The organism is Ferroplasma acidiphilum (assembly GCF_002078355.1).
GTDB classification, from domain to species: Archaea; Thermoplasmatota; Thermoplasmata; order Thermoplasmatales; family Thermoplasmataceae; genus Ferroplasma; species Ferroplasma acidiphilum.
In genome coordinates, this window is record NZ_CP015363.1 from 402,665 (window position 1) to 460,335 (window position 57,671).

At 37.4% G+C, this 57,671-nt stretch carries 61 protein-coding genes and 1 tRNA gene (2 of these 62 running past the window's edge); 42 read left to right on the forward strand and 20 right to left on the reverse strand.

The features are described from left to right. A protein-coding gene (locus tag fad_RS02215; RefSeq protein WP_081141605.1) for an NUDIX hydrolase crosses the window boundary here: on the reverse strand, positions 1-188 show its 5' end (the start). It extends 238 nt beyond the left edge of the window; 188 of the gene's 426 nt are visible here — the first part of the coding sequence; it begins with the start codon at positions 186-188; the stop codon falls past the left edge of the window. A 26-nt stretch (positions 189-214) separates the two neighbouring features. Beyond that, positions 215-1,642 carry an APC family permease gene (locus fad_RS02220; protein WP_081141607.1) on the reverse strand — a complete coding sequence of 476 codons (1,428 nt, stop codon included), beginning with the start codon at positions 1,640-1,642 and terminating at the stop codon, positions 215-217. A gap of 382 nt (positions 1,643-2,024) precedes the next feature. On the opposite strand from fad_RS02220, the gene gcvPA reads away from it, so the two are divergent. The 7 genes from gcvPA to fad_RS02255 all read left to right on the forward strand — a co-directional run bounded on the left by gcvPA (position 2,025) and on the right by fad_RS02255 (position 8,411). Beyond that, on the forward strand, positions 2,025-3,314 hold the full coding sequence (gcvPA, locus tag fad_RS02225; protein WP_081141608.1) for an aminomethyl-transferring glycine dehydrogenase subunit GcvPA: 1,290 nt from the start codon (positions 2,025-2,027) through the stop codon (positions 3,312-3,314). 1 nt (position 3,315) lies between these two features. Further along, entirely contained in the window at positions 3,316-4,749 is a 1,434-nt protein-coding gene (gcvPB, locus tag fad_RS02230) for an aminomethyl-transferring glycine dehydrogenase subunit GcvPB (RefSeq protein ID WP_081141610.1), read from the forward strand. A gap of 23 nt (positions 4,750-4,772) precedes the next feature. Continuing rightward, positions 4,773-5,831, forward strand: coding sequence for a replication protein A (locus fad_RS02235; RefSeq protein ID WP_236940595.1), 1,059 nt, complete (start codon positions 4,773-4,775; stop codon positions 5,829-5,831). Further along, the gene (locus fad_RS02240) at positions 5,831-6,727 is read left to right on the forward strand and encodes a hypothetical protein (RefSeq protein WP_081143139.1); all 897 of its coding nucleotides are present in this window, start codon (positions 5,831-5,833) and stop codon (positions 6,725-6,727) included. Before fad_RS02235 ends, fad_RS02240 begins: the two co-directional genes overlap by 1 nt. A 42-nt stretch (positions 6,728-6,769) precedes the next feature. Next, positions 6,770-7,378 (forward strand): cytochrome c-type biogenesis protein, encoded by a 609-nt coding sequence (locus tag fad_RS02245; RefSeq protein ID WP_081141613.1) that lies wholly within the window; start codon positions 6,770-6,772, stop codon positions 7,376-7,378. Between the two features lie 132 nt (positions 7,379-7,510). Next, on the forward strand, positions 7,511-7,864 hold the full coding sequence (locus fad_RS02250) for an NfeD family protein (RefSeq protein WP_009887507.1): 354 nt from the start codon (positions 7,511-7,513) through the stop codon (positions 7,862-7,864). Positions 7,865-8,111: 247 nt separating this feature from the next. Further along, positions 8,112-8,411 carry a DUF2175 family protein gene (locus fad_RS02255; RefSeq protein WP_009887509.1) on the forward strand — a complete coding sequence of 100 codons (300 nt, stop codon included), beginning with the start codon at positions 8,112-8,114 and terminating at the stop codon, positions 8,409-8,411. Positions 8,412-8,422: 11 nt separating this feature from the next. Here fad_RS02255 and fad_RS02260 read toward each other — a convergent pair whose 3' ends face one another. Genes fad_RS02260 through fad_RS02280 form a run of 5 tightly spaced genes read right to left on the reverse strand, consistent with a single transcriptional unit; the run spans position 8,423 to position 10,144 of the window. Beyond that, the gene (locus tag fad_RS02260; RefSeq protein ID WP_009887510.1) at positions 8,423-8,578 is read right to left on the reverse strand and encodes a 30S ribosomal protein S27ae; all 156 of its coding nucleotides are present in this window, start codon (positions 8,576-8,578) and stop codon (positions 8,423-8,425) included. Next, positions 8,578-8,895 carry a 30S ribosomal protein S24e gene (locus fad_RS02265; RefSeq protein ID WP_081141614.1) on the reverse strand — a complete coding sequence of 106 codons (318 nt, stop codon included), beginning with the start codon at positions 8,893-8,895 and terminating at the stop codon, positions 8,578-8,580. Before fad_RS02265 ends, fad_RS02260 begins: the two co-directional genes overlap by 1 nt. Then, positions 8,885-9,391: a GTP-dependent dephospho-CoA kinase family protein gene (locus fad_RS02270; RefSeq protein ID WP_009887512.1), complete on the reverse strand. Its 507-nt coding sequence runs from the start codon at positions 9,389-9,391 to the stop codon at positions 8,885-8,887. Before fad_RS02270 ends, fad_RS02265 begins: the two co-directional genes overlap by 11 nt. Next, entirely contained in the window at positions 9,369-9,560 is a 192-nt protein-coding gene (gene spt4 / locus fad_RS02275; RefSeq protein WP_009887513.1) for a transcription elongation factor subunit Spt4, read from the reverse strand. Before spt4 ends, fad_RS02270 begins: the two co-directional genes overlap by 23 nt. An 8-nt stretch (positions 9,561-9,568) precedes the next feature. Continuing rightward, positions 9,569-10,144 carry a DNA-directed RNA polymerase gene (locus fad_RS02280; RefSeq protein WP_009887514.1) on the reverse strand — a complete coding sequence of 192 codons (576 nt, stop codon included), beginning with the start codon at positions 10,142-10,144 and terminating at the stop codon, positions 9,569-9,571. 301 nt (positions 10,145-10,445) lie between these two features. Here fad_RS02280 and asnS point away from each other — a divergent pair, with 301 nt between their 5' ends. The 4 genes from asnS to fad_RS02300 all read left to right on the forward strand — a co-directional run bounded on the left by asnS (position 10,446) and on the right by fad_RS02300 (position 14,789). After that, positions 10,446-11,735: an asparagine--tRNA ligase gene (gene asnS, locus fad_RS02285; protein ID WP_081141616.1), complete on the forward strand. Its 1,290-nt coding sequence runs from the start codon at positions 10,446-10,448 to the stop codon at positions 11,733-11,735. Continuing rightward, complete coding sequence (hemE, locus tag fad_RS02290; RefSeq protein ID WP_081141617.1) at positions 11,732-12,739, forward strand: uroporphyrinogen decarboxylase; 1,008 nt, start codon at positions 11,732-11,734, stop codon at positions 12,737-12,739. Before asnS ends, hemE begins: the two co-directional genes overlap by 4 nt. Before the next feature lie 193 nt (positions 12,740-12,932). After that, on the forward strand, positions 12,933-13,817 hold the full coding sequence (locus fad_RS02295; protein WP_081141619.1) for a ferrochelatase: 885 nt from the start codon (positions 12,933-12,935) through the stop codon (positions 13,815-13,817). A gap of 72 nt (positions 13,818-13,889) precedes the next feature. Then, entirely contained in the window at positions 13,890-14,789 is a 900-nt protein-coding gene (locus fad_RS02300) for an EF-Tu/IF-2/RF-3 family GTPase (RefSeq protein WP_081141620.1), read from the forward strand. On the opposite strand, the gene purD is transcribed toward fad_RS02300, so the two are convergent. Next, entirely contained in the window at positions 14,779-16,056 is a 1,278-nt protein-coding gene (purD, locus tag fad_RS02305) for a phosphoribosylamine--glycine ligase (RefSeq protein ID WP_009887521.1), read from the reverse strand. The two genes, fad_RS02300 and purD, sit on opposite strands and share 11 nt — an antisense overlap. After that, the gene (locus fad_RS02310; protein ID WP_009887522.1) at positions 16,053-16,532 is read right to left on the reverse strand and encodes an SMC-Scp complex subunit ScpB; all 480 of its coding nucleotides are present in this window, start codon (positions 16,530-16,532) and stop codon (positions 16,053-16,055) included. Before fad_RS02310 ends, purD begins: the two co-directional genes overlap by 4 nt. A gap of 177 nt (positions 16,533-16,709) precedes the next feature. Here fad_RS02310 and fad_RS02315 point away from each other — a divergent pair, with 177 nt between their 5' ends. The 5 genes from fad_RS02315 (at position 16,710) to fad_RS02335 (ending at position 22,815) form a co-directional block, all read left to right on the forward strand. Beyond that, the gene (locus tag fad_RS02315; protein WP_009887523.1) at positions 16,710-18,059 is read left to right on the forward strand and encodes a purine-cytosine permease family protein; all 1,350 of its coding nucleotides are present in this window, start codon (positions 16,710-16,712) and stop codon (positions 18,057-18,059) included. Then, a complete protein-coding gene (locus fad_RS02320) occupies positions 18,049-18,492 on the forward strand; it encodes a dCTP deaminase domain-containing protein (protein ID WP_081141622.1) in 444 nt (147 codons plus the stop codon). Before fad_RS02315 ends, fad_RS02320 begins: the two co-directional genes overlap by 11 nt. A gap of 90 nt (positions 18,493-18,582) precedes the next feature. Further along, entirely contained in the window at positions 18,583-19,101 is a 519-nt protein-coding gene (locus fad_RS02325) for a nicotinamide-nucleotide adenylyltransferase (RefSeq protein ID WP_009887525.1), read from the forward strand. An 89-nt stretch (positions 19,102-19,190) separates the two neighbouring features. Further along, positions 19,191-21,524 (forward strand): DNA-directed DNA polymerase, encoded by a 2,334-nt coding sequence (locus tag fad_RS02330; protein ID WP_081141623.1) that lies wholly within the window; start codon positions 19,191-19,193, stop codon positions 21,522-21,524. 55 nt (positions 21,525-21,579) lie between these two features. Then, a complete protein-coding gene (locus fad_RS02335; RefSeq protein ID WP_009887527.1) occupies positions 21,580-22,815 on the forward strand; it encodes an MFS transporter in 1,236 nt (411 codons plus the stop codon). Between the two features lie 57 nt (positions 22,816-22,872). On the opposite strand, the gene pheS is transcribed toward fad_RS02335, so the two are convergent. Then, on the reverse strand, positions 22,873-24,330 hold the full coding sequence (pheS, locus tag fad_RS02340; protein ID WP_081141625.1) for a phenylalanine--tRNA ligase subunit alpha: 1,458 nt from the start codon (positions 24,328-24,330) through the stop codon (positions 22,873-22,875). 145 nt (positions 24,331-24,475) lie between these two features. On the opposite strand from pheS, the gene fad_RS02345 reads away from it, so the two are divergent. The 9 genes from fad_RS02345 (at position 24,476) to fad_RS02390 (ending at position 32,480) form a co-directional block, all read left to right on the forward strand. Continuing rightward, entirely contained in the window at positions 24,476-26,299 is a 1,824-nt protein-coding gene (locus fad_RS02345; protein WP_009887529.1) for a PINc/VapC family ATPase, read from the forward strand. Positions 26,300-26,519: 220 nt separating this feature from the next. After that, positions 26,520-26,894, forward strand: coding sequence for a DUF302 domain-containing protein (locus tag fad_RS02350; RefSeq protein WP_009887530.1), 375 nt, complete (start codon positions 26,520-26,522; stop codon positions 26,892-26,894). 40 nt (positions 26,895-26,934) lie between these two features. Continuing rightward, on the forward strand, positions 26,935-28,458 hold the full coding sequence (locus fad_RS02355; protein ID WP_148285744.1) for an oligosaccharide flippase family protein: 1,524 nt from the start codon (positions 26,935-26,937) through the stop codon (positions 28,456-28,458). A 29-nt stretch (positions 28,459-28,487) separates the two neighbouring features. Continuing rightward, positions 28,488-28,814: a methionine--tRNA ligase subunit beta gene (gene metG, locus fad_RS02360; protein ID WP_009887532.1), complete on the forward strand. Its 327-nt coding sequence runs from the start codon at positions 28,488-28,490 to the stop codon at positions 28,812-28,814. After that, positions 28,814-30,073, forward strand: coding sequence for a replication factor C large subunit (locus fad_RS02365; RefSeq protein WP_009887533.1), 1,260 nt, complete (start codon positions 28,814-28,816; stop codon positions 30,071-30,073). Before metG ends, fad_RS02365 begins: the two co-directional genes overlap by 1 nt. Before the next feature lie 612 nt (positions 30,074-30,685). Beyond that, positions 30,686-31,273 carry a 50S ribosomal protein L15e gene (locus fad_RS02375; RefSeq protein ID WP_009887536.1) on the forward strand — a complete coding sequence of 196 codons (588 nt, stop codon included), beginning with the start codon at positions 30,686-30,688 and terminating at the stop codon, positions 31,271-31,273. 8 nt (positions 31,274-31,281) lie between these two features. Then, a tRNA-Ser gene (locus fad_RS02380) sits at positions 31,282-31,362 on the forward strand. A gap of 32 nt (positions 31,363-31,394) precedes the next feature. Beyond that, positions 31,395-32,000, forward strand: a complete 606-nt coding sequence (locus fad_RS02385) for a hypothetical protein (RefSeq protein ID WP_155951094.1) — start codon at positions 31,395-31,397, stop codon at positions 31,998-32,000. A 30-nt stretch (positions 32,001-32,030) separates the two neighbouring features. Continuing rightward, positions 32,031-32,480, forward strand: a complete 450-nt coding sequence (locus fad_RS02390; RefSeq protein ID WP_009887538.1) for a GNAT family N-acetyltransferase — start codon at positions 32,031-32,033, stop codon at positions 32,478-32,480. Between the two features lie 184 nt (positions 32,481-32,664). On the opposite strand, the gene fad_RS02395 is transcribed toward fad_RS02390, so the two are convergent. Next, complete coding sequence (locus fad_RS02395; protein ID WP_148285745.1) at positions 32,665-33,276, reverse strand: hypothetical protein; 612 nt, start codon at positions 33,274-33,276, stop codon at positions 32,665-32,667. Between the two features lie 235 nt (positions 33,277-33,511). Here fad_RS02395 and fad_RS02400 point away from each other — a divergent pair, with 235 nt between their 5' ends. Both fad_RS02400 and fad_RS02405 read left to right on the forward strand, forming a co-directional pair. Then, positions 33,512-33,988, forward strand: coding sequence for a helix-turn-helix transcriptional regulator (locus fad_RS02400; protein WP_009887541.1), 477 nt, complete (start codon positions 33,512-33,514; stop codon positions 33,986-33,988). A 57-nt stretch (positions 33,989-34,045) separates the two neighbouring features. Continuing rightward, entirely contained in the window at positions 34,046-34,411 is a 366-nt protein-coding gene (locus fad_RS02405) for an SHOCT domain-containing protein (RefSeq protein ID WP_081141628.1), read from the forward strand. A 44-nt stretch (positions 34,412-34,455) separates the two neighbouring features. Here the strand turns inward: fad_RS02405 and fad_RS02410 are convergent, their stop codons facing one another. Beyond that, positions 34,456-35,553, reverse strand: a complete 1,098-nt coding sequence (locus fad_RS02410; protein WP_081141630.1) for an ATP-binding protein — start codon at positions 35,551-35,553, stop codon at positions 34,456-34,458. Continuing rightward, positions 35,546-35,953: a hypothetical protein gene (locus fad_RS02415; RefSeq protein WP_009887544.1), complete on the reverse strand. Its 408-nt coding sequence runs from the start codon at positions 35,951-35,953 to the stop codon at positions 35,546-35,548. Before fad_RS02415 ends, fad_RS02410 begins: the two co-directional genes overlap by 8 nt. A gap of 190 nt (positions 35,954-36,143) precedes the next feature. On the opposite strand from fad_RS02415, the gene fad_RS02420 reads away from it, so the two are divergent. Both fad_RS02420 and fad_RS02425 read left to right on the forward strand, forming a co-directional pair. After that, positions 36,144-37,037 (forward strand): glycosyltransferase family protein, encoded by an 894-nt coding sequence (locus tag fad_RS02420; RefSeq protein WP_009887545.1) that lies wholly within the window; start codon positions 36,144-36,146, stop codon positions 37,035-37,037. 127 nt (positions 37,038-37,164) lie between these two features. Further along, positions 37,165-37,662, forward strand: a complete 498-nt coding sequence (locus fad_RS02425; protein ID WP_009887546.1) for a GNAT family N-acetyltransferase — start codon at positions 37,165-37,167, stop codon at positions 37,660-37,662. Between the two features lie 12 nt (positions 37,663-37,674). On the opposite strand, the gene fad_RS02430 is transcribed toward fad_RS02425, so the two are convergent. Both fad_RS02430 and menC read right to left on the reverse strand, forming a co-directional pair. Continuing rightward, positions 37,675-38,805: a M20 family metallopeptidase gene (locus tag fad_RS02430; RefSeq protein WP_081141631.1), complete on the reverse strand. Its 1,131-nt coding sequence runs from the start codon at positions 38,803-38,805 to the stop codon at positions 37,675-37,677. Beyond that, complete coding sequence (menC, locus tag fad_RS02435; RefSeq protein ID WP_009887548.1) at positions 38,802-39,887, reverse strand: o-succinylbenzoate synthase; 1,086 nt, start codon at positions 39,885-39,887, stop codon at positions 38,802-38,804. The genes fad_RS02430 and menC overlap by 4 nt, the downstream gene beginning before the upstream one ends. A 111-nt stretch (positions 39,888-39,998) precedes the next feature. Between menC and fad_RS02440 the strand changes: the two genes are divergently transcribed. The 3 genes from fad_RS02440 to otsB are packed head-to-tail and all read left to right on the forward strand — an operon-like array spanning position 39,999 to position 43,918. After that, positions 39,999-41,822 (forward strand): glycoside hydrolase family 15 protein, encoded by a 1,824-nt coding sequence (locus fad_RS02440; RefSeq protein ID WP_081141633.1) that lies wholly within the window; start codon positions 39,999-40,001, stop codon positions 41,820-41,822. A gap of 28 nt (positions 41,823-41,850) precedes the next feature. Then, positions 41,851-43,203 carry an alpha,alpha-trehalose-phosphate synthase (UDP-forming) gene (locus tag fad_RS02445; protein ID WP_019841698.1) on the forward strand — a complete coding sequence of 451 codons (1,353 nt, stop codon included), beginning with the start codon at positions 41,851-41,853 and terminating at the stop codon, positions 43,201-43,203. Continuing rightward, positions 43,187-43,918: a trehalose-phosphatase gene (gene otsB, locus fad_RS02450; protein ID WP_081141634.1), complete on the forward strand. Its 732-nt coding sequence runs from the start codon at positions 43,187-43,189 to the stop codon at positions 43,916-43,918. The genes fad_RS02445 and otsB overlap by 17 nt, the downstream gene beginning before the upstream one ends. A gap of 29 nt (positions 43,919-43,947) precedes the next feature. Here the strand turns inward: otsB and fad_RS02455 are convergent, their stop codons facing one another. After that, positions 43,948-44,748 carry a sugar nucleotide-binding protein gene (locus fad_RS02455; protein WP_009887552.1) on the reverse strand — a complete coding sequence of 267 codons (801 nt, stop codon included), beginning with the start codon at positions 44,746-44,748 and terminating at the stop codon, positions 43,948-43,950. 119 nt (positions 44,749-44,867) lie between these two features. Between fad_RS02455 and fad_RS02460 the strand changes: the two genes are divergently transcribed. Next, positions 44,868-46,076, forward strand: a complete 1,209-nt coding sequence (locus fad_RS02460; protein ID WP_081141636.1) for an MFS transporter — start codon at positions 44,868-44,870, stop codon at positions 46,074-46,076. A 73-nt stretch (positions 46,077-46,149) separates the two neighbouring features. Continuing rightward, positions 46,150-48,501 (forward strand): plasma-membrane proton-efflux P-type ATPase, encoded by a 2,352-nt coding sequence (locus fad_RS02465; RefSeq protein ID WP_081141637.1) that lies wholly within the window; start codon positions 46,150-46,152, stop codon positions 48,499-48,501. 40 nt (positions 48,502-48,541) lie between these two features. Here fad_RS02465 and fad_RS02470 read toward each other — a convergent pair whose 3' ends face one another. The 3 genes from fad_RS02470 to fad_RS02480 form a co-directional block, all read right to left on the reverse strand. Next, positions 48,542-49,123 (reverse strand): isochorismatase family protein, encoded by a 582-nt coding sequence (locus fad_RS02470; RefSeq protein ID WP_081141639.1) that lies wholly within the window; start codon positions 49,121-49,123, stop codon positions 48,542-48,544. A 174-nt stretch (positions 49,124-49,297) separates the two neighbouring features. Continuing rightward, complete coding sequence (locus fad_RS02475; protein ID WP_009887556.1) at positions 49,298-49,660, reverse strand: hypothetical protein; 363 nt, start codon at positions 49,658-49,660, stop codon at positions 49,298-49,300. Continuing rightward, complete coding sequence (locus tag fad_RS02480; protein WP_009887557.1) at positions 49,650-50,507, reverse strand: ParA family protein; 858 nt, start codon at positions 50,505-50,507, stop codon at positions 49,650-49,652. Before fad_RS02480 ends, fad_RS02475 begins: the two co-directional genes overlap by 11 nt. 232 nt (positions 50,508-50,739) lie before the next feature. Here fad_RS02480 and fad_RS02485 point away from each other — a divergent pair, with 232 nt between their 5' ends. The 8 genes from fad_RS02485 to fad_RS02515 all read left to right on the forward strand — a co-directional run bounded on the left by fad_RS02485 (position 50,740) and on the right by fad_RS02515 (position 57,524). Then, positions 50,740-51,525, forward strand: coding sequence for an SDR family oxidoreductase (locus tag fad_RS02485; RefSeq protein WP_009887560.1), 786 nt, complete (start codon positions 50,740-50,742; stop codon positions 51,523-51,525). A gap of 42 nt (positions 51,526-51,567) precedes the next feature. Beyond that, positions 51,568-51,924 carry a cupin domain-containing protein gene (locus fad_RS02490; RefSeq protein WP_009887561.1) on the forward strand — a complete coding sequence of 119 codons (357 nt, stop codon included), beginning with the start codon at positions 51,568-51,570 and terminating at the stop codon, positions 51,922-51,924. 530 nt (positions 51,925-52,454) lie between these two features. Continuing rightward, entirely contained in the window at positions 52,455-52,628 is a 174-nt protein-coding gene (gene lysW/argW / locus fad_RS09380) for an alpha-aminoadipate/glutamate carrier protein LysW (protein WP_009887562.1), read from the forward strand. 4 nt (positions 52,629-52,632) lie between these two features. After that, positions 52,633-53,676, forward strand: coding sequence for an N-acetyl-gamma-glutamyl-phosphate reductase (gene argC / locus fad_RS02495; RefSeq protein ID WP_009887563.1), 1,044 nt, complete (start codon positions 52,633-52,635; stop codon positions 53,674-53,676). 3 nt (positions 53,677-53,679) lie between these two features. Then, complete coding sequence (locus fad_RS02500) at positions 53,680-54,444, forward strand: [LysW]-aminoadipate/[LysW]-glutamate kinase (protein WP_081141640.1); 765 nt, start codon at positions 53,680-53,682, stop codon at positions 54,442-54,444. Further along, positions 54,434-55,615 carry an aspartate aminotransferase family protein gene (locus fad_RS02505; protein ID WP_081141642.1) on the forward strand — a complete coding sequence of 394 codons (1,182 nt, stop codon included), beginning with the start codon at positions 54,434-54,436 and terminating at the stop codon, positions 55,613-55,615. Before fad_RS02500 ends, fad_RS02505 begins: the two co-directional genes overlap by 11 nt. Then, positions 55,612-56,460 (forward strand): RimK family alpha-L-glutamate ligase, encoded by an 849-nt coding sequence (locus fad_RS02510; protein WP_009887566.1) that lies wholly within the window; start codon positions 55,612-55,614, stop codon positions 56,458-56,460. Before fad_RS02505 ends, fad_RS02510 begins: the two co-directional genes overlap by 4 nt. Further along, positions 56,457-57,524, forward strand: a complete 1,068-nt coding sequence (locus fad_RS02515) for a M20/M25/M40 family metallo-hydrolase (RefSeq protein WP_081141643.1) — start codon at positions 56,457-56,459, stop codon at positions 57,522-57,524. The genes fad_RS02510 and fad_RS02515 overlap by 4 nt, the downstream gene beginning before the upstream one ends. Here the strand turns inward: fad_RS02515 and fad_RS02520 are convergent. After that, on the reverse strand, positions 57,492-57,671 hold the end of the coding sequence (locus fad_RS02520; RefSeq protein ID WP_009887568.1) for a hypothetical protein. 597 nt of this gene lie beyond the right edge of the window; the window shows 180 of its 777 coding nt (coding positions 598-777); the start codon falls outside the window, past its right edge; it ends in the stop codon at positions 57,492-57,494. The two genes, fad_RS02515 and fad_RS02520, sit on opposite strands and share 33 nt — an antisense overlap.

Here is a 57,671-nt window from a genome sequence, read left to right on the forward strand (position 1 = left end):
TCAACAGTTAACCCGGTTTCTTCAAGCATTTCCCTTTTTAGCCCCTCTTCAATAGTTTCATTTAATTCCAGCTTTCCACCCGGTATTGCCCATTTGTACCTGTCAGGTTCGTCCCTCCTTTTTCCCAGCAGTATCTTATTTTCAAGTGTTATTACTCCGCCAACAGCAACTTTCGGATACGTTTTCATATCTTTCTAATTCTAACGGAATATTTTTATTTATTTATCTTTTCATTGTTGCTTCCTGGAAGAGGGGCTTCTATGGTTCCTATATCTTCTATGCTTTTCCCTCTTTTTTTAGCAAAGTGTGCCACGAATATTCCTATTAAGGCAATAAGAATAACTGTGGCTGTTGTAGCCAGGCTGTATGGAAATACAGGAGGTATAACACTGAAATACACCCCGAATACCAGCACTATCAGGGATGTGATAGGCAATATTATATGTAAACCAATATTTAATTCATGTAGTTTATGATATAGAAATGGCAAAGCGAAATCGCTCATTATATGACCAGCAAAAAGTGCCAGGCTTGCAATTGTGATCAGTATTATGTAACCATAAAAAGGCCCATAGACCAGCCCTACAATAACACTTACAACTATACTGGATATTCCCATAAAAGCAATTGCGTTTGAAGGAGTTTTGTACTTTGGATGAATTTTGACAAACCATGGCGGCATTACGCCATCCCTGGAAAATGAGTAAGATATCCTGCCAAGGACATTCAGTGGAGATACCATGGATACAAAAACACTGTTGAATAGCAGGATAACAATCACTACTAAAAATGGAAATCCAAGAAACTTATCCGATAGTATTAGCCCGGGAATTAATTCAGTAGCGAAGTTCCCCATTTTTGTAGGTCCCCATCCTATGGTAAATGCATATGCAACAAGTAAAAACAGTGCTCCTGTTATAACAAAACTCACTGCCATGGCCTTCTTAATATTTGTTCTTGGCATCTTTGCCTCTTCCCCTATGTAAACGGCCCCGGAAGCACCTGTCATTAGAAACGTTCCGAGGACTACTCCCTCAAAAAGAGGTGATATCCCTCCGGACAATTCTGGAAGAAAAACGGTACCGGTGTTTTTCGGCCCTGAAATTATTATGATTGCTGCACTTAAAATTATAAGTATTGCTATCTCCAGCAATGAACCAAATAGGGCATACTTCACTGACGGTTTAATTCCTATATAAGGCAATACAGTAAAAATCAATACAAATACAATTAAAATTGGAATCCAGAGATATTTCGATACTGTGATACCAAAAAAGTCTGAAAAAATAGCAGGAATTAAAACTCCCGAAAAGAATAGAGTAGTGTTAGCAAGGATCGCATACTCAAACATTAAATATATGAGCCCATCAAAAAGTCCATATTTTGGGCCTATAGCTTTTCTGGTAAAAGTATAGAACCCGCCTGCACTGGCAATTTTAGTGGAATACTGGTAGGGGGTGTTTACCCAGATAAGCCCGCTTATCACTGCTATAAGTATAGCCAGTGGCAGTGCACCTTTAGCGTATAATGCAGCTCCCGTAAGGGAAGTTACAACTGAAGCAAGGGGTGCTGTAAATGCAATTGTTTGCCCGACAAGGGGCCAGAAACCTACTGATCCACGCATCAAACCTGTTTTTACCATTATTATTACCTCGATATCAATATAATGTTATTTAATAAAAGTATTTCTACTATTAGCTATAATTTTTGTTTTAGCTTTAATATTAATATATATTACGTAGTAATATAAAGTAAAAATATGTATTAGAATTAAACTTCATATAGATATTTCCATTTATACCATAAGGTTATGTTATGTTTTCATGTATTTAAGTATTCCACATTAACCTGTTTTTATTCCGGGCATACCTGTTAAATATCCTACTGTATTCCGATAAAAATTAGGAACCCGTACGGCAACAATTATAAGAAATTAAAACGTGAAATTATCTGACTAATTTCTAAGTAGCCATATTTCTCCACCCACTATAATGTTTAAATATTCTTTATTAATGGTTGCCTAAATGAGCGAAACTGATGAAATACTGGACTATCTTAATGTTAAATCCGTTGATGGCTTATTCAGTGATATCCCGGACAGATTAAAGGTATCCCTGGATCTGGGAAAACCTATTGATGAGTTTTCTACAATAAGAGCCATAGAAGATATGGGGAGAAAGAATAAAGCAGGAAATATGAATTTCCTGGGCAATGGCATATATGATAGATTTGTGCCACCACTTGTTGATGAGATAATAGGCAGAAATGAATTTTTAACATCATATACTCCATACCAACCTGAAATATCACAGGGAATTCTTCATTCTCTATTTGAATACCAGAGCATAATATCAGACCTTACAGAGATGGATATAACAAATTCTTCCATGTATGACGGTTTTACATCCCTAGCAGAGGCCGTGAGAATGGCATACCGTATCAATGGAAAAAGCGAAGTTTTAATCCCAGAAAATATATATAAATCACAATTGAGCATAATAAAGAACTACACGGAAGGGCTTAATTTAAAAATTATAACATATGGATTCGGAACAGATGGGCTGCTGGATCTTGAGGACCTGAAGTCAAAAGTAACATCTGATACTTCTGCAATCATTGTAGAGAACCCGAATGTTTTCGGGCTTATAGATGAAAATGCGTTTCATGTCAGTGAAATCAAGAAAGATTCTATCCTGATAACATACTATGATCCTGTATCACTCGGATTTATTATACCTCCTGGAGAATACGGTACAGATATAGCTGTGGCTGAGGGGCAACAGCTGGGAATCCATATGAATTATGGAGGGCCTCTACTCGGGCTGTTTTCATTTAAAAAAGAATATGTGCACAGGTCTCCTGGAAGGTTAATTGGACTGTCAAAAGACTCTGAGGGAAAGAAAGCATTTGTTATGACTCTCCAGGCCAGGGAGCAGCATATAAGGCGTTCAAGGGCTATGAGCAATATATGCTCAAACCAGGCCCTTCTGGCTGTAGCATCACTTGCATACCTGTCCATCATGGGTTCCGAAGGGCTAAGAAAAATAGCGTTGATAACAATGAATAAGAGCAGGAAACTTAAAAATAATATGAAATCTGCAGGGATTAAGCCTGTATTTGACGGGATAAATTTTTCAGATAACCTGTTCTATTTTGACCAGCTGGAGATTCTTGAAAGCAACAACATATCAGGTGGAATAAGGCTATCTTCCATATCAGAATATAATGGATACGGAAATGCATCGTTTTTTTCAGTTACAGAAAAGACAGGCGACGAAAATATAGAGAAACTGGCAAAAATACTGGGTGATTAAAATGTACAGGCAAGCTTATTATGATGAGGATTTCCTGAATCAGTTTAATACAGGAAATGATTTCTATATGGATGATGTTGAAGATAGCTATCCAGAGTCAATAAGGAGAAAGTCCCTTAAACTACCGGATGTGCGTAGCGTTGATGTATCACGGCATTTCACAAGGCTTTCGGAAATGAATTATTCGGTGGATCTTGGTATGTACCCGCTGGGTTCCTGCACCATGAAATTTAATCCAAAATATGCAAATTATGCTGCATCTTTGCCGGATTTCCGGGATATTCATCCTATGGAAAGCCAGTTAAAAACACAGGGCACACTCGAGGTAATGTACAACATGCAGCAGTTTCTTGTTAAAATTTCAGGCATGGATTATGCAACACTTCAGCCGTCTGCTGGGGCACATGGGGAGTTAACAGGAATTCTTATAGTAAGAAAATATTTCGAAACCCGTGGAGAAATTGATAAACGCAATGAAATCATAATTCCTGATTCAGCACACGGCACCAATCCTGCATCGGCCGTTATGGCCGGTTTCAAAGTAGTTGAGGTTCCATCAAATGAAAATGGGCTGGTAGACCTTGAGGCATTAAAAGCGGCAGTAAATGAAAATACCGCAGCTTTTATGATAACAAATCCAAACACACTGGGCATATTCGATGACCAGATATCTGAAATAGCTACAATAATACACAACAATGGATCGTTGCTCTATTATGACGGCGCAAATTTCAATGCTATACTGGGCATTACAACTCCTGGCAAGATGGGGTTTGACATAGTGCACTTTAACCTGCATAAAACATTTGCAACCCCGCATGGCGGCGGAGGCCCGGGTGCCGGTCCTGTGGCTGTAAAATCCTTCCTCATGGATTTCCTGCCTGTTCCCATAGTGGTTAATGACAAAGGCACATATTCCCTATTCTACGGGCTCAAAAATACAATAGGCAAAGTATCCTCATATAACGGTTCATTTGGTGTGGTACTAAGGGCATTCTCATACGTATTGAAGAATGGAAATAATCTCAGTGCAAATGCAAAGAGAGCAGTAATGAATTCAAACTATATGGCAAAAAAATTATCGAAATATTATAAGATACCCTATAAACAACTGAAAAAGCACGAATTTGTACTTTCAACAGAGAATACGGGCAGGAAGGCGCTGGATATATCCAAATTTATACTGGATTATGGAATCCACTCCCCTACCACATATTTTCCGTTGATTGTAAAGGAAGCAATGATGATTGAACCCACAGAATCGGTAACGAAGAAGGATATGGATTATTATATAGATGTAATGGAAAAGGCACTTTCAGTTCCTGAAGAAGAATTAAAGCAATCGCCTGTAAACACATCTGTTCACAGGATAGATGAAATAGGTGCAGCCAGGAATCTTATATTAAAATGGCCGGCCCCAACGGAAAACCATTAAATAAGCATAAGGGATATGAAATAATGAAAATTAATGAAATGCAGGGTAACCTGAATAATGTTGAGGGGAAGGTCAAAATACTTTCTGTTGACAAACGGGAAATAACAACATCCAGGGGCGATACTGTATATTATTATGGCCTTGCAGGTGACGAAACCGGCGTGTTGCCATACACTGCATGGGAATTCCCTGCGCCTATAAAACCCGGTGATGTTGTACAGATAAAATATGCGAAAACAAAGGTTTACAACGATCGAATGAGACTTTACTTCGACTCCAAAACAGAGATTATGCTAAAACCCGGGGAAGAAATGGAAGTAAAAAACACATATAAAGATGTGAAGCTAATGGATCTTACAACAAAGAATCCATTTGTGGCTGTAACCGGGAAAATAAGCAATATGTCCGGCAAGGAATATAACAAAGCCGGAAAAACATTTATAATATACAATGGCTTCATAGAAGACGATACATCACGTGTAAGGATATCATCCTTCGGGAAACCTCTGGAAAACGGAAAGGTATACAGAATTGTGGGCGCCAGGGTATCTGAATTCAACAAACAGCTGGAAATTTCAATAGGCGATAAAACAGAGGTATTTATTGAGAATGAGGATATGGACTTTCAGAGATACTATAAATTATTTGAGGTCGATAACCCTGCAGGTGGAATTACTATAATGGGATTCATAATTACACTGGGGACAAAAAGTGGCATTATAAAACGCTGCAGTGAATGCAATAAGCCCCTGAGCAATGGCGTATGCCCGGATCATCCTGAGAAACCAACAAAACTGGACATATTTTCATATTTTACACTGGACGATGGAACGAAATATATACAGTGCATAGCAGGAAAAAATGCAATTATGCCTTTTATTGGCATAAAGGAGGAAGAGCTTCCACATTACGCAGGAGAGATTTACAGAATGCTGGAAGAAAAGCTATACGGCCACGCAGTTAAAATCAACGCAGATTTTATTAAAAATGAAGAAGATCTATCTCTCAGGGTTAATTCCATAACAAATATAGAAAGAGAAGATATAAGCAGGGAGATAGAAGCAAATCAACAGGTGAAATGATGGCGTATACAAAAAGGGAAAACTCATACTGGTTATTTTCGAGAGAACTAAAGGATTCAACAAAACTTGAGGGTGAGGAGAAGCGGCCTTATGTTATAACTCCCCTGGGTACAAAGGTAAAACGTATACTGTTTGCCGGAGCGATAACATATAAAAATTCCGATGACCGGATGGTAAAAGTAACGGTTGCCGATTATATCGGGTCGTTTTACCTCACAGCATTTAAAACTGGCTTCAGCAGTGAAATGGCTGAGGAACTGGATAAATTTAATGTGAACGACATAGTAATGGTTATGGGAAAAGTAAGCTCATTTAAAACAGATGATGGAATATTCTACTTTTCTGTAAATCCAGAGTTGATAAAAAGCATCGGGGAAACGGAACGGTATTTCTGGGGGGTACGTGCTTCTTATGTTGCAAAAAGGAAGATTCTCGCAATTACCGAAGCCATAAAAGACGATGTGGCAACAGTTGATACACTTCTCAAGCTCGGATACTCGCAGGATGAAGCAGAGGACGCAATAAGGGCGAAAGAATATTACACTGATTATGACTTTAAGTCCTATATGGATGCAATATCTTCAATCAATTTTGATTCCCCGGTAATGGCTGTGGCACACCGGGAGATGGATATTGAAAATCCGGAAAGTTTTGAAACAGAGGGCAATTCATCCAACCAGCAAAATACAGGGGCCCCACAGACTTTTAACATAGAAGAATTTGTACTGGCATACATAAAAAATAATGACAGCGGGCCAGGCTGCAAATATGATGACATTATAATTTCATGCTCAAACGCAGGCATCTCAAGGGAAAAGGTGGATGAAATACTTAATTCCCTTGGTTCCCGTGGTGAAATTTATGAAGTCTCCCTAAAAAGGTATAAACCCCTTTAATTTTAATAAAACATTTAAAATACTTTGTACAGATATAATATTATGGTAACCCTTGATGATATATTAAAATGGCTCAGTTCTGGAACAGATAATGCAAGCTCCCTGATTGATTTAAAATGGAATATAAAGAAAGTGGGAAATTATATAGCTCTGGAAAACAACAAAATACCCTTTGATATCCTGCTTTATGCAGACGATCAAAAGAAATCCTGCAGCCTTATAGTCAGAACAGGAATTGAAACAGCTACCATAGAGAACCAGCCACGCCTTACAATATACAGAACGCTGTTGCTTTTAAATCAAAAAGTTGAAATGGTAAAGTTTATGCTTGACGGGATCAATGAGGAAGTTGTAGCAAGGGAAGATTTTGATCTATCCGTGTTGACAAAGGACGTTCTTAATACCGGACTTAACACAATACTGGCAGCTTTCTACCTGATGGTTAAGGCACTGAATATGGAGGATGAATTCAATTCTGGCGTTATAGAAAGGACAGCTATGATGATAAAGGAAATGGCCAGTGCTGGAAAAACAAAGGAAGAAATAAAAGACTATCTTGTTTCATCACTGGGATTGAATGAGAACGATGCCAACAAGCTCATATCCGAGGTTCTTTCTGCGGATTCGGCTCCAAAAAATATGTACGAGTAATATAAATTTCTGGCAAATCTATATTTTTCCATAACATTGAATTTTTTATATTTAACAATATGCCATGGTTGCTAGTTGAAGATTTAATAGAAATACTTTTTAGCAGGTAAGATATATTAATTCGTGGTAAATATGTTTACTGAGATAATTCCAGTTGATTATACAACAGCCGTGCCCGGGTCCCTTGTATTCGCAGTTATCCTTGTAATAATAGTACTTGTAGTTATTATTACAGTGACAGTTTATTATCTGTATAAAATCATTTCATCACAACGTGGAAGAAAATATACAGGATCAGAATCAATGACAAATATAATCGGAATTGCCAGCAACAATATTGATAAAAATGCCGGCGGGTTTATAAAAATCGATGGCGTATCATGGGAAGTTATTAATAATGGCGATGAGCCCATTGAAAAATATGATAAAGTTGTTGTTACTGGCAGGATTGGCTTAAAACTTATGGTTAAAAAAATCAAAAAATAATGTTATATAAATTCTTATTTTTTAGACCCGGAATACTGGAACTACATGCCATTGCAAGCTATAAAGCAGGATTTAATGTGCACCCTTCTAATGAAAATTACTGACTCTTGAGAAATTATAATACTATTATAATTACCATGTAGCTAATAGAAAATTTTAAATCTTTCTGGAGAGCTAATACGTGTTATATTTATTGTAATTCCAGGAAGCGACGATAAATTTAACATCTTATAAATTATTATGGTGTATGGAATATGGATGTTATACATGTAATAAAATAATAAAAACAGGGGAGAAATTTACCTTCACAAAGGAAGGGCCTGTACATCTGGATTGCTTTGTAGCCACACAGAGGAAAAAGGTTCCCGAAGAAAAACAGGAATATCTCAGAAACCTCAGCATGGTCCTTGATTATGAATTAACCTACCTTGTTGAACTATTGGGATTAAAATCTGATGATAAACCAACATCGGAATTCATAAAACGCAGGATAACAGCAATAGAAAAGCAGGCCGGTGAAACTACCGGGCTTATTTATAACTTATAATTTTTTAAAATTTATTTTTTCTTTTTGAATTCAGTATATTTGCATTTTCCACAGGTATAGCGATCAGAGTGCTCTGCCATAAATACACCCGCGCCACATCTGGGGCATGTTCTACGCTTTCTGACTATTTTATCTGCTTCTACTGCATATAATTCTCTTTTTTCCATTATTTACTCTCCTTTTCCTTTAATCCATTTCTTAATAGCTCATAATCCGGCTCATAGAGCATTGCATGCTCTTTTGTGTCATATATTTTCACATATCCTTTCAGGGAATCCTTTCCTGTTTCCTGAATATTATGGTCAACTATTATGACTTCCTCTTTGGCTTTATAATAATCCATAAGCAGTTTTTTTATTTCATTCCTGCTTACAGTTTTTCCAGATTTAAAATCTATTGTATATTTTATCTCTTTTCTGAACAGCAATTTGTTATCCCTTTCGGAATCAACGCTGAAGTTCTTAATCATTTTTTCATTGCTCATTTCTGTACATCTCCATTATCATTTCTTTTATTCTTTCTTTTATTTCATCATTGACTTTTATGTACGCCATACCCACGTCAGGCACGCCATAAACTATTACTGTATTCTTATCTGCATAAAAAATTATTGGTATAACTGCCAGGTCCTCTTCGCCATCTACTTCTATTCTCCCATGGACGCCAGTGCTGATAAATTCATAAATTTTATTCATTAAATCAATAGATATGATTCCAGGCGGATTAGAAACAGTTATTGACCCCTCTTCATGCATAAATCTTTTTCCATCCCTTTTAGTTACCAGGTCTACTATCTGGAGATTGAGTTTAATGCCCGCATTTTTCAAATTCTCAGTTGTTACATCTCCCACGGAAATAATTTTATTTTTTAAAGCCAGTTCTCTTATATCATCAACGGAGCAGAGGGAATATTTGAAATCCTGTATATATTTCCTTTCCCTGCTTCCTATTACAATATTACGATCTAACTTTAATGGCATATATACCTTTTTCGGTTATTCCAGCTTTTTGTGCAATCTGGGAATTTATATCGTTTATTATCAGGAATCCAAACCAGTCTACCTTTGTACGTTCTTCCCCGTGTACCGGGCATACATCTTCAGTTGTGAGCCTCTTGCAAATTTTGCAGGCCTTATACGCTTTTTTCATTTAACACCTCAATTATTAACGTTCTCCTTTTTCATCCATTCCAATTTTCCAAGCCCGGGCTGTTTAGCAGTAAATCCTATTTTGCTATCAGACAGGGATGCTGAGGATAGATTCAGGGCAACAATCCTTACACGGATCTTATCTCCTACTTTCAATTCCATTTTGCTATCCTTTCCCACTATTCTCTGGTTTTCCATATCAATATTTATAGCATCATCCATAATCTGGCTGATATGCAAAAGCCCTTCAAATGGCCCGAATTTTATAAATGCACCGAATTTCTGCACAGCCACAACTATTCCATCCACAACTTCATGCATCTTTGGAAAATATGCCAGGGCACTGTATTTTATGGACTGGTACACACCACCGTCACCATGCACTATGGTACCTTCGCCCTTCATTTCGATGCTATTTACAGAAACTATGTATGATTTTCCAATATTTTTCTGGCCTTCCTGGATATCCACTAGCTTACCTTCTAAAGTTGATTTTGAGGCTTCCGCAACGGCATCAGAATAATTATCATTCAACAGTTCAGGCGGAACCCTAATCACGTATTCATCCTCAAGCAATATGTACATATTTATTCTCCTTTAAAATATTGTTAAAGAATTTAATAATGTTATAAATATTTATGTATTGTGCCTGTTAATTATATCCTGTTAGAGAAATAATTATATTCTATGCTTTTCCTACCCTAAAGTGCTTGCTTATGGAGAAATCCACCTGCCATAGAGTAATTGTAAACAGATATATGCAGTTATTAAGAAATAACAGTTGTGGGGATAACCGGAACAATTGATTTTATTTGTTCAATGTAATATAATTGCCATAGTATTGTATAAACCTAAAAAATATATGTGTAATCAATATTCACTTTTAATGGAAAAAATAAAGGAAGCATTATCAGATGATTTACTTGGAAAAACTGTCAGTATCCGGGGGTGGGTATACCGTATAAGGAGTTCTGGCAAAATAACGTTTATAGTTATGAGAGACTCTACAGGCATAATACAATGCATAGCATCCTCGGAAAACCTGAACGATGAACAGATGAAAGAAATTTCATCCCTTACTATAGAAAGCAGCATTGAACTTTCAGGGAAACTCAGGAAAGAGCCCCGTGCAGTAACCGGATATGAAATCTCCCTGCAATCTTATAAAATATATGAAAGGAATGAAAATTTCCCAATTGCTAAAGACCTCGGGGAAGAATTTCTCCTGGACAACCGCCATCTCTGGTTGCGCAGCAGGGAGTTTACAGCAGTATTAAAAATCAGGTCTACAGTTTTTAAGGCATTTGCCGATTATTTTTATAAAGAGGATTATTACCAGGTTCAGGCTCCAATGTTTGTTTCTACTGCCACAGAAGGCGGCTCATCTTTATTCAATGTAGATTATTTCGGGGAAAAGGTAAATTTAACCCAGAGCTCACAGTTTTATCTTGAAACACTCATATATAGCCTTGAAAAAGTATTCACTATAGCACCAAGCTTCCGTGCTGAAAAATCACGTACAAGAAGGCATCTTACCGAGTACTGGCACGCAGAGGGTGAAGCAGCATGGTATAGCAATGAAGACATGATGGCCGATGAAGAAAAAATGATAAAATACATCATAGACGAAGTACTGAAAAATAATCTGGAAGATCTGGAAATCATTAAAAGAGATATCAATAAAATAAAAAATATAAAAATTCCTTTTGAAAGGATAAAATATAAGGATTTAATTGAAAAATCAAAGGAATTTGGCATGAACCTCAAATATGGGGATGACCTCGGGGCAGACGAAGAATACGGGATAATGGTGCATTTTGATAATCCTATATTTGTTACCGATTATCCAGAATCTTTAAAAACATTTTACCACAGGCCGGACCCCGACAATCCCGGAGAGATACTATGCCATGATCTGCTGGCACCTGAGGGGTATGGCGAAGTTTTAGGCGGGGGAGAAAGAATATACGATCTCCAGCAACTTCTTGACAGGATAAAGGAAAATAACCTGAATCCTGAAGATTATTACTGGTATGTTGATTTAAGGAAATATGGGAGCATTCCACACAGTGGATTTGGCCTGGGGCTTGATAGGCTTGTAATGTGGATTTGTGGATTATCCAATGTAAGGGAGACAATTCCATACCCCAGAACCATAAGGCGTGTGAAACCATGAACAATTTTATTCCAGCATTGAAACAGGAACCGCATGACCATATCCCTGTATGGTTTATGCGCCAGGCGGGCAGATATATGGATGAATATAAGGAACTCCGGAAATTATATAATATCAGGCAAATGTGCATGGATCCTGAAATTACTGAAAAAATTACATATGCCCCTGTAAAATTGCTCGGAGTGGATGCAGCAATAATATTCGCTGATATAATATTGCCTCTGGAAGCCATGGGGTATAAAATAGATTTTAACAGTTCAGGGCCTGATATAGGGAATGGATACAGGCACAATAAAAGTATGGAAGGAATACATGAGTTCAATACAGGAGATTTAAAATACAGAACATATGACGCAATCCGGCTCTTCAAGCAGAATTACCCTGAAACCCCCCTTATTGGTTTTTCCGGGGGAATCATAACAGTTATGTCATATATTATTGCTGGAGTTTCTGATAATAATCTTGTATACACAAAGAAGGTTATGTTAAATGACCCTTCATTTGGAATAATGAAAAAAATGATTAAAAACATGATACTTGACTATGTAACAATGCAGGTCAAAGCCGGCGTGGATGCCATACAGATATTTGATTCATGGCTTGGCGCCTTATCGCCATATACCTTTGAGAAATACCTGAAAAACGACATTATTGAACTGGTAGAATCAATAAAAAGCAAGGTTCCTGTTATATACTTTTCAACAGGCAGTTCAGGCATGATAGAACAATTTAATGATATTAAGCCGGATATACTGAGTGTTGACTGGAGAATAAAATTATCCCATGCCAGAACAATATTAAATGGTAGCATAGGAATGCAGGGCAATTTAGACCCGTATCTTGTTCAGTACAGCAGGGAAGCAGCATTGGAAGAAACTGGTAGAATCCTCGGTGAAGCAGGAAAGGATGATAATTATATATTCAATCTTGGACACGGCGTATTGCCGGAAACAGATCCTGACACGCTCAAAAGCATAACAGACACCGTTCATTCTTATAGATAAAATCTTAATTTATCCAGCTATTGGCTTATTGAATTTCTAATTGTGTAAATCCAGTGTTGGTCCATGTTATTTTTATTATACCATCTCTATCCAACCTATATCTAAGCTCCCGGTTGAATATCCGGCGGCCAGTGTTTTTTCCATATAAATAAAATGTAGAAAGAAATAAATGCGCGCTTAAAATAAACCATTTATGAAGAAAGTTATATTATTAAGTTACGGAAGCCCTGAAAGGATTGATGATGTTCCGGAATATCTATCAGGCATATTTAATGGGAAACCCGTACCGGAAAAGATCATGGAAGAAAATATTAAAAAATATGAAATGGTCAATGGCATATCTCCCTCAAACCAGATAATTAAAAATTTAAAAGATAAACTTGGGAAATTGCTGGCAAGATATGGTGATTTTGAGATCATAGATGCCTACAAGCACTGGCATCCCGGAATAGAAGAAACAGTATCATCACTGGATGCAGATTATGAGGAAATAATTGCATTGCCACTGTTTGCTTTTAAGTCAAACAATATTAGAAAATCATACGAAATACCGGTGAAAAAAGCCATGGAAGGAAAAAATATGAAACTGAGGTTCATAAATGGCCTTGATTACAGCATACTGGCTTCTATGTGGGTTTCAGAGATCAGCAAATACGTATATGATTTTGACAATTTCCTGTTCACTGCACATAGCCTTCCCCTGATAGATGACGAATCTGATTATCAGGCATCACTGGAAAGAAATGCAGGGAAAATTTCAGATATGCTTGGCATTGAAAAGTATTATACTGCATTTTACAGCCAGGGGCCACATGGAAAATGGATTGAACCATCTATATATTCTAAGATTGACCTGTTTAAAGAAGATAAAATTAACAATTTACTTGTATCTCCAATTGGCTTTTTATATGAACATCTGGAAATACTATACGATCTTGATGTAAAGTATAAAGAGTTTCTTGAATCCCAGGGCATAAAATACGCACGTGCCAGAACACCATCAGATTCGGATGGCATGGCCATACTTCTAAAAAACGCAATAATGGGAGTAGAGGGAGATAAGGAAAACTATTATTAGCAGAGGCCAGAGTTATTAAACAGAAATATAACTCCACCTTAAATCTTTTTAAGCTTTAATGCATAACTGACTATGGAATCATACAGCATTTTCTGTTACAACGCCTCTGATTATATAAAGGAAATCGCAAAGGTAGGGACAAATAGTGACATACAGCTTTACCACCGGAAGGATGAAAATATAATAATGACATTTATAGAGCCGATAAAATACCCGGAGAAGGTGTCATCACTTACAGATTCAATATATCCTTCAGATATAGCAATAATTAAAGTCAGCTCCATCAATAAGGACCTGGGTGAAGTAATAATAGCTCTTGACCTTATGGGCAAAACAAGGGGATTTATAATAGCTGATGAAGAGAAACAGCCTGTTATTAAAAAAATTATAGGAAATACCTCATTAAAGGATTATAAATTCTTTACCGGAAAGCCAATGGAACTCATAGATGAAATAAAGGCAATGGACATACCCAGAAATGGCGATCAGAATTTAACTGTAATAGATCACTTTTTTAAGGTTAAGGGAGTAGGCACAGTTGCCCTTGGCTTTGTTTTATCCGGAAGCATTTCAAAACACCAGAAACTGGTACTTTCTGACCTGGATCGTGAGGTAGAGGTCAGGTCAATACAGATGAATGATGAGGATGTGGACAGTGCAGGCGCAGGATCCAGAGTAGGGCTTGCATTGAAAAACATAGAGCCTACCGATATGGAAAGGGGGATGTTTCTATCAGATAAGCCCTTTGAATATGCTGAAACCATACCAGGGAAGGTTGTGCCACAAACAAGCCTGAAATTAGACCTCGGTGACAATTTTGAAATATTTGTGTCGGATATTATGAGATTCCAGAGGGGCAAATTTGAGAACGACCATATAATTTTAGATAAAAAAATTCCTGTGGTAAAGAAGACAATGGTTCTTTCAAATAATAATATGGTACCCAGAATTTTCGGTACCATCAATCTTTAATTTTTCCTTTTATCATGGCTTCCGTGCCTATGTCATGCCTGATATAATAATCTCCTGTTATATATTTCAAATTGTCTTCAACGATATCTGAGGCCTCGTATATGCTATCGCCTATTCCTATCAATGCTAAAGACCTGGATTTTGTTGTGGTTACATGATTCAGGGTGCCAGAAACCGATGAATAGTAAACTTTGAAATTATCAGTTTCAATTCTATCCTTAATTGTTAGCTCTGTTTCCACAGGTTTTATTCCATAACCGGGAGGTACAATATATTTAAGCACAGTAGCTTTGCTCTTAAATTTTATATTGTTTTTTAATGTCCCGCTGTATATGTCCAGGAAAATATCAACAATATTTGACTGCAACAGTGTTAGTACATTTATTCCTTCAGGGTCTGCAAATCTTGAATTGATTTCAATAACCCTTACACCCTGTGCTGTGCTCATAAACTGCCCGTAAATTACACCCTTGAAAGGATTGTTCTCCTCTCTCATTGCTGTGACAATGTCATTAAGTATACCCCTTGCTTCATTAACTACATCTATAGATAAAAATGGCAAAATAAAATTCTTGTCTGATATTGACCCCATCCCGCCGGTATTCGGCCCGAGGTCATCTTCATACAACCTTTTATAGTCCTGGACAACTGGCATAAATACCACATTTTTGCTATCTGTAAATGCCTGGATTGAGAACTCTTCGCCTATTTCCCTTTTCTCCAGAAGCACCTTGCCATCACGATCAATAATCTCAGATGCATATGCTATAGCTTCAGCCACGTTGCTAAGCTGAAGCCCCATAACTTTTACGCCTTTTCCTCCAGTAAGCCCTATTGGCTTTACAGCGTATTCAGTATCGTTGTTTTCAAAAAATGTTTTGAGCACTTCTTTATCTGATATGAGCTTATTTTCAATATTTCCCTTTATGTGGTGCCTCTCCATCAGATTGCGCATGTATTCCTTTGAAGTTTCAATCATTGCAGCCTTTTGTCCAGGCGAAGCCACAGGAATATGATTTTCTATAAGGCTGTCCACAAGATCCGTATTTAATATGTCGTCCGGGCCGATAAATGCAATATCTACCCTATTTTTTTTAGCAAAATTTACAATTTCCTGTGTATTCTTATTATATTTTATTACATTGCGCGATAATCCAAGTATAGATGGATTTTCATTGCTGACGACTGAATAAAGGTTATCTGTTTCCCTTATCTTCCTTGCAATTGCATCTTCTCTACCACCACTGCCTACTAGCAAGACGTTCATTGTTCCTCTGCCCGTAATGTCCTCTTATTAATATTAAATTTACGGTGAAACTCTGTTGTAACCTTATACTTATGTGTATTCCTATATTTTCTTGATGATACCATTCCACCTTTTTTTAATTTTTCAAGATCCTCTTTGTAAGCATAGCCAAAATTGTCCCTGAGGTTACCGGATATAGCCTCCCCATTCATCTTATAAATATAAGAAAGCATGGCAAGCTGTTTTTCAGTGAATTCTTTCTCAATAAAAGGATCCACAACCGGTACAAATTCTTCGCTCAGTTTAATCTTGTAACTGTTCCCGAACTGCCCCACGATTAATGAGCTCTCTATATTTTCATAATTCCTGGATATTTCTTTAATTGCTTTGATGAACTCTGCATTTGTTATATTTAGATATTCAGCTATCTCTGATGCCTTCACCGGTTCTTTAGATGAAAACAGTATTGCTTCAATCCTCCTGGAAATTTCATTCATTATACTCATATCTCAAAAGTATAATATAACTTTATTGCAGAATATTAACCAGAATATAAGAAAGTTAAATGAAATTCCATGTATTGCACTGAATAACTGTTAAAAATTAAGCAGGCAGGATCACTGTACTTATAATTTATATTAAAAAAATAAATATATTCTATCTTATTTACCTATATGGATATAGAAAAATCCGGGGGCCATAATTCTGAATTTGTTTATAACGAATTTGAACCCGTACCGGAGGAGATGAGGAAAAACAACTCATCCGAGCTATTCACTCTCTGGTTTGCATCCAACATGACAATTGGAGATTTTGCTATAGGATTTATACCCGTGCTCCTCGGTTTAAGTCTGGGTATGTCTTTATTTTCCATGCTTCTCGGAAGTGTTATGGGGTCTATACTTGTAGCATTCATGTCCAGGACAGGTACTCTTACAGGATTGCCACAGATGGTCCTCGGGAGGAGGGCCTTCGGTAAAAATTTCGGAATATTTATGACAGTCCTCCAGTGGATTAACACACTGGGCTGGCTAACAGTAAACCTCATACTTGCTTCATTCGCATTTTCCCTTGCATTTCATGTGCCATACTATGAAATTTCCATAATATTGATGGGTATAATCATATTTCTCATATCAAATTCTGGAAGAAAATCCATATCATATTTTGAGAAGGCAATGTCAGTTATTCTTGGAATACTTTTTACAATTATTATACTTAATGCAGGATTGCATATCAATGACATTTATGCCTATAAACCATCCTCCTTTGGTTTTGGCGTAGCGTTTGGAATAACTCTTGCAACATCATTCTCCTATCTTATGTCATGGGGGCCCTATGCGGCAGATTATTCCCGCTATAATAAAACAAAGAATGCGTTTATTTACACTTTTTCAGGTGGTTTGATTGCTACATTCTGGGCGGAAATAGCAGGCGTATTTGTTGCCATAATGTCACTTGACCCATCAGGAAATCCTGCCAGTGACCTTAACCACGTTCTTGGACCCTATGGAATCATAGGCTTGATAGCAATCTTCCTTGGAGGAATAGCAGCGGATGCATTGAATCTCTATTCCAATTCAATATCTCTTAAAAGTACTGGATTAAAAATAAGGCGCATATACTCTGTTATTTTTGGCATTGTTATAGCCATAGCATTGGCGGTCGCCCTGTATACAAAATTTTATTCGTTCTATGAAGATTTTCTCTTCCTCCTTGATTACTGGATAACTCCATGGCTGGGAATTATGCTTGCAGACTTTTTTATAGTAAACAGGAATGAAAAATTCAATATTAAAACCATTCCAGGATTGAATATTTCGGGCATTTCAGCATATTTTATAGCCCTCATCGCTTCCGTTCCCTTTATGGACCCCGGAATAATATTTGAAGGGCCAATTTCTAAACTTTACCTTGGTGGTGTTGATATAAGTTATTATGTGTCATTCCTGCTGGCCCTTGTACTGTATCCGGTTATAACAAAGGTAATTAATCGAAATAATATCCAGTCACATGTTAAATGATCGGGAGATAGAATACAATGTAGCTGCAGGAAGAATAATCTCTGAAAATTACAGCAGGGATTCACTTACACCAAACGGCTATGACATCCGTATTGGAGACCATGAATTAGATATTATAAAAACCAACTCATTGTTTTTCATTTCAAGCCTTGAAAAATTCAACATGCCTGATAACATTGTGGCTTCATTGCACATAAAATCGAAATATGCAAGGAGAGGTGTGTTTGCATCATTCGGATTTGTTGATGCTGGATTTATCGGCAACCTTACAATGGCATTTTACAATTTCGGTGAAGAATTCCGGATTAAAAGGGGCATGAAATTTGTTCAAATAGTATTCTATGAAATAAAAACTCCGGAGAAAAATTATCCAGGAAGGTCAGGCAACTATCAGAACAGCGAAGGAATTAATGTTAAATCACCGGAAGACTAAAATTTATATTTGTCCCAGTATCTTTCTATAAAGAATCTATAATTTTCCCTTCTTATAAAAATTTATTTACAATATGCATATTCAGGTTAAATGAAAGCCTTTATAATAGGAAGGTTCCAACCTTTCCATAACGGTCATCTGGCTATAATAAAACATATACTGGAGCACAATGAATATGTAGTTATAGGTATCGGGAGTGCACAGTTATCCCACACAATCATGAATCCCTTTACGGCTGGAGAACGTTATCTCATGATTCTGAACACACTGGAAAATAATGGAATATCAAATTATTATATAGTGCCTATCGAGGATGTCAACTCAAATCCAATGTGGGTTGCCCATGTAGAATCCCTTACACCGCCATTTCACCGTGTGTACACCAACAATCCCCTTGTAAGGAGATTATTCTATGAAAAACAATATGAAGTCCTTTCACTACCCATGATAAACCGCAATTCATGGTCTGGAACAAGAATAAGGCAAAAAATACTCAAGGGAGAAGACTGGAGATCAGACGTTCCTGACACAGTTTATAATATAATGAAAGACCTGGATGGCATAAACAGGATCAGTGATCTGTCAAAAACAGACGAAGACCCGATATAATCAACAGGCCTGTTTTTATTCATGGCACTGTTGTTATGATACTTCATTATAGGACAAAAATATATATTGATTTAAAATACTACACATAGATGAATGTTAAAATGAGAATCGTTGCCGCCTCATACAGGCAGAGCGATGTAACGGTAGAATTGTACGGGCGTACAGAGGATAATAAATCCATTACAGCCCTTTATTATGGCTTTAAACCATATTTTGACTATGTTGAGCCGGATGAAAAATGCATAACTGAAATTAAAAATAATCCAGAATTTATCAAAATGGAAGATAAAAAATTGTTTCTTGAGGGGAAAGATGTAAATGTTAAGAGGATTTATATAAAGTCTCCCTGGAAGGTGCCTGAACTGAGAAAAATATGCCAGTGCCAGGCCCTTGCAGCAGATATACCTTTCCATCACAGATTCATATACGATTTTGATTTAGGTTCTACTGTTGAAATAGAAGGTGAACCTGCAGAAGGTGAAAAGGGTAATTATACTACAGATCTGGTTATAAAAATCAACACTGTTAAGAAAACAGATGATTTCAACCCTCAACTTAAGATATTTTCATTTGATATTGAAAATTCCATATCCACTAGGGAAATCTTTGTTATTGGATACTCTGTATTTTTCAATGGAGAAATTACAGAGGGGGCACTCACCGGTACTGAACCGGAGATACTTGAAGATTTTAATAAACTGGTACAGAGGGAAGACCCTGATATAATTACAGGCTATAATATAGATGGCTATGACATGCCACTGCTGGAGGAACGGATGAAGTTTAATAAGGTCCGGTTCAGCATAGGCCGGGATTACATCTCCCCCAGAAGGATTATGGACCAGTACTGGAGGCTTCATGGAAGGGTTATAGATGATACATGGTGGGAAGTCAGAAAAGTATTGCATCCAAAGCATGAAACCCTGAATTACGTCTCAAACATGCTTCTCAATGAGGGAAAGGAAGATGTTAACAGGCTGGATATAGAGAACGAGTGGAAGAACAGGAGGGATGATGTAATTAAGTACTGCATAAAGGATGCGAGGCTTGCCCTTTTAATATACCGGAAAATAAGGATACTGGATAGAAATCTCTATCTTTCCACAGTATCCATGCTTCCCCTGGACGATGTTACAAATGGCGGAACGAGCACATATGTGGATTCTTTGCTGATCAGACGGGCTGACAGGGAAAATATCGGCGTTCCCATGAGTTCGAGCAAATTCTCAAATGATACCTATGCAGGAGGATACGTGCATACCATGGACCCTGGATTGTATGATATGATAGTTGTACTTGATTTCAAAAGCATGTACCCATCTATGATTATAAAATATAATATATGCTTTACAACACTTAGCCCGGAAGGCACCATTCAAGCTCCTAACGGTGCGAGATTTCTTGATCCGGGAGTAAAAAAGGGCATTATACCCGATCTGCTCGAGCAGCTTATGAAAAACCGTGATGAAGTTAAGAAGCAGATGAAAGAGGATAAATCAAATCACGATTACCTCGATGGATTGCAGGCAGCCATCAAAGTTCTGATGAATACCTTCTACGGTGTCCTGGGAACATCATTTTACAGGTTCACTAACCGGGAAATCAGCAGTGCCATTACAGCCTATGCAAGAAATACTATTACATCTATAATTGCAGATCTCGATAAATCAGGGAATAAGGTAATCTATGGAGATACCGATTCCATATTCATCGAATCAGGCAAGAAAACACTTGATGAAGCTATAGAATACGGAAATAGGCTAAGTTCAGACATATCCAGAAAGGAGAATCTTGTACTGGAATTTGAAAAGATAATGGATCCATTATTTTCACATGGAGCCAAGAAACGGTACGCCGGGAAAATAGTTTATCCTCCATCATCAGCGGGTGAAATCCTGGTGAGAGGCTATGAAACCCGGAGAACCGACTCATTCGACCTGCAGAGCGAAGCACTCTCCACGGTGTTTGACCTTATCCTGTCAAGGGATGTTGAGGGTGCTAAACAATACGCTGAAGACCTGGTTAAAGAAGTTGCCACGGGAAAAATAGACACAGCCAAACTTGTTATATCAAGAAGCGTGAAAAATTTTTCAACCTATAAAAATGCAGGTTCAATGGCAAATGTGAACGCAGCCAAAAAACTTATAGACGCGGGGGAAACGTTTATTCCTGGAATGAAAGTTTCATGGATAGTTACTGATGCTGGAAAAACTCCACAGGCTGTGGAGCCATTTATAGATGGCAGAAAGTTCACGCACACCCCTGATTATGTATATTATTCAAAAAGGCTGCAGGAAACCCTTAACAGGGTTCTGGAAAGCCTGGACAAGGAAATAGCTGTTTTCAAAAATCCCCAGAGTAAAATTACAGACGCATTTGAAGAAAAACCTAAAAAGAGAGATATAGAAGATTTTTTCAAATAATTTATTAATAAACAATTTAGTAAAAATATAAATAGCTTTTTGCACTTATATAAAAATGAAAGACCAGGGGAAATCCCTCATTTTTACATCATTGGGACATTTTGCAAACGATGGAAACTTCCTTTTATTTCCCACTTTAATAGCATATTACAAAGTTATCCCGCATGTAAGCATTGCATTTCTTGGAGTCATGGCAATTATATACAATCTGCTTTCCGGGCTTCTCGGGCCATCCATAGGAAAACTTGCGGACAGAATTGACAGGGATGGGGCACTTATATTTCTGGGTATTTTGCTTGAAGCAATATCCGCTATCTTCTTCGGGCTGGCATTTGTATTTACGGCATATGTCAATTATATAATACTTGTAGCAGCTGTAATCCTGGGAATAGGCCAGGCTTTCTACCATCCTATCGGCGCTTCTATACTGGCATTCACATATGGAAAAAAGGATTCATCAACTGCTATGGGAATTAATGGTTCATTCGGCAGCCTGGGGCGTGCCCTGATACCTTCGGTGCTTGTATACGCAATAGTATTCTTCGGAAAATTCTATGGTTTGGTAGCTGTAGCTGCATATACAACCATAGCGGCTGTTATAATTCTTGGGGGGCTCTCATTCTTCAAGAGGAGCAAATATATTAAAATCGATACCAAAAAGCATGCAAAAAATACAGAAGAAAGCAAAGCATCGGAGAGCGAATATAAGAAATACGGCAAATTTCTGTATATACTCACAGCAATTGTATTTATAAGGTCATTCTTCCTTATGGGCACCGTAACGTTTACACCGGATTATTTTGATAATATATTCCATTCAAAGGTTATTATGGGAGATTTATTAACCATAAGTTTCCTGGGCGCTGTGGTCGGACAGCCCTATTTCGGAAGGGTTGTGAAAGACCACGGTGGAAAGTTCACTATTGCAGTTACAACAATTGCTTCAACAGTATTCTTCGGCTTAATGCTTTTAACCGATAATGTATACCTTGTAACTGTTATTTACCTGCTTTACGCAACATTTGCATTCACCAGTTTTCCCGTATTGCTGGGATATGTTGCACAGACAATACCCCAGAAATTTTCCACCAGATCCAACGCACTTGTATGGAGTTTCGGCAATATAGTTGGGGGAGCTATAGGCATTGCAATAGTAACAATACTGCTATATGTCCATGTGGCACTTTACACATCGCTGGTTGTAATGCTAATATTCTCGGTGATTTCTATAATTATGCTTCCCTTGCTACCATCAAAAAAGAAGCAGGAAGAACTGGCATCAGGTATTTAAAAATTTAATTTTATAATTTTTTAGCCTTTAAAGGCTAACTTTAATTGTAATGCCAGTTTAAAATTTAATTTTATAATTTTTTAACCAGTCAAGATCGCTATTGTATATTTCCCTTATATCGTTAAAATTATAATACAGCATGGCAAGCCTCTCAAGACCAAGCCCGAATGCCAGAACCGGTTCCTTGAGCTCCATAGGTTTTGTAACCTCAGGCCTGAATATTCCGGAGCCGCCCAGTTCCACTTCCTTTCCATTTATGTCAACTGCTACATCCATGCTTGGCTCTGTGTAGGGATAATAAGATGGTATAAGCCTTATATTTTTGAATCCTAATCTTGAATAAAATTCCGTGAGAAGCCACTTCAAGGTTGAAAGGTTTACGTCGCTGCCATATACTGCTCCCTCAATCTGGTAAAGCTCGGAAAGGTGTTTCCAGTCCACACTCTCATGCCTGAATACCTTTTCTATTGAGAATATATACTGTGGCTTATCCCTGTGGTTATACAGGTATCTTATTGTATTGACAGTTGTGTGTGTCCTCAGAATTAACTTCTTTGCTTCATCCTCAGACCATTTATAATTCCATCCGCTATATTTCCCATATCCGTGTTCGTGCACCCTCTTAACCTTATCAAGAATTTCTGGATTTTCAAATTCCACCGGGTTTTTTGATTCTACATAATATGTGTCCTGAAGGTCCCTTGCTGGATGGTCCTGCGGTATAAATAACATATCCATATTCCATCCAGTGTATTCGATGAAATGGCCGTGCATTTCTGTGAACCCCATCTCCAGAAAAATTTTCCTTACCTTCTCAATTAAATACGTAAGTGGATGCAGGCCGGCTCCATTTAAAGGTTCTACCCTGGAATTCAGGTCATATGGGCGGAATTTTGCATCTCTCCATTTTCCAGAGGCAATCAATGAGGGTGTAAGCATTTCAAAATAATCATCTTTTCCATAGCTTTCCAGCGCTTCTTTCCCACTTTCATTTATATTAATTATCCTCTTTGTGTATTTCCGTTTTGCTGCAAGCCCTCTGTGTAAAAACTCATCCAGGGTGACTTTATCCGGAATTTTCCCATTGCTGATGCCAGACAATTCCATTCTTTTATTCCTGAAAATATCATCAAGTTTTTCACCGTGCAATGCCATCTCGCCATTTGCCGGTTTTATTCCGAGTTTTGCAGTGTTTGCAATGGCAATTTTATAGTCACTGCCCATGTAATCTACTACCTCTTTCATGGAGCACTTTTCATGCTTAGCCAGGAAATTGTACAATTTCTCTTCAGGGAATCCATTCTCAATGTATTTTTTTCCCTCCTCTGTGATAGAAACAGATTCCTCTGTCACTTTGTTTACATTGATTAAATTTTTAAATTCCAGATATGAGATAGAACTTGAAACAATGCGCCTGTCAGTATCAACATCTATATCCTCTTCAGGCACATCACTGCGGTTTTTTATGAAATTCAAAACTTTATATTCATTCGGGCTTATCTCATTCTTTTCCATTACGTCTTAAATAGTTAGGTGGATTAAATAATTTTTGAACATGGCTATTTCCGGAACAAAGCGTATAATCCGGTAAAAAATCCCGTGTATTTCGTATTTTCAGTCAATTTGAAATTATTTAAATAATAATATAACATTATCTAATGTGGATTACGTACCGGATACATCAGTAATAGTAAGCGGAAAATTCAGGGAATATGTAGCAGGAAAGAACGATGTAAGGGTTATACTTGCAGAGGCTATGATAGCTGAAATAGAGCACCAGGCAAATGAGGGGAGGTCAATAGGCTTCACAGCCCTTGAAGAGCTTAAGAAATTAAGGGAATTATCAGATTCAGGCAAAATTTACATAGATATCATGGGAAACCGCCCCATGGAATGGCAGATAAAAAATGCCCATAGTGGCGAAATTGACAATATAATTAGAAATATAGCACTGGACAATGCAGCTACACTTGTAACTGGAGACCACATACAGAGCATTATAGCATCTATAAAGGGAATAAATGTTATTTATATTAAAGGCGAGGAGAAAGATGCAAGGGACATCCAGGAATTTTTTGATGAATACACATCATCGGTCCATTTAAAAGCCGGGATGAAGCCACTTATAAAAACAGGCAAGCCTGGAGAAGTGGTATTAAAAGAACTGGACTATGTAGTATCAAACGATGAGCTTGAAAGAATAGCATATAACATTGTCCAGAGAGGCAAATTTGAAGACCAGTCCTTTATAGAAATGGATATGTTCGGAGCAACAGTTATCCAGCTGAAGAATCTCCGTATTGTCATAACAAGGCCACCGTTCTCAGATATAATGGAGATTACAGCAGTAAGGCCTGTTGTAAAAACCTCCATAGAGGATTATAAACTTGATAAAAGAGTGATGGACAGGCTTCAAAACAAGGCATATGGAATACTGGTTGCAGGTTCACCAGGAGCCGGGAAAAGTACATTTGTTACAGCACTGGCAGAATATTATGCCTCCCAGAACAAAATTGTCAAAACCATGGAAAAACCAAGGGATTTGCAGGTAAATGATAGCATAACACAGTATACAACGCTGGAAGGCGATATGGAAAAAACCGGAGATATACTTCTTCTTGTCAGGGAGGACTATACCGTATTTGATGAAATGCGTGTCACTTCAGATTTCAAGGTTTATTCAGACCTCAGGCTTGCCGGTGTTGGCATGGTTGGTGTTGTGCATTCTACCAGAGCTGTGGACGCTATCCAGAGATTTGTAGGCAGAATAGAACTCGGATTAATCCCCCAGGTGGTGGACACTGTCCTGTTTATAGACGGAGGGAAAGTATCGCAGGTACTTACAACAGATTACCAGATTAAAATACCATATGGGCTTAATCAGGAAGACCTTGCAAGGCCGGTAATAGTTATACGTGATTTTCTAAAAAACAAGCCTGTAAGTGAAATATATACATTCGGCGACCAGGTAGTTGTAATTCCTGTAGGTGACGAGAAAAACGGTGCAAATCCATTATTTGCCATTGCCGCAGCAAAAATAAGGGAAGATATGATGAAACTTCTTGAAACAGATCATGTGGATGTGCAGATCGTTTCAGAGGGAAGGGTTATAATAAAAGTTCCCGATGCAAAGATACCGAGATTAATTGGAAGAAAAGGCGAAACAGTTACTGCACTGGAAAAATCCTACGGGCTTAAGATAGATGTGGATACACTATCAGATGATGTAAATGTAATGCAGGATGCTTTAATTGAAATAAAGAACAAAACAATATTCATTGACGTGGGCTCAAGGAACAGGCCGGTAAAATTATATGTTGATGGCATTGCAATGCTTTCAGCCCGCAGTTCAGCCAAGGGAATGATAAAACTCAGGATAAATAGTGATACAGGAAATACGGTATATAAATACATAAAGCAGGGGAAGAAACTTCAGTATATGGTAATGGAGGAATCTGAACCATCATCTTCACATTCCAGATAAGCACAGTTTTCTGCCTTAACTGCTTTTGCCATCTACATATTTTCATTGCCTGATAATTTTATCCTGTAAATTTAGAATTCTCCCAATCAGTTAAGCAATAATCTGGCATATGGAAATTATGCAGTTAAATTTCATTGAAAAGTGAGTAATATCCACTGCATTTGTTATATTAATTAAACATGCTAAACGAACTTTAAATATTTGCCTGCAATACAACAATATGTATTCATACGAAAAAACTTTAAACAAAAGTGCTGAAGAAGTATTTGGGGGGCTCCACAAGCTTCTGAAGGAAGCAAACTGGCTAATTATTTCATACATTGATCTGAAGGAAATATTTTCCAAAATGCAGAAAGAAATAGAACCGTACTATATACTTGATGTATGTTTTCCACCGGCTGCAGCCGAACTTGTGAAGGATAATGAAGACATCGGCGCTTTTATTCCGTGCAAGGTTGTACTTATTCAACATGGGAATACCACAAAAATACTGATGCCTAAGCCATCTGTTCTTTCCAAAGAGTACCTTGATACAGATGGGAAGGTGGCAGAAAAATATGAAACCACGTTGATGGGCATGCTGGATAAATTATAAATTCATAAAGTTTATTCGTTAAATTTTATATGCAATCCTATTGATTGCTAAAAAATCTCCGATGCTGGTTTTCGGCCAGGTTACAAATTCACTATTTGGATATATTGGCTTATTTTTTATTATTAGATTTGTAGGGCTGCAATCATGGGGATACCTCAGCTTTTCCCTGGCATTTATAGGTGTATTGAGCATTATCGGGGATCTGGGATATGGAACTGCACATCTGAAATACCTCTCATCCGGAGAATATGAAGAGGGTGTGTGTACCGGTACATTTTTGACAATAAGGACAGTACAGACTTTAATTACAATATCAATTGTCCTGGGGTCACTGTTTATCTGGATAAATGTTTTGCACAGGGGGTTCCAGAGCAATGTAGAAATATACGCTATAATACTTCTTCTTCCATATTTTTTCTTTGCACGGTTGAAGGATGTTCCCATCATATATTACAATTCTAAACTGAAATCTGCCCGTATGTCAATCCCCCAGATTACAGAAGCAGTGGTAAGGAATTCACTGTTTATAATCCTCGGCGCAGTATATATTCTCAGAATACCCGGTTATAATACAGTATCTGCAGCCATTTTACTGGCTATTATTTACAGTATTTCCTATTTTATCTATTTCCTGTTGTCTGTATTTCTAGGAAGACCGTGGAAAGTTAACAGGCCATCAATGGAACTCTTCAAGAAATACACAAAACTTGCATATCCCCTGGCACTGGCATCGATTATCGGGTCTGTAAGTGGAAACATAGATAAGGTTTTAATTGAATTTTACTGGCATGCTGTTGCAACAGGGGCATTTGCAAGCCTGCAGCGTATAGCCAGCCCAATTACAACCTTCTCAGGGACAATAAGCATATTTTTTATTCCACTGCTCATGAAAAGCCAGGGGTCCAGCGATAAAAACTTCAAAACAGATATTTCATTATTTGAAAGGATAATATCTATATTCATATTGCCACTGGTAATTATCTTCGTTGTTTTGAGGGTATATGTGGCGAATCTATGGTCTGCTGCCCTGATACCCTATGCCGACATACTGATATTTCTCACACTTGCAGCCTACCTTGTTGCAATAAATTCTGCTTATTCTTCAAGCCTCGTGGCCAGGGGACTCACTAATAAAATAGGAAAAATTACGGTAATCGCGCTCATAATCAACATCTCCCTGGATCTGCTACTTATACCTCCAGATGTGTTTGAAATACGTATCTTCTCACTTGGAGTCCTGGGCGGTGCTGTAAGCACTTTTGTTGCCATGCTGTTTGAGACCGTGGCTTACCGGGTTACTGTAATAAGGGCAGAAAAGATGAAACCTGATTTGAGGATATTTTACCAGTTATTGCCCATCCTGGCACAATCCATGTTCCTTTTCGGTATAACCAGTTACATAAAAATATACAGTATCCTCCTGTTTATCCCCGTTTCAGTAGCATCAGTTATTGTATTTTTGGGAGTCGCCGTACTGTCAAGGCAAATAACTCTTAACCAGATACTGGAATTTATAAGGGCTTTAAACCCATTTTCATTTGGAAAGCAGCTACATAATGAATAAGTTTATATTATATAGCTAAAATACAGGGTATGGAAGAGATAAGCATAGATGAATTCCATAAGATAGATATCAGAGTTGGAAAGGTAATAGAGTGCACAAAGGTCGAAAAATCAAGAAATCTATTGAAAATTATAGTTGACCTTGGAGACCAGCAAAAACAGATCATATCAAGCATTTCAAATTGCTATTCTCCAGAGGATATGATGGGAAAGCAGCTTGTTGTTATAAATAATTTAGCCCCTGCTAAATTCATGGGCCTGGAAAGCCAGGGCATGCTTCTTGCTGTAGAGGATGAAAATGGTGTCTCCCTGTTAAAGCCAGATCGGGAAGTTTCTCCTGGCACGAAGGTACATTAATGTCACTTGCCGATGATTACCGCCCATCCGATTTAAATAGCCTGCTGTTAAGCAATGAAGCAAGGCAAGCCATGATTTCATGGATCGATTCCTGGATGAACCATTCAGAAGTCAAAAACTCACTGATACTGTGGGGCCAGCAGGGAATAGGAAAAACCAGTGCAGCATATGCACTTGCCAGTTACGCCGGGCTTCCTGTGGTTGAAATGAACGCATCTGAACAGAGGAATAAGGAAAGCATGAAAAAGATTGCATTAATGGCATCACAATACAGGAATCTTTTTGATGATGACGCCAGAATGCCCGATAAACTCATACTCATAGATGAAGCAGACAACATATTTGAATCCAGAAGCAGGTCCTCGGGTGGTGATACAGGAGGCATGTCAGAGCTTCTTGAAATCATAAAAAACACAAAAAATCCGGTTATAATTACAATGAACGATTACTATTCTTTTAAATCTAAAAATAATGCAAGGGAAATAGTTTCCAGATCGGTAGAAATAGAAATGACCCCATATAAAAGAAAAAATGAGGTAAACTATAAAATATTCACTTCAGGCGTGCACAGTGTCCTGAAAAATATAGCTATAAAGGAAAATATACATATAAATGACCATGAGATTGATGGGATTATAAGGTCAAATGAGCCTGATATTAGAGCCATGATAAACGACCTTTACCTCTACAGTTCACGTGAAAACGATTACGGGGAGAATAGCAGGGACAAATCAGAATCAATCTATTACCTCACATCAGATACATTCAGGGGAAATGATTACGATACGATTATATCAGCTCTGTATAAAATGGATGAAGATACTGATTTTTATATGAAGTGGATTGATGAAAATATTCCATATGAGTATACAGACCCGGTAGACCTGAAGAATACATATGACCTGATTTCAATAGCAGATATCTATTATGGGAACAGGTTCAAAAATTTCTCACTTGCCAGTTACGGCATGGAAATTACAGCCGGCATATCAGTGAAAGCAAAAAACAGGAATGACCATTATGTGAAATACAATTTTCCATCATTTATCAAGAAAATGGCTATGAGGAAAAAGAATTTTGAACTTTACAATACAATTAATTTTGCAGGAAGGATGGGGGCAATTTCCCATACATCAACGGCTACAATATCTGGCAATATGTGGTTTTACCATATAATGAAACAGAAGGATAGAAAATTATATTCATTTTTATCCACACTGCTTGGAATAACTGAAAAACAAACACACAGCGCTAAATAATAGTCTATAAATGCGGATTGTTTTCAATCCGGTGCGAGAGGGCTTTCTTGCATTTTTTTATTGTGCCGCTGACAGTTATTATATTACCGCCCTTTTCACGTATTATGCTGCATATGGTCGGTTTATTCAACTGATTGCACATATAAATACTGAAATTTTCAGTTCTATATTTCCTCTTAACTTCATAATAGTTATACAGGTATCTGTCCATTCTTTCGGGTTCTGACTCCCAGAATACAAGCACATACCTTTTCCTTATTAATGACCCTTTCAATGAATAGTTAATGGTTCCTTACTATTTTGAGTTTATCATAATCAGGTTAGGCATTAAGCAATATTCTGATCCTCTTGCAGTAAAATACTATGGAAACCGCATTCAGTTAGAAAAATAAATATCCCTACTATAATCAATCCTCTAAAATGCCTTATCCCAGCTAAGTTTATTTTCTATGTAATAATTGTATACAAATATTTGATTTTATGACTGAATTTCAATTGTAAAGGTAATCTGATCAGTTGATGTTATTTATCCAATGGGGCATAATTGCCATAGGCGAAATAAAAATCTATAAATATCATTTATAAATGAAGTAGCAACTAAAAGTGAATAATATGGAAACTTCATACAGCTTAATTAGAAATGAATGGAAGCATTTAAAAAAATCAAGTATATACGGCTTACAGAAAGAAAGAATGATATCCTGGAGAAGGGGAAATTCCATTGAGAGAGTGGATCGCCCTACAAGGCTGGATAAGGCTAGAAACGTCGGATATAAGGCAAAGGAAGGCTATATAGTGGTAAGGGCAAGAGTAAGGAGAGGCGGACAGCACAAGCCCAAGATAATGGGAGGCAGGAGGCCAAGGAGACTTGCATATACCAAGATGACATTAAAGAAAAACATACAGGTAATTGCCGAGGAGCGTGTAGCTGATAAGTACCCTAATACCGAAGTGCTTAATTCATATTATGTGGGCGAGGATGGACTTTACAAATACTATGAAGTTATACTTGTAGATAAAGCCACACCGGCAATATACAATGATAGCAAAATTTCATGGATAGTTGAGCCACAGAATAAGGGCCGTGCTTACCGTGGCCTCACATCAGCAGCTTATAAGAACAGAGGGCTGGGACATGGGAGACTGGGAAGTGACAAGAGCAGACCTTCTATACGGGCAAATGGAAGACTGAGGAAATAATTTTTAAAGCCACGGTGGCCCAGTGGTACGGCGCCAGCCTTGAGAGCTGGTTCCCTTGTGGATCGGGTGTTCGAATCACCCCCGTGGCGTTTCAACAATTATGCGCCAGCAAGGTGATATTGTGGACGAACTGGATGAATTAAGAAACAAAGCTATTGAACTGTTATTAAACGTTGATATAATAAGGGATTGCACCTATGTAAACAGGGATGATTTTGAGCAGGGAACCCTGGAATATGAAGATCTGGATTACCAGGATAAAAATATGCTCTTTACCATTGACGATTTCACAGTGCTAAATTTAAAGGGTGATAAAAACCATGTGGATAAATTGATTATCAATTTTAACGGCATACATGGGGATGACCCGGAGAATTTTGATGATGTTGATTTTTACATGGAGAAATATTCGGATATCCTGGAGAAGAATAATAATGTCTCACTTATAAATATAATACCCCTGAGGACAAATAGAAAGGAAACGTTTCTGGCTTTATTTGATAGAACGGAATTTAACGGGATAATTACATTTGATTATATCATAAATACACTTTTTAAAAGTTATATATTGCCTGTAATAAATATAATAAAACCCGGGGAAGTCCTCATACTTGACAGCAGGCTAAAAAACTCTATAAAAAATGTTCTTGAATCTGACACCAGCATTGATGTGCCTCCAGTATCTATGTTCGACGATATTTCCAGTTACAGAGAAAATTATGATTAAACTATATATGAACGTTTGTTATTTCATTTCATGCAGGTAAGGCCATACAGGAAGTCTGATTTCCATGGTGTATCAATTATAGAGAAAATGGCATTTGGAGACGAGGCATATTCCAATTTTATGCTTAAAGGCATTTTAAATAGCATTAATGGTTTTACATATGTCCTTGATGACGGTTCAAAACTCCATGGGTACGCAACAATGGGGCCCTTAAATGAACAGGCAATAGATATAGAAAGTATAGGGGTTCTTCCGGAAGACCAGGATATGGGATACGGAAGTATGCTGATTACTGCAATAGAAGCAGAAGCCAGAGCGAGAGGATATTCTATTATTATACTCGAAGTGAGGGAGAAAAACGATCATGCAATTAAATTCTATAAAGCCCACGGGTATGAAACATTTGAGTTAATTAATGGGTATTACAGTATGCCGTTCAATGGTTCAAGAAATGCTTACAGGATGAGAAAAAATATATAATTCAATGCTTTTTAATTCTATTCAGCATCATATTAAACTCAGACCTGTTCCGTTCCTGCCTGAATGCAGAAATATCAAAGAATAAATCATGTTTTTCATGTTTTTTTGATATCATGATAATGCAACTCTTCAGTATATTTTATTGCCCACAGACATTTTCCTATTTAAAAATAATATATAGATATTACTCGTGTTCTGCATTGCGTTTTTCAAGTTCGGCATCGATTTCATCATCTTTCTCTGCTGGCTTATTGCTTTTTGCTGATCTCTTTGTCAGGAAATTGGTCAGCAATTCATCCTCGGAGATTGGTGAATCTGAATTTTCACTGAAACCAAGGTTTTCATTTATGCGCTCCACCTGATCGTTTATAGAGTTAAGGTTATTGTCAGCGATATCCTTGATGCTTGCAAGTGATCTGAGATAACTTGCCTGCTGGTCCGGTGTAATTTTAAGTGCCTGGAATACAACCTCACTTTTTCCAATAAGATCCATAGCTTTTCCAGCATCGTTATACATATCCAGCTGTGATGATATGGAATCTAAGAGTATGTTGGTACGATCGAAATATGTAGTAAATGCCCTTACGTCTTCTATCTGCTTTTCAAGGCCACGTTCAATATCGTTATAATTCCTTTCCTGAGCAGCCTTTCTGCTCTCTTCCAGGGACTGCGCCCTTTTTAAAAGGGCCCTTATTGCCCTTTTTAAATTCATCTGTAAATCCTTAATTTTGACTTTAGTTTCTTCCAGCTCTTCGTCCTTTGAGAGCTTGGGTTTTTTCTTTGGCAAAATAGACATAATATTTATAGTATTTACGTGATAATAAATATTTCGGTTTAACCATACTGCCTCATATCTTCTGTTGCGTATAATTTTCATATGGATATTTTATCTATATATAATATAATATTCAGGAACCCAGCAGGAAGCTGCTACCATCTGTTTATAATAATATTATTTTATTAATATATTAAATATGTAATTATTAATACAGGCAAATATTATATTCCGAATAAATATGTTGTAGTAAAATATGTCTGTTAAAAATAATAATTTTAAGATAATAATAATTATTGCAATATATGCCACGATATCTTCAATCATTGCCAGCTCAGTAATGATAGTCATTGAACTACTCGGGCTTAAAATTCTGCTACTCTATATAATTTCATATGCTATAATTATGGCAACAGATATCGCCATTCTTTATTATGCGATAGAGATCATAATGGAAAGATACACTAAAATGCTCAAAATTATCAATGAACCGGTAGCAAATGCACCCAGACCCGGTGTTGAAAGAAAAGCTATAGAGTTAACAGATTCTGAAAGCGCAATTGTATCCATACTTGAGAAGAATAATGGCAGAATAATGCAGAACTCATTAACAGGCAAAACAGGCTATTCAGCTCCAACAATATCGAGAATTTTAACCACTTTAGAAGAAAAGGGTGTAATAGATCGTAGAAGGCATGGCATGACAAATGAAATATCTCTTAAAGAAAGGTGAAATATATTTCAGTGAAATGCATTTCAGATAACAGTTAAAAGCTTTTTCAGGATACATATGCATGGAAACAAAAAAATAATCTGGCTAATAATAGGGCTGGCAATATTTGTAGTGGCACTGAGTATGGTGTCTTTCTTCCTGTACGGGAGGCCGGACATAGCGACTCGTTATTCAGGAGTCTATCCATCAGCAACTGGATTTCCCGGCAGGTTCGCATTTATAATCATGCCCGTGATGGCAATTATATCTATATTAATCCTTATACTTTTTGTAAGGTTTATTATGAGAATGGCCGGTGGAAGCTCATGCCGCAGGGATATGATATATGACAACTCTGAAGCAATATTGAGAGAAAGATATGCAAAGGGCGAGATATCAGAGGAGGAATATAAAACAAGGCTGAACAATCTGAAAAACCATTGAACTTTAAATTAATTTTTTTATAATTTTATAATTTTTTATGTACTTTACAGATTTAAGATATAATCCTGGTATTTTCTAAGAAGCCCTGCATCTATGGATGGCCGTATCTGTGAAATGACTTCCAGCAAATCATCTGTGGACACATCAATTTTATTGCCTGTTTTTATTACTTCCATAAATACATTCTGTACAGCTTTCTTGCATATAAATTCTATATCAGCTCCAGAATACCTCTCTGTTTTATTTGCAAGTTCATCATAATCAATATGGTCTATGTGCTTAACCTCTGAAAGCTTCAACTGGAAAATTTTCTTTCTTGATTCATAGTCCGGTGGTGGAATATATATCTTTACATCAAATCTTCCTGGCCTCATAATTGCCTCATCGATTCCCCAGGGATTATTCGTTGCGGCTATGATAAATACGTTTCTGTCTTTCTGGGATGTTAACCCGCCAACTTCGGTGAGAAGCTGTGAAACACCTCTCCTGGCAGCATCAGATTCTGAGCCTGACCTCTTTGGCACCAGCGTATCGATCTCATCAAAAAATAATATGGATGGTGATAATAGATAGGCAGCACGGAAAAGGAGGGAAATATTTTTCTCAAACTGGCCGAACCACTGGCTGTAAAGTGTTGATGGATTTACATTTATAAAATTGGCTTTTACTTCATTCGCAATAGCCTTAACGATGAAGGTTTTTCCGGTGCCTGGTGGGCCATAAAGAAGCATGCCGCCGCTGAATTCAATATTATATTCCTGTGATAGCTCTTTATACCGCATAGGGTATATTATCTTTGACATAATCTCTGTTTTTACATTTTCTAATCCAGCAACATCCTGAAATGTAACTTTTGGAATCTCAGGTGGCTCTATATTCAATGTCCCAAGTATCTTTTTCCCCTCAGAAATCCTGTCCTCCTCAACAGCTTCTCCACCTATGGATTCATATATTTTTTTAAGGTTGGCTGCCTGCTCCAGCCTTTTCTGTTTTATTTTTCCCGTTGACCTGGAAGCTATTTCCAGAACCTCCTTATATGCTGCCTTATAAGTTTTGGCTGCTTCATTTTTATTCCCTGAGGATTCCTCCTCAATTGCTTTTCTAATCAGAAGGCTTACATGGTCAATTTTTGTTTCAGTCATAGTACTGCTCCGTGTCATCAACATTTACCGATGTCTGGCTGTATAGTTTTGTATGTTTCCACCCGCATGAAATAAAATCAAGCTTTAACTTAACAATGTAATCATTGGGAAATATGGCATAAGAAGTCAACTTTATGGCTATCTGTTTTGGGAAAAAAAGGTAATCCTTGGCTTCTTCACCCTGTCCACTATAAAATATCATCTTTACCCGACTTCCAATAATCTGGGTGTAATCCTTTGGCCCTGTACGTATCTGGGGGTTCAGGCTCTCATTCTCATCAATAAATTTCTTAATCTGTTCAATGGTTCCATTCAGTAAACAGCCCACCTTAATTGTATACATTTCAAGAACCTTTTTAGGGACATTAATGTAAACTTTCGAAGCAAGTTCATTTTCCATTTCATGATCCGATAACCGGATTAATGTCCGCACGATAAGGCTCATAATTCTCCTTAAATATAATAATATCACATTATTTAACTTTATTTGTGTATTGTTTTATATTATCAGGTAGTTATCAATAGGTGAAGTACAATCTGAGTAATAACCGATAAGCTTTAATTCCCCAATCAATTACGTTAAATATATCATGGAATCATATGAAGTAAAGGAAATGCCAATCTCCTATAGCAGGGAAATAAAATTATCATTCTGTGCAGTAGCGGATGAAATTTCAGACCAGATGAAAAAATCACTTGAAAGCATAATAAATGTGGCTGAGGAGATAGGATACCCTTATGAACTTGTGATAACTACCCACATTCCTGTAGATGTTAAATCAGATAAAATTAAATTTATCAATGAAGCATTTACCACACCGGGTGCCGGGAAACAGCTGGCATATATTCATAGCAATGGAAACTACCTGATAATATTTAACCCATATAATATATACAGCCCTGAAACATCGGACGTTGTTCACAGTTTTCTTGAAAAAAGGGAAAAAAGGGCGTTAATATATAATTTAATCGTAATTTCACGTGATCTACTGGATAAAACCGGGGGATGGAGAGATCTACGGGAGTATGAGGATATAGACCTTCTAGCCAGAATTGCAGCAGAAGGTGGTATTGTGGCATTCCCGGCAGAGCGGTATGATTCTTTATTGTACAGGGTTCCAGATAAAGAATCGTTTATAGATAGATTCTTAAATTTCCGCGACGCCATAATCTCATGCAATTTTGGTTTGAAAGATATAAAAATATTCCATATCGAGCCATTTTATGTATCGTTCATATCCTTGCTGTTGAGCAAATTATCAAGAACGAAACCTTACAAATTCAAGGAAAATAATCGTATAATAGTTATGGAAGGCATAATGGAATCGTTGATTTTGAAGGATTTTGAAAATTATTTCATTCCTGTAACTATTCCAAAACTACACATCAGCTCTACCGAGCTTAATTATATGGAAAAAAGGAGTTACCTGTGGAACAAAGTTAATAAAAGCATTATGGAAATAATACAGGTCAGTGATAATTAATTTTCCAGCTGCTAACTTAGCAGAGCTGTCTTTTATGCATTTTTAAATCAATAAATTTTATAAAACTTCTATCTGTTCGAACTAAACACTCCAGATAAGGATAAATATCAAATATAGTTACCTGGACATGGATACAGGCATCATTTATAGAAAAGCCAGTTTAGATGACGTACCTTATATAGCAGATATCTGGAATCAGGGAATAGATTCAGGGAATGCGACCTTTGAAATAAAGAAAAGAGACCCGGTGTGGACATCTGACTGGCTTGTCAAACGTGACCCGAGGTATGTGGTGCTGGTTGCCGGTAACAGGAATAACATTCTCGGCTGGCTTTCCCTGAACCCATTTTCCAGCAGGGAGGCATATAGATTTGTTGCCGATATTTCTATTTATGTAGAAAACAGCTATCATGGTAGGGGAATCGGTTCTGGCCTTCTTGACCACGGCATAATAGAAGCAAAAATAAACGGATTCCATAAACTGGTTTTAACCATGCTCCGTGACAATGAAATTGCCAGGAAACTTTATATTTCCAGAGGTTTCAGCACAGTTGGAATCATGCATGAACAGGGCATTTTAAATAATAAATGGATTGACACCGAAATTATGGAAAAAATATTATAAATTATTATAGAGTTAAGGCCAATTAATATCTTTCAAAGCCAGATATAACAGGGCCGTCCTCTCTGGAATTTTATCAACAACTATGTACTCATTTTCAGAGTGGGCTCCAGCACCTACAGCTCCAAGCCCATCTATAACCGGGCAGTAATATGAACAGAAATTTCCATCACTTCCTCCGGCAACAGAAGCTTCATCCAGATCTAGCCCGAGGTTTTCACCAATTTCCCTGACCTTCAGGAAAAGCTCTTTTGAATCTTCACTTTTTACAAGAGGAGGCCTCAATTTGTATTCCAGTTCCTTTCTGGAACCGTGGAATCTGAGAGGAGTATTTTCCAATGCTTCTATAATCCTTTCTGATTCTTCCGGCAGTTTGTATCTTATATCCATTATCCCTTCACAGTAATCCGGTATCACATTGGATCTGGTACCTCCATTTATAACATCTAAATTTATGGAAGTGCCTTTCTGTTTATCGTTTAATTTCTCTATAACCGGTATCATATAAGCCATCTCATATATTGCATTTATGCCTTTTTCCGGTTCAAGGCCGGCATGTGATGCTTTTCCATAAATCTTTAGGGTTATTGTACCAACTCCACTTCTCTCTGTCTTCAGGGCTCCATCAAGGGATGGTTCCATTACAAAGGTGAAAATTGATTTTTTTGCCTCACTGATAATAAGGTCCTTAGAGGAGCCTGATTCTATTTCTTCATCTGAGGTGATTAGAAGAACAATGCTGTATTTTAACTCCTTATTTTTCACAAGTGCTTTAAGGGCATACACCGTCTGTACCAGCCCTGTTTTCATATCAAATATCCCCGGCCCATAGCCCTTTCCATTCTCAACTTTAAATGGCCTTGATTTAATAGTACCTTCAGGAAAAACAGTGTCATAATGGCATAGTAGAAGTATCCGGTTATCTGATTTACCCTTTATGGCCAGGCGCAAATCATTTCCCGCACTCTCTGATTTAATAATTTCCGGGGCAATTCCCAGATTCTCTTTCAGATAACCTGCCATATACCCTGCAAATTTATCCAGAAGCACTTTGTCTGTTGAAGGAGTTTCCATCTCTACTAATGATTTTAAATCTGATAGCATTGAATCCTGCTGGCTTTTGAAATACTGGAATACATTATTCATGCTATTATCCCCTCTTCAACGGTATATTTTTTTAGATACTCTTCACTGATTTCAACACCGATGCCTGTACCCTTATTAGGCTTAATTGTGCCATTTTCCATTGTGAATGGATTCTTAACTATGTCATTTTTAAAGTATTTGTCATTGGGCGATGTGTCTCCAGGATAATTAATATCAGAAAGAGATGCCATGGAAACATTAAAGGACCTTCCGATTCCAGTTTCTAACATTCCTCCAATCCATACATGGCCCTTGAATTCCTTCACTATTCCCATAACTTTTAAGGAATTTCCGATTCCGCCTAGCCTTCCCTCTTTTATGTTTATAACCTTACACGCACCCATTTCAAATGCTTTCTGTGCCTTCTCCGGTGAAGTAATAGATTCATCCAGGCATAATGGCGTGGATAATCCCTTTGCAAGCCTTGAATGGTATATTATATCATCATGGTACAGGGGCTGCTCCAGATATACAAGATTGTATCTGTCTATTTTTTTAATCAAATCAAAATCCTTCTCGGTATAATCGCTGTTGGCGTCTGCACTTAAAACTATATCCGGAAAATTGTCCCTTACAGCACTTAGTATACCTATTTCCTTTCCCTTCATTATTTTGACTTTAATTCTTTTATATCCACGGTCAAGGGCTTCCTGTATCTTCTTTAATGTAACGTTTATATCATCCATTCCAAGTGATATTCCAACGTTTGCATATCCCCTGCTGTGCCCTATGTAATCTACCAGGGATTTTTTATTTGCTTTTGCATAATAATCATAGAGAAGCATTTCCATGGAAGCTTTTGCCATATTATTGCCTTTTATAAATTTTACCTGTTCATTGAATTCATCCGGCTCTGGAAGGCCTTTTACTACTGGTGCAAGATACTGTTTTACAATATGGAATACTGTATAATTATCTTCTGAGCCATAAAAAGGATTTTCGTCGGTAACACTTTCAGAATAAGCAGTTATTCCATTATGTTCAAGCTTGAAAACATAAACATCCTTGTTTACATCTGTTCCGAAGCTGGTTGTGAATGGGCTTATCAGTGGCATTTTTAGCTTGTGGTAAGTTATTTTCATAAAAATATAATACGTCTGGTTATAAATCTATTCCTATTTTCCAGTTTTACCATTTAGCATTATTTCTGGCTTCTGATAAACTCTTTATATATTATTATTATCAATTTTACCATGGGTACATACAGAGGGCTTTACGATCTGCATGATGCATACAGATCTGATTATTTAAAGATTGCAAATCACGGTTTTATTGCAAATAACCGCACTGCAGCACTTGTTGGTATAGATGGAACTATTGACTGGGCATGTTTGCCCAACTTTAATTCAAATCCTGTCTTTGATTCTATTCTTGATGCCAGAAATGGTGGTTATTTCAAGACCAGCCCTGTAATGGAAAGCAATGTCAACCAGTATTACGAAGAATCAACCAATATACTTATAACAGAGTTTGTAAATAACAATCAGGTAATTTTAAGGCTCACAGATTTTCTTCCAACATCATCATATAGCACAATAACGTTTCCGGAGATACACCGGCTAATTGAGGCCCCATATTCTGATGTTGAAGTATCAATAGATATAAAATCGCATTTTAACTTTGGCTCAGGGAAAACAAACATAACCAGGGATAGAAATGGTTATATTTTCTCATGTACAGATGACACACTTGGAATTTCCACAAATCTTAAATTGAAAAAGGGAAATGGAAATGTATACAGCAGGATAAAAGTGGAAAAAGGTTCACATGAATGGATTGTTGTATTAAGCGGAGTAAGGCAAATTGGCAATGTAAGGCAATATGAATCATATACACGGCTGGAAGAAACAAGAAATTACTGGAGTGCATGGGCAGGAAAAATAAACTATAGTGGATTATATTACGATCATGTAATACGATCTGCACTTACATTGAGAGGGCTATTTTATGACCCTACAGGAATGATGGTTGCAGCACCAACAACAAGCCTCCCTGAAATTATTGGTGGAGAACGAAACTGGGACTACAGGTATACCTGGATAAGGGATACTGCATATGTTGTAGAGGCACTTTCACTTATAGGGTTAAAGGACGTAGCTACAAAATTTCTCTATGATATCATGTCCATAGTTCAAAAGGATAAGAAGGTCAAAACTATATATCCGGTAAATGGGGATTCAAAACTGGAGGAGAAAAAGGTAAATTTATCCGGGTATATGGATTCAATTCCTGTAAGGATAGGAAACGAAGCATCGGAGCAGTTGCAGATAGACCAGTACGGCTCCATAGTGAATGCTGTATTCAGGTTCCATGAGGCAGGTGGGCTTGTTACCACTTACCTGTGGGATTTTCTCATCGAAATACTGGATACACTGAAAGATATCTGGAAGCTGCCTGATTCCAGCATCTGGGAATTCAGGTCAGAACCAAAGCATTACCTGTATTCAAAATTAATATCATGGAGTGCATTTAACCGGGCAATAAAAATGGGCAGGGAACTGGGCTATAGTGCCCCATATAGAACATGGCATAAAATAAGGGAAGAGATAAAGAATGAAATAATGGAAAAGGGGTATAACCCGGATGTAAAAGCATTTACCCAGTATTACGGGAGTGACCAGATGGATGCATCGGTATTGAGAATGCCATTGACAGGCATTATTAGTGCCAAAGATCCGCGTTTTGTCTCCACTCTTGCCAGGGTTGAAGCGGAACTGAAAAATCCATGTGGAATGTTTATTAGATATCACAGCGATGATGGACTGAAAGGCCATGACAATGCATTTCTTTTACTGTCTTTCTGGTATGTTGAGGATTTGATATTATCAGGGCGTATTATGGAAGCAAAGGAAACATTTGAAAATATACTTGACCACTCTAACCACCTGATGCTTTTTTCTGAGGAAATTAATTTTAATGATTGCAGGGAGATGCTTGGCAATTTCCCGCAGGCAATTACCCATCTTGGGGTTATAAGGGCAGCAATAAAACTTGATGAAGCATTAAGGGGCAAATAGATATATTTAATAATGTTTTAATCAGGTAATGTATTATAAGAGTATGAAGAAGATACTTGTGGTTACCAGCCGTGCACCATTTTCATACCGGTATGCTCCGGGAGGTGATGTCAGGATATATAATGTAGGTGGAGTTGCCACAGCCCTCAGCACAATGCTTAAGGGAACCGGAGGCACTTGGGTATGCTGGGGCGATGGAAAGAATGACATGGCACACCAGGAGGAAACTACAGATGGGTATAAGATAGCAAGGGTATTCCTAAACAAAACTGAAAAATTCGGGTTTTACAATAGCTATTCCAACAGGGTTTTATGGCCATTATTCCACTATTTTAGAAACAATATACATTTTGACTCCACAGCTTTTAAGTATTATTATATTGCAAATGAAAAATTTGCAAAAAAAATAAAGGAAAATATAACGCCGGATACAATAATATGGGTGCATGACTACCAGCTTATGATGATCCCGTCAATATTGAGAACTATGGACATATCCAATTATATAATATTCTCATGGCACATCCCATGGATATCTCCTGAATTTTTCAGCATACTCCCCGAAGCAAAATTTCTCGCACAGAGCATTTCAAAATCTAATCTGGTAACATTTCATACCAGGCTGTATGAGAAGAATTTTTTCAATACTCTGGAGTACCATGAAATAAAAGTTAAAAATAGATTAAAAACTCTTGCAATTCCCCTGGGGATCGATAAAAATTTTTTTCACCTGTCTAAAACCATGGCAATTAAACCAAAAAAAGAAAAAGCATCAATTATATTTTCAATAGACCGCCTTGATTATACAAAAGGGCTTCTACAGAGGGTAAAGGCTATTGAGAAGATTCTCAGTTACAGAAAGGACCTTATAGGGAAATTAGTATATTTAATGAACGTTACACCAAGCCGTACAGGCATTCCAGAATATGATGAAATTAAAGAGCAACTGGAGATGGAAGTGGGAAGGGTAAACGGTCTTTACAGTACAACTTCATGGGTGCCTATAATTTACATATACAGGAAAATATCACAGAAATATCTGGTTTCATTATATGCACGAAGTGACATAGCATTGATTACCCCATTAATGGATGGTTTAAACCTTGTTTCCAAAGAGTTTGTAGCAACTACGGATAAGGGTGTGCTTATACTATCAAAATTCGCCGGGGCTGCGGAATATATGGACGGAGCGTTGATAGTAAACCCTAATAATATAAATGAACTGGCAAGTGCCATAGTAAGGGCAATGGAAATGGATGGAGAGGAAAAAATGTCACGGCTCAAAAGGATGAAAAAGGATGTATATGTAAAGAACAGTAACTGGTGGTATAAGAGGATATTAACAACAGCAGAAAGGCAATGGCATGTATCAGGAGAATAAAATTATACATAGAATAGAAAAAATAATTTCCATGGAACCACAGTTATTTCTTGATTATGACGGAACACTGGTCCCGATTATCAAGAATCCAGAAATTAACCAGGCAGATTATGACCTGCTTAAACTAATCTCGCATTTAGATTCCCGTTTTGAAATGTATATAGTTACAGGAAGGGAGGTTAGTGACATAATCCGTTTTCTCGGGGAATATAATATTATAGGCCTTCATGGTTCAGTATTTCATATAGATGGCCAGACGATAAATATTCCAGAATTCCATAAATACGTCGAACTATTCAATCAAATATATCAGAATACGGTATATATTCAGGAAAAGTTTCATGGATTGAGGATATACAATAAAACAGGTAGCATCCTTTTTCATATGGGCAATATTAAAAATCAGCGTTCCCGTGAAACTGTACATAAAATTATTAATTTCCTTGCATTCCGTTACAATATTGAATTATACACAGGAATAGACATAATAGAATTGAGAATTCCACACATTAATAAGGGTACCGCAATTAAGCAGATAAGGAACCTTAACCGGCCTGCAATAATAATAGGTGATGACAGGACAGATGAAGATTCTTTTATTGCCAATCAGGATGCAATAACCATAAAGATTGGAGATGGAGATACACATGCCAGATTTGCTATTCCCTATGAACGCGTTAGGCCATTATTATGGGAGTTGTTAAAAATTTTATAGTTGTGATATGCATATAAAAATAAACAGTTTCAGTTGCCCTTATATGTCTGAAAATCCATGAAGTCTACCACTTCCAACCCTGTAAAATTGAGCCCATACAGTTTTTCAGCCCTGGACGAGTCAATACTGTAATCAAGGTTTTGCCCCAGGTAAGATTTTATGAATGGGCAAGGTTCGTCGCGTATTGAATAGTATAATTTCCTCCCAAATTCATAAAGTGTCATTGTTTCTTCTCCTGCTATATTAATAATACCCCTGTCCATATCTCTCATGGCTTTATAAACGCCAATAGAAAGATCAGAATTGAGCACAGGATTTATAATTATGTCATTATTAAGTTTTATGGGCATTTTACTCCTTATTGCAGCCAGTATATCGGTATAAATGTTGTAGGTACATTTTCCATATGTCATGCCTCTCCTTATTATAAGATAATGTTCGTTGCCCTTTGCCAATTCTTCCGCCTTCAATTTTGCCTTGCCATATTCTGTTTCTGGAATGGTTGCACTCTCTTCATTTTTTATGGCACTTGATGAGGAATACACAAGCTGATTTGACAGGAGTATTTTCTTGCCATTTTGAAATTTTTCATTTATGAGCCCCTGGATCCCGTAGTTCATTTCAATATAATTTTTATTTTTTGAATAAAATGGTATATCAAAATTATTGATAATAAAATCATAATCATCATGCAGTTCCATTAAGGATTCAGCAAATTTTTCAATGCCTTTCAATGGGAATAATGACTGAATTTTGTTGGCGTCTCCGTAGTCTTTGGCAAATCTAAAGCCAAAACTTTCGTCCCCATCCAGAATAAGAATTTTTGACATATTACTATAAATGTCATCAAAGCATATAAGTGTGAATATACTTTATAAATAAATATTTTTGTAATATATAATTATCAGGTAAATATTTATATATTATTCTGTAATATCTTGAAACTAATATGGAAAAAAAGAACGTTAGTTTTATTTATCTGGCTATTACGCTTATAATCATGACCTTCTCCATGAGGGCAACAAATAATATGATCATTACAACAGTGCCATTACTTGCGAAGATTGATCTTGGATTCTCCAGCTTCTTTGTTGGTATAATATCAGCAGTTATCTACCTGTTTACATTTACAGTGACATTTTACGTTAACCCGCGTATCAACGCTAGACTCAGAAGGCAGTTGTTCATAGGGGCAAACTTTGCAATACTGTTTTCGCTCATAGCATATTATTTCACAAATGGAATAGCTATATGGGGAATATCAGCACTTGCCGGGCTCGCGTACGGAATTATGATGCCGAATCTCATTACCTCCTCAACCCTGTTAAAGGATCAGAAAGAGCGCGAGAGGCTTATCTCCTTATATTCAGTGGGATTGAGCCTTAGCCTTATACTCGGGCCGACTATAGAAGATTACATATTGACATTTGTGAGCTACAGGGATGTATTTCTTTTATTCATACCAATAGTTATTGCAGGAGTTATAGTCTCAACCATGATAAAATTCCCGCACACAAAAAATGAAACCAGGGCAAATGTGATGAAAAATGATGGTTTGAGGGCCAGCTTACTAACTATAACGACCTATAACATACCATTTGCAGCCCTTAGCATTTTCCTTACACTGTACGCTATAGCACGCTTTCACGTTTCAGGTGCAGTTGCTTATTCCCCCTATATATATTTCTTCTCCATTTCATTCCTGACAAGGATACTGCTAACAATACACCCGTTAAAACACATAAAACTTCCACTTTTATTCTCTATAATGATTACGGGTTTTGCACTGATAATGTTTCCATTCCTTACTACATTTACATCGTTCCTGCTGTTGATGATGTTGCTGGGCATACCACATGGCTCAATATTTCCCATGTCGACTATTATGATTGCAAGAGGAACCAGTGTAGAACAGAGAAGTGCTGCAAACTCCTATTTCATGGCGTATAATAATATCCTGTTCATGGTCATCCCGCTGGCATTCGGTTATATTGTTAAGTTCATAGGATACGAATATTCGTTCCTTATACTTATAGCACCTGTAATATTGTCTGCCGTTGCCCTCTTCAAGATATATGGTTCTAATACCACCATATTTATTTCAAATCTTAAGAAGGTGCCGCCCAATGCAATTTCCGGGAAGAAAAATGACCTGTGAATTAAATTATTTTGAACATTTTTATATTTTTCAATACAGTTAAATCTATTAACAATATTATTACTGGATTTTAATGATAAAATCCAGCGACTCACTCGAAGATTTATTTAAGAAACTAAATACTTCAAAAGCAGGGCTTTCAGGCAACGAAGCAAGTTCAAGACTTCACACCTATGGTTATAATGAGGTTTCGGAGAAGAAAGAGAGTTCTATACTAAAGTTTTTAAAAAAATTCTGGACACCAATTTCCTGGATGCTGGAGCTTACAATAATCATAACATTTATACTTGGAAAATATGACGATTCTCTGATAATACTTTTCCTGCTAATATTTAATGGCGTAATATCCTTTACCCAGGAATCAAAGGCTGATAATGCAGTAGAACTATTAAAGAAAAAACTTTCAGCCCAGGCCAGAGTCCTGAGAGATGGTAAGTGGAATGTTATAGAAACAAAGTTTCTCGTGCCCGGGGATATTGTCCATCTAAGATTGGGCGATGTGGTTCCTGCAGATATTAAAATAATAGACGATGAGCTGGAAATCGACCAGTCCGCCCTTACTGGAGAATCACTGTCAGTAACAAGAAAAAAGGGAGATACAATATATTCCAGCTCTGTGGTAAAAAGAGGTGAATGCAATGGTCTGGTAACAGAAACAGGCAGCAAGACCTATTTCGGAAAAACAACAGAACTGGTTGAAATAGCAAAGACAAAGTCACACATAGAAGAACTTATTATGAAAATAATAAAGGACCTGATAGCCATAGATACTATTCTTGTTATAGCACTTATATTATTTTCTATCTACCGTGGCGTGGACATTACCGAAGTTATCCCCTTTGCACTGGTAATATTAATTGCATCAATACCCGTAGCTCTCCCGGCAACATTCACAATTGCAATGTCCCTTGGCGCCCTTCATATGTCAAAACGTGGTGAAATAGTCACGAGGCTATCCGCTATAGAGGATGCGGCTTCCATGGACACATTATGCATGGATAAAACAGGTACTATTACAGAAAATAAATTGACTATAAAAACTCCAAAGGTCTATACAGGAGATGAATTGTCCCTGATTAAATATGCATCATATGCATCGCAGAGAAAAAGTGAGGACCCAATAGATGATGCCATACTGGACTATGCCGATTTAAAATCTGTAAAAATTGACTATGCAAATAGAAGCAAGTTTACGCCATTCGACCCTTCAATTAAGCGTACGGAAGCAATAATAAACGAAGCGGGGAAATCTGTTAAAATAGTCAAGGGTGCACCACAGGTTATATCAGAGCTTACAGGCAATGTACCGGAAACATATGAAAATGATATAAAATACTTCTCATCCCAGGGATTCAGAATTATTTCAGTGGCTGCAGGAACAGATAAACTCGAAATTCTGGGGGTTATACCCCTATACGATCCGCCAAGGAAGGATTCAAGGGATTTAATTACTGAATTGAAGCAGCTCAGTGTATCCCCTGTCATGATTACAGGCGACAACAGCCTCATCGCAGAAGAAGTTGCAGGCGAGATAGGGCTGGACAAGAAATTATGCAATGCAGAAAATATAAAGGGTAACTATGCTGGTGCATCAGATTGTTCAGTTTTTGCCGAGGTTTTTCCTGAAGATAAATATTATATCGTGAAGGCTTTACAGAAATCCGGGCATATTGTTGGCATGACCGGTGATGGTGTAAATGATTCCCCTGCATTGAAACAGGCAGAATTCGGTGTGGCTGTCGCATCAGCTACAGATGTGGCAAAGGCATCTGCCAGTGTTGTTCTTACCCATTCCGGACTTACAGATATAGTGGACGGGATAAAATCCGGCAGGAGAATTTACCAGAGAATGCTTACCTACACATTAAACAAAATAATAAAGGTAATCCAGATTGTTTTCTTCCTTACACTTTCATTTTTTGTGGTAGGGTTTTTTGTTACAACAGCATTTGATGTAATTCTCCTTATTTTTGCCAATGATTTTGTAACAATGGCAATTGCAACAGATAATGTTGGATACTCTATAAAACCTGAAAGGTGGAACGTGAATTCATTAATCTCATCATCAGTTATCCTTTCGGCATTCCTTGTTGTTGAAAGCTTTATATTCCTCTATATCGGGCTCTATGCAGGGTTAAGAATCAGCCAGATTCATACTTTTATATTTGATATGCTGGTATTCTCCGGCCAGTTCACAGTTTACATGGTACGGGAAAGGAAAAGATTTTTCAATTCTATGCCTTCTAAAATTCTGTTGCTTTCCAGCATTGTCGATATAATAATTATATCTTTCATATCATATTATGGCATCCTGGTAACTGCAATTCCATTAAAATTTATCCTGATCAGCATAGGATTAACGTTCATATGGATGGTGTTTATGGATACAATAAAAAATGTAGTATTCAGGCATTATAAATTATAAAAATTATTTTTATGATAACTCTGATGTTGCTTTCCAGAGTTTACAGCGATTCCACAATTTCTGAAGTTTTCCTTACGCGCCCCATCTTTTTAAACACATTATTTATGGTAGATTCATGCATCTCCTTTGTCATTGCTGTCATTGCATCTTCTGCGAATATCTGCTGAAATCCCATCTCATATGCAAAACGGGCAGTGCTCTCAACTCCATGCGTGGTGGAAATTCCGCAAAGGACAATTGTTTTTATTCCGCCTCTCCTTAATCTCAACTCAAGGTCAGTGCCATAAAAAGCACCCCACTGTTTCTTGGATATTACAACATCATTATCCCTGGGCCCTAATTCTGGAACTATATCAGAAAAATCAGGTGGCATTTCGGCTGACCCGGACCACGCTGAATCATCTGCCAGAACGTTTAGCATAGCTCTCTTATCAGGAACCACATGTACAAGGAATACCGGCATGTCATTCTTTCTAAATGATTCTGCAAGTTCCGATGCATTTTTAATTACCGTGTTTGCATCGTATGGAACTAAATTTCTCCCCATGGATGCTATTCCCTTTTGCAGGTCAATTACTACAAGCGCTGTGCTTTTCTTATCTATTTCTAATCCCATAGGCATAAATTTTTACTTTATATTTTAATTTTTAGAACATTCCAGTTACCGGAGAATAATTTTTAAAGGGTGAAACAGGCTGGATTACAAAATTTTTTGTAATCTGGCATTAGCATAAACCATATGCCGCTTCAATCCTCTTCTAAAATTAGCCGGGGATAATTAAGCTCCCGGGGGTACTCATTCTTTTTCTGGCATAGATCTGCTGAAAGAATCACCTTTATGATACCTGTCATTCACCCGTTTAATTATAAATTTTATTAAATCACTTCTGGTTGTTAATTTAGAAGTGGAAGAATCCTTGCCCAGCTTATTTTCCTTTATTATTGATTTTAACTCTTTAATATTCTTCTTTTTAAGAGCGTTATAGAGTTTCTCTTCTGTATCATAACCGGAAAGGTCTATTTTCATTGCCACTGGTTTGTCCTGCTTTAACTTAACATCTATTTTCAGGTTTTCAGCAATGTCAGGGGTTTCCTCGATTTTATCTGCCATATACCTTAATATATCGGACAAAGCAACAGCCTTAGATTTATTCGACATATTTTATTACCTCCTCAACAAGCCTGTTATAACTGTTATACAGGTCATATCCATACTTTTGCCCCAGTGTTTTAACAGAGGACTGGAACTCAGCAGCCTCGGAAATTTTTATGCTTAGAGGTATATACGTGTCAAAAATTCTCGGGTAATCTCCTCTCCGTTCCCTGTATTTTAAAGAATCTATTATAGACTTATGGAGGCGGTTATTGGCTCTGAACATTGAGATCAAAATACCGAGAGGCTTTATATTTATGCCAGCATCCTCCTTAAAGGCATTAATTCTTGTAAGTATCTGTGGTATCCCATATGTGGATAAAATATCTGGAATTGTAGGTATCAGGTAGTAATCAGATATAAAAATGCCTGATAGTGTAATTAACCCGAGATTTGGAGGGCAATCAATAATTACATAGTCATAGTTTTTGATGATGCTTGATACAGCTTCTTTCAGGATAGTTATTGGCGTCCTAACAAAATATCCTGAATTCGAGACAAGGGGCAATTTATCCTGAATATCTATCAATCTCAGGCTCGAAGGCAGGAGATCAAGGTTTTTTATGCCAGAACCTATGTTAGAGACGTTTTTAACTATGGAACTCTCAACGTTAAATAATTCTGTATTGTATACTTTATCGCTGAAAAGCTGGAATATGGTATTTCCCTTTTTATCATGTTCAAGCCATAGGTTTTCATCCATTAATGAAACTGTTGCATTTGTCTGCGGGTCAAGATCAATAATTAATACCTTTTTAGCATAATTGGTGGCCAGAAACTCAGACACAGCAATGGATGTTTGGGTTTTTCCAACTCCCCCTTTCAAATTGATAATGCTGATTATATGGGTCATTACATAGCAAATATCCCTTTATATTTTAAATTACCGGAAAATTATTCAGTACATACTATGGGGCAATACGCTAGCAGGCAGGTATGAGACTATTTTGCCTATTAAACAGGACACACTGGATCAGAATTTCCATTCCACAATATTTGGAATAGATATACTTACCATCACGCAAAAAGCATGCAAACAGGTTATGTATGGTTAAATTTATAAGCATAAAACTATTTTATTCTCTATGCATGACCTTAAAAACAAAAATGCAATAGTTTGTGCCGGCAGTACCGGGATAGGAAAAGGAGTTATTTCCGTGCTGGCAAAATACGGTGCCAATATAACCACATTTTCGCGAACAAAAGAAAACGTAGAAAGCCTTAAAGAGGAAATCAGGAAGGAAACAGGTGTCACAGTAAATGCAATGTGTGCAGACCTTTCCAAAAAAGACGATCTAATGCGGGTTGTGGATTCCGCACATGAGCAGTACGGTAAAATTGATTTCCTTGTCATGAACTATGGAGACCCACGGGTTGACCCATTCATGCAGCTTAATGAATCTGATTGGGATTATAACATTGATATGATCTTTAAATCTACAATAAGGATGGTTGATATGTGTGCAACTGATATGATAAAATCGAATTCCGGGCGTATAATATTTATTACATCCATGACCACGAAAAACCCCCTTGAAAATTTTGCAATTTCAAATTCCCTGAGGTCTGGTGTAGTAGCTCTTGGAAAAACACTCTCTATAGAACTGGGAAAATACAACATAAATGTAAATTCAATCTCACAGGGGTATTTCTACACACGGAGGCTGGAAAACATAATAAAAAAGAATTCTGTTTCCAGTGGAAAGCCAGTTGAAGAAGTTGAATCCCAGCTGATGAAAGAAATACCGCTTGGAAGGTTTGGCAAACCGGAAGAAGTTGGGAATCTTGTCGCATTTTTATGTTCTGGCATGTCTTCCTATATTACCGGTATAAACATACCCATTGACGGTGGAGTAATAAAATCAATTTAGGCAATCTCATAATATTTATATCTGACCATGTTTTATCATATCATGGCAGAAATTGTTAAATACAGATGGGATAATGTAAAAAAGGAAAAATTGTCAGAAACCTTCTACCGGCAAATGGTATACGGCGATAAAGTAATGGTTGCACAGCTTGATATAAGGAAAGGAAGCATAGTGCCGGAGCATAGCCATGAAAATGAGCAGATTACCTGGATAATGAAAGGAAAATTACATTTTAAAATAGGTGGAAAAGAAATGGATGTTGGGGCAGGTGAAGTGCTGATTATACCATCGAATACAAAACACGAGGCAATTGCACTTGAGGATACCCTGGATATTGATATATTCAGTCCCAGAAGGGAAGACTGGATAAGTGGAACAGATTCCTACCTGAGAAAATGAATCTGTTAATCACTGATATCCTAAAATTAGTACCTCTATAACCCTATTTATTAATTCATTTAAACTATTTTTAACATCCTAATATATTTGGAGCTGTCAGATTAGTTTTTTTCATTATTATTAATTGCACAGTTATACTGTCCAGGTTTTGGGAAGTGCGTCATTAAAAATTAACGTTTCCAGGTTGCAGAATAGTAAAAAGGAGGCTAAAGAATCAAAAGGTATCAAGACTGTTTTGCTTTCATATCAATTACATCGTGCCAGTAATATAGTTATAAATTACACGTCCAGAATTATATAACCGATATTTGACAAAATAACCTTTTCATCTCGCGTGTAAAATATTATTACGAATTTCATACTAAAAATACAGTATTCGTATATTTTAAATAGGATGATATAATTATGTTATAAGGACATTTAAGTTTAGAAATGAACTTTAAATGTTAAAAATAGTAATATCATATACAAATATTTATTAATAATTGTTTATTGATATTTACTAGTAAAACATTAAAAAGGTGTAAAAAATGGAAACAAAGTGTAAAATATGCGGAGAGAAAATTAACGTACCGGACGACTCAATGGCAGGAGAACTTATAGAGTGTGGTTCATGTGGCATGAGTTACGAAATAGCCTCTATCAAAGCAGATGGAGTGGAAATAAAACCCGCTGAAAATGTAGGTGAAGACTGGGGAGAATAAAGTGATGAAAGTAGGCATTGTCGGGGCCTCAGGATATGTGGGTGGTGAACTCATGCGCCTGCTTGTCAGGCATCCTGAAATCGAGATTACATCGGTATCATCCACCAGGCATAGTGGAGAAAAAGTTTCGAGAATACATCCGGACCTTTACGGACTTACGGATTTAAAATTTGAAGATATCACACCGCTGGATATGGCAGGGAAAGTTGATTTAATATTCCTAGCACTCCCACACGGGACTTCAATTAAATATGTGCCTGGCCTGGTTGAAACCGGTGTGAAAATTATAGACATGAGTGCAGATTTCAGGCTTAAAAATCCTGAACTGTACAAGCCATGGTATGGGTACGAACACGGATATCCTGACCTCATAAAGAAATTTGTATATGGCATGCCTGAACTTCACAGGGAACAGATAAAAAATGCTACTTATATAGCAACGCCAGGATGCATAGCTTCCTCATCAATATACAGCATAGCCCCATTTCTTTCCCTGGAGCTTTCCAGTGATATAATAAATGTGGATGCAAAGGTTGGTTCCTCCGGATCAGGATCCGGGCTGGACGAATCAAAGGTATTCTCAGAGAGGTTTGATTCCATCAGGGCATATAAACCGGTTAATCACAGGCATACACCTGAGATTGAGCAGGAGCTGGAATACGCTTCCGGGAAAAAGGTAAAAATAGCACTTTCCGCACACTCTGTAAATATGGTGAGGGGCATACTTACCACATCCAGCATCTACAGTGAAGGCGATGAAATAACTTTGTGGTCACTGCTCAGGAAGTTCTATGGCAATGAGAAATTTATAAGGCTAATAATGGACAGGAAAAGCAATTACAAGTACCCGGACCCGAAAACCGTTATAGGCTCAAATTTCGCGGATATTGGATTTGCCATTGATAAATATGTGAAGAGGGTAGTATCATTTGGTGCTATTGACAACCTGATTAAAGGAGCTGCAGGCAATGCAGTCCAGTCTATGAATATAATGAATGGATTTAATGAGTATGAGGGCCTTATGATGCCATCCCTTTTTCCGGTGTAAAATATGAAAGTTTTGAAAATAGGTGGAAGCGTACTGGATAATTTTCTGGAAAATGACAATCTGTACTCCATAATACAGCAGTTTGATTGCCCCCTTGCAATAGTTCATGGCGGTGGCAATTATCTGGATACCCATGCTGATAGCTTTAACTACACTAAAAAATTTGTTACATCCCCGGAGGGAATAAGAAGCAGGTATACTGATAAAAACACACTGGAAATTTTCACAATGGTGATGAATCTAATTAACCAGAAACTGGTATTGAATTTAAAGGAACACGGGATAAAAGCTGTAACGCTAAATGGAATAATAAACGCAAGGAGAAAGGAAAAACTGATAATAATGAATGAAAAGAACAGAAAAATGATAATCGATGGCGGTTATACAGGCAGGGTAGAAAGTGCCGACTCTATTCCCATACGGGCTGTAATAGATGAAGGGTATATCCCTGTAATTTCTCCTGTGGCATACGGGAATGGAAACTATTTGAATGTTGATGCTGATAGGGCCGCAGCATATGTTGCAGGATCCATGGGATCAGATTCCCTGGTGTTTCTTACAAATGTTAGCGGGCTTTACTATAAGGACCGTGTTATAGAAAAAGCAGACGTTGCATATATTAAAAGTATTTTGAATGAGATTGGAACAGGCATGGATAAAAAGCTAATGGCTTCAATTGAAGCCCTTGAAATGGGGGTTAAACAGGTCACTATTTCAAACCCCTTCAATGGAATATCGACCGGAACGGTGATTTATAATGAATTATGAGAACGAACACATAGCAAATACGTATCAGAGGCTCCCGGTAAACGTCCTTAATGGAAACGGGGCTATACTGCATGACATAAATGGAAAAAGATATATTGACATGATGGGAGGATACGGAGTAGCCATACTCGGATACGGAAATAAAAAAATAAAGGAAGCGGTATGCAGGCAATTCGATACAATACCCATTGCACATGCATCTGAATACACTGCAGCAAGGGAGGAATTTATCAAAAATCTTACAGGCATAGTTCCTGCCGGGCTGGATAAATTTTATCTTGGAAACACAGGTGCGGAGGCTATAGAAGCTGCAATAAAAGTGGTAATTAAATCTTCTAAAAATCATAAAATTATAGCCATGACAAATTCTTACCACGGAAAAACTGCCGGCGCATTGTCGATCACCTATTCTGAAAAATACAGGCAATCCTTCGGAGATTTACTGATAAAAAATGTTGAGTTTATAAGGTACAACAATATGGAAGACCTGGATAAAATCAGAAAAGATAATGATATATCTGCAGTATTTTTTGAACCTGTCCAGGGCGAAGGTGGAATAAATATACCTGACAGGGAGTATGTAAGGGAATTGAGGCAGATTACAGAGGATAAGGGCATAATACTTGTTGCAGATGAAATACAGTCCGGGCTGGGCAGGACCGGGAAAATGTGGGCACATGAACATTTTGGCATTAAACCGGACATTATAACAATAGGCAAGGGCATCGGAGGTGGAATTCCCTTATCTGTTACAGCAGGCAAACCGGAATTTATGGATAACCTTGCAAAGGGAGAACAGTCTTCAACAACAGGAGGAAATCCCATAGCCATGGCTTCCGGAAGTGCAGTCATAGAACAGCTTACAGATGATTTAATAAATGAAGTTGCAGTGAAAGGAGAACTATTCAGGAATACACTGAAAGAATACCTGGCAGACTCGAGGATTGTAAAAGAAATAAGGGGTTTAGGGCTCATGGATGCTATAGAGTTAAGGGTAAAATTTTTGCCAGTGTTTATGGATATCATAAACAGGGGAGTTCTTCCACTATATTCAGGAATCAATATATTGAGAATGTTGCCGCCTTATGTGATATCTAATGCGGAGATAACCGAAGCTGCAAAAATCATGTCTGAAGGGATAAAATCCTATAATAAAGAGGTAGCGCCATGAAAATTTCTATGCTATTCGATATAATGCGCTGGGAGGAAAGGGCAATATTGAAAGCTCTCCAGGATAAAAATGTGGAAGTACAGCTGTATAACGTAAAAGAAATGAACCTTGACCTACAGGATCCAAACTACGACTTCGGCGATATTTCACTGCAGAGAAGCACTGGATATTACAGAAACCTCCATTCAACAGCATATGTTGAATTTACCGGGAACCGTATTATCAACGATTTCAATTCAACGATTGTCACAGGAAATAAGATGTTTACCTCACTTCTGCTTTCACAGAAGCGCATCAGGATTCCAAAAACATTTGTATCCTTTTCAAATGAAAGATTTCTGAAATCGTTTAAAGAAGATTTTAATGGCAGAGCTGTAACCAAGCCGGTTACCGGAAGCTGGGGCAGGATGATTTCACTGCTTAATGATTATTACGCAGCGATGGATGTATCGGAATATAAGGATTACATGTATCCCTTATACCAGATAAACTACACACAGGAATATGTAAATGATTTCGGGCGTGATCTCAGGGTATTCATTGTAAATGACCAGGTAATTGCAGGCATATACAGGTATAAATCCGGAGAAGACTGGAGAACCAATACTGCACTTGGGGGCCGTGCTGAACCACTTAAAATTACCGGGGAAGTAGAAGAAATAGCACAGAAAGTTTCAGCTGCACTTGGCCCTGGAATCTATGGAATGGATATACTGGAATCAAAGGATGGCTATTTCGTGAATGAGGTAAATGGAAATACTGAATTTAAAAATACTGTACCGGTTACCGGCATCAATATACCGGATTACATCGCTGATTACCTGATTTCAGAGGCAAGGAAATGAACCCAAAGGATATGCTCATAGAAATGCTCAATATATATTCCCCCAGTGGAAAGGAAGGGGAGATAGCAAAGCTTCTTAAGGAATACATGGTAGATCTGGATTTTGAGGAGCCGGTAATAGACGACCAGCTAAATGTCATATCGGTGAACGGGAAAGGCAGCCCTGCAGTATTCCTCTGTGGCCATGAAGATACTGTGCCGGGAATTCTTGAAGTAAAATCAGATGGAAACATGGTGTATGGCAGGGGCGCAGTGGATGCAAAATCATCCCTGCTGGCATTAATCCTTGGGGCCAGAAAAGCCATGGACAATGGCTTTAAAGGCAAACTGCTCGTATCAGCTGCTTCAGGCGAGGAAAGTGACAGCAAGGGAATAAATAATATTATGGAAAACTACCACGGGTACGATTATGCAATTTTCGGTGAGCCCGGTGGATCAATGAATATCACTGCGGGTTACAAGGGAAGATTATTAATGAAGGTAGACGTAAAAACTGCAACCCACCATGCCAGTTCATCCTGGATGGAGTCAAATGCAATAGACCTGTTAATGGGATTGTGGGTAAAAATCAGGGAACAGTATGGCAACAATAAAGATTTTAACTCTGTTAGTGCAGGCATAACCAGATTCAACGGCGGTGAATATGATAATATGACACCTGAACATGCATCCATGTATATAGACATAAGATATCCCAAATCAGTTTCAGAAGATGAGCTTACAGGTGAACTGAAGTCCTATATGGAAGAGTTGCTAGTTAAAAATTATTCATATACTATAGAGAGCAGGACGTATCCCTATATATCTGACATGAAAAGCTCCCTCGTAAAGTCATTTAAATCAGGAATATCCAGGAATGGAATGGCCCCCCGCCTCATTTTTAAAAGTGGTTCAGGTGATATGAATAATCTGGGGCATGTGTGGAAAATCCCCGCAATTACCTATGGCCCTGGAGATACACAGCTATCACATACACAGAATGAAGTAATAGATATCAGGGATCTGTACAAATCCATAGATGTTATATCAGATTCACTGGTCTCCATGCAGCTGGATCAGGCTTAGATAACTATCTATTGCTTCCCTGTTTTTATATAATTCCATTGCCACTTCCACCGGAGATTTTTTATATGTGCATTTTAATGTGCTGGATATATTGAAGTTATTTAATTTATACAGGATATAAACAATATAAGCAGTGAATACATCCTT

Bases quoted from the DNA above. Each gene is read 5' to 3' on its own strand.
- fad_RS02220 (WP_081141607.1), bottom strand. From the start codon at position 1,642: ATGGTAAAAACAGGTTTGATGCGTGGATCAGTAGGTTTCTGGCCCCTT.
- gcvPA (WP_081141608.1), top strand. From the start codon at position 2,025: ATGAGCGAAACTGATGAAATACTGGACTATCTTAATGTTAAATCCGTT.
- gcvPB (WP_081141610.1), top strand. From the start codon at position 3,316: ATGTACAGGCAAGCTTATTATGATGAGGATTTCCTGAATCAGTTTAAT.
- fad_RS02235 (WP_236940595.1), top strand. From the start codon at position 4,773: ATGAAAATTAATGAAATGCAGGGTAACCTGAATAATGTTGAGGGGAAG.
- fad_RS02240 (WP_081143139.1), top strand. From the start codon at position 5,831: ATGGCGTATACAAAAAGGGAAAACTCATACTGGTTATTTTCGAGAGAA.
- fad_RS02245 (WP_081141613.1), top strand. From the start codon at position 6,770: ATGGTAACCCTTGATGATATATTAAAATGGCTCAGTTCTGGAACAGAT.
- fad_RS02250 (WP_009887507.1), top strand. From the start codon at position 7,511: ATGTTTACTGAGATAATTCCAGTTGATTATACAACAGCCGTGCCCGGG.
- fad_RS02255 (WP_009887509.1), top strand. From the start codon at position 8,112: ATGGAATATGGATGTTATACATGTAATAAAATAATAAAAACAGGGGAG.
- fad_RS02260 (WP_009887510.1), bottom strand. From the start codon at position 8,578: ATGGAAAAAAGAGAATTATATGCAGTAGAAGCAGATAAAATAGTCAGA.
- fad_RS02265 (WP_081141614.1), bottom strand. From the start codon at position 8,895: ATGAGCAATGAAAAAATGATTAAGAACTTCAGCGTTGATTCCGAAAGG.
- fad_RS02270 (WP_009887512.1), bottom strand. From the start codon at position 9,391: ATGCCATTAAAGTTAGATCGTAATATTGTAATAGGAAGCAGGGAAAGG.
- spt4 (WP_009887513.1), bottom strand. From the start codon at position 9,560: ATGAAAAAAGCGTATAAGGCCTGCAAAATTTGCAAGAGGCTCACAACT.
- fad_RS02280 (WP_009887514.1), bottom strand. From the start codon at position 10,144: ATGTACATATTGCTTGAGGATGAATACGTGATTAGGGTTCCGCCTGAA.
- asnS (WP_081141616.1), top strand. From the start codon at position 10,446: ATGGAAAAAATAAAGGAAGCATTATCAGATGATTTACTTGGAAAAACT.
- hemE (WP_081141617.1), top strand. From the start codon at position 11,732: ATGAACAATTTTATTCCAGCATTGAAACAGGAACCGCATGACCATATC.
- fad_RS02295 (WP_081141619.1), top strand. From the start codon at position 12,933: ATGAAGAAAGTTATATTATTAAGTTACGGAAGCCCTGAAAGGATTGAT.
- fad_RS02300 (WP_081141620.1), top strand. From the start codon at position 13,890: ATGGAATCATACAGCATTTTCTGTTACAACGCCTCTGATTATATAAAG.
- purD (WP_009887521.1), bottom strand. From the start codon at position 16,056: ATGAACGTCTTGCTAGTAGGCAGTGGTGGTAGAGAAGATGCAATTGCA.
- fad_RS02310 (WP_009887522.1), bottom strand. From the start codon at position 16,532: ATGAATGAAATTTCCAGGAGGATTGAAGCAATACTGTTTTCATCTAAA.
- fad_RS02315 (WP_009887523.1), top strand. From the start codon at position 16,710: ATGGATATAGAAAAATCCGGGGGCCATAATTCTGAATTTGTTTATAAC.
- fad_RS02320 (WP_081141622.1), top strand. From the start codon at position 18,049: ATGTTAAATGATCGGGAGATAGAATACAATGTAGCTGCAGGAAGAATA.
- fad_RS02325 (WP_009887525.1), top strand. From the start codon at position 18,583: ATGAAAGCCTTTATAATAGGAAGGTTCCAACCTTTCCATAACGGTCAT.
- fad_RS02330 (WP_081141623.1), top strand. From the start codon at position 19,191: ATGAATGTTAAAATGAGAATCGTTGCCGCCTCATACAGGCAGAGCGAT.
- fad_RS02335 (WP_009887527.1), top strand. From the start codon at position 21,580: ATGAAAGACCAGGGGAAATCCCTCATTTTTACATCATTGGGACATTTT.
- pheS (WP_081141625.1), bottom strand. From the start codon at position 24,330: ATGGAAAAGAATGAGATAAGCCCGAATGAATATAAAGTTTTGAATTTC.
- fad_RS02350 (WP_009887530.1), top strand. From the start codon at position 26,520: ATGTATTCATACGAAAAAACTTTAAACAAAAGTGCTGAAGAAGTATTT.
- metG (WP_009887532.1), top strand. From the start codon at position 28,488: ATGGAAGAGATAAGCATAGATGAATTCCATAAGATAGATATCAGAGTT.
- fad_RS02365 (WP_009887533.1), top strand. From the start codon at position 28,814: ATGTCACTTGCCGATGATTACCGCCCATCCGATTTAAATAGCCTGCTG.
- fad_RS02375 (WP_009887536.1), top strand. From the start codon at position 30,686: ATGGAAACTTCATACAGCTTAATTAGAAATGAATGGAAGCATTTAAAA.
- fad_RS02390 (WP_009887538.1), top strand. From the start codon at position 32,031: ATGCAGGTAAGGCCATACAGGAAGTCTGATTTCCATGGTGTATCAATT.
- fad_RS02395 (WP_148285745.1), bottom strand. From the start codon at position 33,276: ATGTCTATTTTGCCAAAGAAAAAACCCAAGCTCTCAAAGGACGAAGAG.
- fad_RS02400 (WP_009887541.1), top strand. From the start codon at position 33,512: ATGTCTGTTAAAAATAATAATTTTAAGATAATAATAATTATTGCAATA.
- fad_RS02405 (WP_081141628.1), top strand. From the start codon at position 34,046: ATGCATGGAAACAAAAAAATAATCTGGCTAATAATAGGGCTGGCAATA.
- fad_RS02410 (WP_081141630.1), bottom strand. From the start codon at position 35,553: ATGACTGAAACAAAAATTGACCATGTAAGCCTTCTGATTAGAAAAGCA.
- fad_RS02415 (WP_009887544.1), bottom strand. From the start codon at position 35,953: ATGGAAAATGAACTTGCTTCGAAAGTTTACATTAATGTCCCTAAAAAG.
- fad_RS02420 (WP_009887545.1), top strand. From the start codon at position 36,144: ATGGAATCATATGAAGTAAAGGAAATGCCAATCTCCTATAGCAGGGAA.
- fad_RS02425 (WP_009887546.1), top strand. From the start codon at position 37,165: ATGGATACAGGCATCATTTATAGAAAAGCCAGTTTAGATGACGTACCT.
- fad_RS02430 (WP_081141631.1), bottom strand. From the start codon at position 38,805: ATGAATAATGTATTCCAGTATTTCAAAAGCCAGCAGGATTCAATGCTA.
- menC (WP_009887548.1), bottom strand. From the start codon at position 39,887: ATGAAAATAACTTACCACAAGCTAAAAATGCCACTGATAAGCCCATTC.
- fad_RS02440 (WP_081141633.1), top strand. From the start codon at position 39,999: ATGGGTACATACAGAGGGCTTTACGATCTGCATGATGCATACAGATCT.
- fad_RS02445 (WP_019841698.1), top strand. From the start codon at position 41,851: ATGTATTATAAGAGTATGAAGAAGATACTTGTGGTTACCAGCCGTGCA.
- otsB (WP_081141634.1), top strand. From the start codon at position 43,187: ATGTATCAGGAGAATAAAATTATACATAGAATAGAAAAAATAATTTCC.
- fad_RS02455 (WP_009887552.1), bottom strand. From the start codon at position 44,748: ATGTCAAAAATTCTTATTCTGGATGGGGACGAAAGTTTTGGCTTTAGA.
- fad_RS02460 (WP_081141636.1), top strand. From the start codon at position 44,868: ATGGAAAAAAAGAACGTTAGTTTTATTTATCTGGCTATTACGCTTATA.
- fad_RS02465 (WP_081141637.1), top strand. From the start codon at position 46,150: ATGATAAAATCCAGCGACTCACTCGAAGATTTATTTAAGAAACTAAAT.
- fad_RS02470 (WP_081141639.1), bottom strand. From the start codon at position 49,123: ATGCCTATGGGATTAGAAATAGATAAGAAAAGCACAGCGCTTGTAGTA.
- fad_RS02475 (WP_009887556.1), bottom strand. From the start codon at position 49,660: ATGTCGAATAAATCTAAGGCTGTTGCTTTGTCCGATATATTAAGGTAT.
- fad_RS02480 (WP_009887557.1), bottom strand. From the start codon at position 50,507: ATGACCCATATAATCAGCATTATCAATTTGAAAGGGGGAGTTGGAAAA.
- fad_RS02485 (WP_009887560.1), top strand. From the start codon at position 50,740: ATGCATGACCTTAAAAACAAAAATGCAATAGTTTGTGCCGGCAGTACC.
- fad_RS02490 (WP_009887561.1), top strand. From the start codon at position 51,568: ATGGCAGAAATTGTTAAATACAGATGGGATAATGTAAAAAAGGAAAAA.
- lysW/argW (WP_009887562.1), top strand. From the start codon at position 52,455: ATGGAAACAAAGTGTAAAATATGCGGAGAGAAAATTAACGTACCGGAC.
- argC (WP_009887563.1), top strand. From the start codon at position 52,633: ATGAAAGTAGGCATTGTCGGGGCCTCAGGATATGTGGGTGGTGAACTC.
- fad_RS02500 (WP_081141640.1), top strand. From the start codon at position 53,680: ATGAAAGTTTTGAAAATAGGTGGAAGCGTACTGGATAATTTTCTGGAA.
- fad_RS02505 (WP_081141642.1), top strand. From the start codon at position 54,434: ATGAATTATGAGAACGAACACATAGCAAATACGTATCAGAGGCTCCCG.
- fad_RS02510 (WP_009887566.1), top strand. From the start codon at position 55,612: ATGAAAATTTCTATGCTATTCGATATAATGCGCTGGGAGGAAAGGGCA.
- fad_RS02515 (WP_081141643.1), top strand. From the start codon at position 56,457: ATGAACCCAAAGGATATGCTCATAGAAATGCTCAATATATATTCCCCC.